Annotated in this window: 45 protein-coding genes, 2 tRNA genes and 2 CRISPR repeat arrays (2 of these 49 cut by a window edge); of the genes, 36 read left to right on the top strand and 11 right to left on the bottom strand. The window is 69.6% G+C overall.

What is annotated here, in order from left to right:
* Both JYK17_RS24370 and JYK17_RS24365 read right to left on the bottom strand, forming a co-directional pair.
* On the bottom strand, positions 1-213 hold the 5' end (the start) of the coding sequence (locus JYK17_RS24370; protein WP_108014688.1) for an ABC transporter substrate-binding protein. It extends 852 nt beyond the left edge of the window; 213 of the gene's 1,065 nt are visible here — the first part of the coding sequence; its start codon is at positions 211-213; its stop codon lies beyond the left edge, outside the window.
* A gap of 216 nt (positions 214-429) precedes the next feature.
* The gene (locus tag JYK17_RS24365) at positions 430-1,644 is read right to left on the bottom strand and encodes an ROK family transcriptional regulator (RefSeq protein ID WP_108014687.1); all 1,215 of its coding nucleotides are present in this window, start codon (positions 1,642-1,644) and stop codon (positions 430-432) included.
* A gap of 460 nt (positions 1,645-2,104) precedes the next feature.
* Here JYK17_RS24365 and JYK17_RS24360 point away from each other — a divergent pair, with 460 nt between their 5' ends.
* Positions 2,105-2,683 (top strand): biotin transporter BioY, encoded by a 579-nt coding sequence (locus JYK17_RS24360; protein WP_108014686.1) that lies wholly within the window; start codon positions 2,105-2,107, stop codon positions 2,681-2,683.
* Between the two features lie 159 nt (positions 2,684-2,842).
* Here the strand turns inward: JYK17_RS24360 and JYK17_RS24355 are convergent, their stop codons facing one another.
* Positions 2,843-3,574: an LPXTG cell wall anchor domain-containing protein gene (locus JYK17_RS24355; RefSeq protein ID WP_108014685.1), complete on the bottom strand. Its 732-nt coding sequence runs from the start codon at positions 3,572-3,574 to the stop codon at positions 2,843-2,845.
* A gap of 187 nt (positions 3,575-3,761) precedes the next feature.
* Between JYK17_RS24355 and JYK17_RS24350 the strand changes: the two genes are divergently transcribed.
* The gene (locus tag JYK17_RS24350; protein ID WP_372465265.1) at positions 3,762-5,711 is read left to right on the top strand and encodes a serine/threonine-protein kinase; all 1,950 of its coding nucleotides are present in this window, start codon (positions 3,762-3,764) and stop codon (positions 5,709-5,711) included.
* Between the two features lie 59 nt (positions 5,712-5,770).
* On the opposite strand, the gene JYK17_RS24345 is transcribed toward JYK17_RS24350, so the two are convergent.
* Positions 5,771-7,213, bottom strand: a complete 1,443-nt coding sequence (locus tag JYK17_RS24345) for an amino acid permease (RefSeq protein ID WP_222811173.1) — start codon at positions 7,211-7,213, stop codon at positions 5,771-5,773.
* A 205-nt stretch (positions 7,214-7,418) separates the two neighbouring features.
* On the opposite strand from JYK17_RS24345, the gene JYK17_RS24340 reads away from it, so the two are divergent.
* Both JYK17_RS24340 and JYK17_RS24335 read left to right on the top strand, forming a co-directional pair.
* The gene (locus tag JYK17_RS24340) at positions 7,419-7,907 is read left to right on the top strand and encodes a ribose-5-phosphate isomerase (RefSeq protein ID WP_128802918.1); all 489 of its coding nucleotides are present in this window, start codon (positions 7,419-7,421) and stop codon (positions 7,905-7,907) included.
* Positions 7,908-7,945: 38 nt separating this feature from the next.
* Complete coding sequence (locus JYK17_RS24335; RefSeq protein ID WP_108014682.1) at positions 7,946-8,755, top strand: Fpg/Nei family DNA glycosylase; 810 nt, start codon at positions 7,946-7,948, stop codon at positions 8,753-8,755.
* A 16-nt stretch (positions 8,756-8,771) separates the two neighbouring features.
* On the opposite strand, the gene JYK17_RS24330 is transcribed toward JYK17_RS24335, so the two are convergent.
* Positions 8,772-10,001 carry a GNAT family N-acetyltransferase gene (locus JYK17_RS24330; protein WP_128802919.1) on the bottom strand — a complete coding sequence of 410 codons (1,230 nt, stop codon included), beginning with the start codon at positions 9,999-10,001 and terminating at the stop codon, positions 8,772-8,774.
* A 162-nt stretch (positions 10,002-10,163) separates the two neighbouring features.
* On the opposite strand from JYK17_RS24330, the gene JYK17_RS24325 reads away from it, so the two are divergent.
* The 4 genes from JYK17_RS24325 (at position 10,164) to JYK17_RS24310 (ending at position 15,141) form a co-directional block, all read left to right on the top strand.
* Positions 10,164-11,354 (top strand): PP2C family protein-serine/threonine phosphatase, encoded by a 1,191-nt coding sequence (locus tag JYK17_RS24325; RefSeq protein ID WP_108014680.1) that lies wholly within the window; start codon positions 10,164-10,166, stop codon positions 11,352-11,354.
* Positions 11,355-11,474: 120 nt separating this feature from the next.
* Positions 11,475-12,233 carry an ABC transporter ATP-binding protein gene (locus JYK17_RS24320; protein WP_108014679.1) on the top strand — a complete coding sequence of 253 codons (759 nt, stop codon included), beginning with the start codon at positions 11,475-11,477 and terminating at the stop codon, positions 12,231-12,233.
* On the top strand, positions 12,233-14,677 hold the full coding sequence (locus JYK17_RS24315; RefSeq protein ID WP_222811172.1) for an FtsX-like permease family protein: 2,445 nt from the start codon (positions 12,233-12,235) through the stop codon (positions 14,675-14,677). Before JYK17_RS24320 ends, JYK17_RS24315 begins: the two co-directional genes overlap by 1 nt.
* Positions 14,674-15,141 (top strand): HD domain-containing protein, encoded by a 468-nt coding sequence (locus JYK17_RS24310; RefSeq protein ID WP_108014677.1) that lies wholly within the window; start codon positions 14,674-14,676, stop codon positions 15,139-15,141. Before JYK17_RS24315 ends, JYK17_RS24310 begins: the two co-directional genes overlap by 4 nt.
* A gap of 30 nt (positions 15,142-15,171) precedes the next feature.
* On the opposite strand, the gene JYK17_RS24305 is transcribed toward JYK17_RS24310, so the two are convergent.
* Positions 15,172-16,293, bottom strand: a complete 1,122-nt coding sequence (locus JYK17_RS24305; RefSeq protein WP_108014676.1) for an acyltransferase family protein — start codon at positions 16,291-16,293, stop codon at positions 15,172-15,174.
* 570 nt (positions 16,294-16,863) lie between these two features.
* On the opposite strand from JYK17_RS24305, the gene JYK17_RS24300 reads away from it, so the two are divergent.
* Entirely contained in the window at positions 16,864-17,058 is a 195-nt protein-coding gene (locus tag JYK17_RS24300; RefSeq protein ID WP_108014675.1) for a hypothetical protein, read from the top strand.
* Positions 17,059-17,249: 191 nt separating this feature from the next.
* Here JYK17_RS24300 and JYK17_RS24295 read toward each other — a convergent pair whose 3' ends face one another.
* Both JYK17_RS24295 and JYK17_RS24290 read right to left on the bottom strand, forming a co-directional pair.
* Positions 17,250-17,462 carry a ribbon-helix-helix domain-containing protein gene (locus JYK17_RS24295; RefSeq protein WP_108014674.1) on the bottom strand — a complete coding sequence of 71 codons (213 nt, stop codon included), beginning with the start codon at positions 17,460-17,462 and terminating at the stop codon, positions 17,250-17,252.
* Positions 17,463-17,659: 197 nt separating this feature from the next.
* Positions 17,660-17,733, bottom strand: a tRNA-Gly gene (locus JYK17_RS24290).
* A gap of 165 nt (positions 17,734-17,898) precedes the next feature.
* On the opposite strand from JYK17_RS24290, the gene JYK17_RS24285 reads away from it, so the two are divergent.
* The 5 genes from JYK17_RS24285 to clpX all read left to right on the top strand — a co-directional run bounded on the left by JYK17_RS24285 (position 17,899) and on the right by clpX (position 22,785).
* Positions 17,899-17,975 (top strand) — tRNA-Pro (locus tag JYK17_RS24285).
* Positions 17,976-18,188: 213 nt separating this feature from the next.
* Positions 18,189-19,577 carry a trigger factor gene (tig, locus tag JYK17_RS24280; RefSeq protein WP_108014673.1) on the top strand — a complete coding sequence of 463 codons (1,389 nt, stop codon included), beginning with the start codon at positions 18,189-18,191 and terminating at the stop codon, positions 19,575-19,577.
* A 361-nt stretch (positions 19,578-19,938) separates the two neighbouring features.
* Positions 19,939-20,544 carry an ATP-dependent Clp protease proteolytic subunit gene (locus tag JYK17_RS24275; protein ID WP_108014786.1) on the top strand — a complete coding sequence of 202 codons (606 nt, stop codon included), beginning with the start codon at positions 19,939-19,941 and terminating at the stop codon, positions 20,542-20,544.
* A 50-nt stretch (positions 20,545-20,594) separates the two neighbouring features.
* Entirely contained in the window at positions 20,595-21,305 is a 711-nt protein-coding gene (locus JYK17_RS24270; protein WP_108014672.1) for an ATP-dependent Clp protease proteolytic subunit, read from the top strand.
* A 190-nt stretch (positions 21,306-21,495) separates the two neighbouring features.
* Positions 21,496-22,785, top strand: a complete 1,290-nt coding sequence (gene clpX / locus JYK17_RS24265; protein WP_108014671.1) for an ATP-dependent Clp protease ATP-binding subunit ClpX — start codon at positions 21,496-21,498, stop codon at positions 22,783-22,785.
* Positions 22,786-22,851: 66 nt separating this feature from the next.
* Here clpX and JYK17_RS24260 read toward each other — a convergent pair whose 3' ends face one another.
* On the bottom strand, positions 22,852-23,811 hold the full coding sequence (locus JYK17_RS24260; RefSeq protein ID WP_108014670.1) for a hypothetical protein: 960 nt from the start codon (positions 23,809-23,811) through the stop codon (positions 22,852-22,854).
* A gap of 137 nt (positions 23,812-23,948) precedes the next feature.
* Here JYK17_RS24260 and JYK17_RS24255 point away from each other — a divergent pair, with 137 nt between their 5' ends.
* The 20 genes from JYK17_RS24255 (at position 23,949) to JYK17_RS24160 (ending at position 53,950) form a co-directional block, all read left to right on the top strand.
* Positions 23,949-26,579 carry a valine--tRNA ligase gene (locus tag JYK17_RS24255; protein ID WP_108014669.1) on the top strand — a complete coding sequence of 877 codons (2,631 nt, stop codon included), beginning with the start codon at positions 23,949-23,951 and terminating at the stop codon, positions 26,577-26,579.
* 137 nt (positions 26,580-26,716) lie between these two features.
* Positions 26,717-28,201 (top strand): bifunctional tetrahydrofolate synthase/dihydrofolate synthase, encoded by a 1,485-nt coding sequence (gene folC / locus JYK17_RS24250; RefSeq protein ID WP_108014668.1) that lies wholly within the window; start codon positions 26,717-26,719, stop codon positions 28,199-28,201.
* Between the two features lie 7 nt (positions 28,202-28,208).
* Positions 28,209-28,565 carry a DUF4233 domain-containing protein gene (locus JYK17_RS24245; protein ID WP_108014667.1) on the top strand — a complete coding sequence of 119 codons (357 nt, stop codon included), beginning with the start codon at positions 28,209-28,211 and terminating at the stop codon, positions 28,563-28,565.
* A gap of 113 nt (positions 28,566-28,678) precedes the next feature.
* Positions 28,679-29,092: a nucleoside-diphosphate kinase gene (gene ndk / locus JYK17_RS24240; RefSeq protein WP_108014666.1), complete on the top strand. Its 414-nt coding sequence runs from the start codon at positions 28,679-28,681 to the stop codon at positions 29,090-29,092.
* Between the two features lie 266 nt (positions 29,093-29,358).
* The gene (locus tag JYK17_RS24235) at positions 29,359-30,378 is read left to right on the top strand and encodes a rod shape-determining protein (RefSeq protein WP_108014665.1); all 1,020 of its coding nucleotides are present in this window, start codon (positions 29,359-29,361) and stop codon (positions 30,376-30,378) included.
* A gap of 146 nt (positions 30,379-30,524) precedes the next feature.
* Entirely contained in the window at positions 30,525-31,466 is a 942-nt protein-coding gene (mreC, locus tag JYK17_RS24230; RefSeq protein ID WP_128802924.1) for a rod shape-determining protein MreC, read from the top strand.
* A gap of 13 nt (positions 31,467-31,479) precedes the next feature.
* Complete coding sequence (gene mreD / locus JYK17_RS24225) at positions 31,480-32,157, top strand: rod shape-determining protein MreD (RefSeq protein WP_108014663.1); 678 nt, start codon at positions 31,480-31,482, stop codon at positions 32,155-32,157.
* An 80-nt stretch (positions 32,158-32,237) separates the two neighbouring features.
* The gene (mrdA, locus tag JYK17_RS24220) at positions 32,238-34,490 is read left to right on the top strand and encodes a penicillin-binding protein 2 (RefSeq protein WP_108014662.1); all 2,253 of its coding nucleotides are present in this window, start codon (positions 32,238-32,240) and stop codon (positions 34,488-34,490) included.
* Positions 34,487-35,686: a rod shape-determining protein RodA gene (rodA, locus tag JYK17_RS24215; RefSeq protein WP_108014661.1), complete on the top strand. Its 1,200-nt coding sequence runs from the start codon at positions 34,487-34,489 to the stop codon at positions 35,684-35,686. Before mrdA ends, rodA begins: the two co-directional genes overlap by 4 nt.
* A gap of 106 nt (positions 35,687-35,792) precedes the next feature.
* A complete protein-coding gene (locus JYK17_RS24210; protein ID WP_128802925.1) occupies positions 35,793-37,301 on the top strand; it encodes a CYTH and CHAD domain-containing protein in 1,509 nt (502 codons plus the stop codon).
* 83 nt (positions 37,302-37,384) lie between these two features.
* On the top strand, positions 37,385-39,355 hold the full coding sequence (locus tag JYK17_RS24205) for a TIGR03960 family B12-binding radical SAM protein (RefSeq protein WP_222811171.1): 1,971 nt from the start codon (positions 37,385-37,387) through the stop codon (positions 39,353-39,355).
* Positions 39,356-39,596: 241 nt separating this feature from the next.
* Positions 39,597-41,274: direct repeats of the CRISPR family, unit length 29 nt; unit sequence GGGACCATCCCCGCGGGTGCGGGGAGCAG.
* Positions 41,275-41,505: 231 nt separating this feature from the next.
* On the top strand, positions 41,506-44,433 hold the full coding sequence (gene cas3, locus JYK17_RS24200) for a CRISPR-associated helicase Cas3' (RefSeq protein ID WP_222811170.1): 2,928 nt from the start codon (positions 41,506-41,508) through the stop codon (positions 44,431-44,433).
* Entirely contained in the window at positions 44,426-46,120 is a 1,695-nt protein-coding gene (gene casA / locus JYK17_RS24195) for a type I-E CRISPR-associated protein Cse1/CasA (RefSeq protein ID WP_222811169.1), read from the top strand. The genes cas3 and casA overlap by 8 nt, the downstream gene beginning before the upstream one ends.
* The gene (casB, locus tag JYK17_RS24190) at positions 46,117-46,803 is read left to right on the top strand and encodes a type I-E CRISPR-associated protein Cse2/CasB (protein ID WP_222811168.1); all 687 of its coding nucleotides are present in this window, start codon (positions 46,117-46,119) and stop codon (positions 46,801-46,803) included. Before casA ends, casB begins: the two co-directional genes overlap by 4 nt.
* On the top strand, positions 46,800-47,993 hold the full coding sequence (gene cas7e / locus JYK17_RS24185; RefSeq protein ID WP_222811167.1) for a type I-E CRISPR-associated protein Cas7/Cse4/CasC: 1,194 nt from the start codon (positions 46,800-46,802) through the stop codon (positions 47,991-47,993). Before casB ends, cas7e begins: the two co-directional genes overlap by 4 nt.
* On the top strand, positions 47,990-48,712 hold the full coding sequence (cas5e, locus tag JYK17_RS24180) for a type I-E CRISPR-associated protein Cas5/CasD (RefSeq protein ID WP_222811166.1): 723 nt from the start codon (positions 47,990-47,992) through the stop codon (positions 48,710-48,712). The genes cas7e and cas5e overlap by 4 nt, the downstream gene beginning before the upstream one ends.
* Positions 48,712-49,494, top strand: coding sequence for a type I-E CRISPR-associated protein Cas6/Cse3/CasE (gene cas6e, locus JYK17_RS24175; protein WP_222811165.1), 783 nt, complete (start codon positions 48,712-48,714; stop codon positions 49,492-49,494). Before cas5e ends, cas6e begins: the two co-directional genes overlap by 1 nt.
* A gap of 4 nt (positions 49,495-49,498) precedes the next feature.
* A complete protein-coding gene (gene cas1e / locus JYK17_RS24170) occupies positions 49,499-50,485 on the top strand; it encodes a type I-E CRISPR-associated endonuclease Cas1e (RefSeq protein ID WP_222811164.1) in 987 nt (328 codons plus the stop codon).
* Entirely contained in the window at positions 50,482-50,835 is a 354-nt protein-coding gene (gene cas2e / locus JYK17_RS24165) for a type I-E CRISPR-associated endoribonuclease Cas2e (protein ID WP_222811163.1), read from the top strand. Before cas1e ends, cas2e begins: the two co-directional genes overlap by 4 nt.
* Before the next feature lie 92 nt (positions 50,836-50,927).
* Positions 50,928-52,726: direct repeats of the CRISPR family, unit length 29 nt; unit sequence GTGCTCCCCGCGCCTGCGGGGATGGTCCC.
* Between the two features lie 309 nt (positions 52,727-53,035).
* Entirely contained in the window at positions 53,036-53,950 is a 915-nt protein-coding gene (locus JYK17_RS24160; protein WP_222811162.1) for a phosphotransferase enzyme family protein, read from the top strand.
* Positions 53,951-53,956: 6 nt separating this feature from the next.
* On the opposite strand, the gene JYK17_RS24155 is transcribed toward JYK17_RS24160, so the two are convergent.
* Complete coding sequence (locus tag JYK17_RS24155; RefSeq protein ID WP_222811161.1) at positions 53,957-55,333, bottom strand: NsdA family TPR-like regulatory protein; 1,377 nt, start codon at positions 55,331-55,333, stop codon at positions 53,957-53,959.
* A gap of 207 nt (positions 55,334-55,540) precedes the next feature.
* On the opposite strand from JYK17_RS24155, the gene JYK17_RS24150 reads away from it, so the two are divergent.
* Together JYK17_RS24150 and JYK17_RS24145 are read left to right on the top strand one after the other, a co-directional pair.
* Positions 55,541-56,098, top strand: a complete 558-nt coding sequence (locus JYK17_RS24150) for an ATP-binding protein (protein ID WP_222811160.1) — start codon at positions 55,541-55,543, stop codon at positions 56,096-56,098.
* Positions 56,099-56,422: 324 nt separating this feature from the next.
* Positions 56,423-56,719: a hypothetical protein gene (locus tag JYK17_RS24145; protein WP_222811159.1), complete on the top strand. Its 297-nt coding sequence runs from the start codon at positions 56,423-56,425 to the stop codon at positions 56,717-56,719.
* A 407-nt stretch (positions 56,720-57,126) separates the two neighbouring features.
* Here the strand turns inward: JYK17_RS24145 and JYK17_RS24140 are convergent, their stop codons facing one another.
* Positions 57,127-57,671, bottom strand: partial view of a GntR family transcriptional regulator gene (locus JYK17_RS24140; RefSeq protein WP_222811158.1) — the 3' portion only. Its footprint extends 235 nt past the window's final position; the window shows 545 of its 780 coding nt (coding positions 236-780); its start codon lies beyond the right edge, outside the window; the stop codon is at positions 57,127-57,129.

Genomic DNA, 57,671 nt, shown 5'->3' with positions numbered 1-57,671 from the left:
GAACTGGACCTGCTGGACGTTCTGATACGAGGCGATCTTCAGGCTCGTACCCGCCGGGACTTTGCTCGCGAGCGGAGCGGTCGAGGCACCGCGCGTGTCGGCGGCGGCGCTGCCGTTCGCGCATCCGGCAAGGCCGGTGACGCCGGCCGCGGCACCGAGCAGAGAGGTGAGAAAAAGCCGTCGGTCGACACCCGGCAAGGGCGTTGAAGACATGGGAGAACTCCATGAGTCGGGAAGCGGGAAATCATGCGGAATTCCGGGCACAGAGAGGCCGGGAGGGAAAATTCACGCAGGTTTTACACAGGATGAAATGAGCGCTTCACACGCGGCGACGTGTCAGCAACAAAGGGTGCGACAGCTCACGAACAGGCTCATGAGCAGGATGTTCCCCGTCATCCGTGACCCCTGTCAATATTGTGCGTTTCTGAATTAAATACCGTGAGGTGAAGCGGCCAGCGGATCCCGGTAGAGCACGTCGAGCGCCACCGCGCCGCCGGCCACCGCGAGCACCGAATCCGGGAAACTCGTCGGCACGACGGACGCGGCACGCGCGTCGCCCACCCCTTCACGCAGCGCCCGCAGGCAGTCCTCCCGGTGGATGACCCCGATCTCCGTCACGACCACCGTCTCGGGATTGAGCACGTCGAGCAGCAGCCGCGCCGCCCGCCCGATCGCACGGGCCCGCTCCACCAGCAGCCGTACGGCTTGTCCGTCGCCCGCGGCAGCCGCCGCGACCACGTGCATGGGGTTCACCCCCTCGGCGACGCCCGCCTCCCGCGCCCGCCGGCACAGCGTCCGCTCGCTCAACTCGGCCTGCAGGCAGCCGACATGCCCGCACTCGCAGGGCTCCGTGCCGCCGGGCACCGGCAGATGGGCGATCGCGCCCGCCTGGGAGCGGGGGCCGTGGTGCACCTCGTCGCCCGTGGCGAACGCCGCGTCGACGACATTGCCGACGAAAAGATGCAGCACGCTCCGGCTCCGCCGTGCCGGGCCGAACAGCCGCTCGGCGTTGACCAACGCCCGGGCGTGACCGTCGACATGGACCGGCAGGCCTGTGCGCTCGGCGAAGGGCTCGCGCACCGCCACGTCCCGCCAGCCCAGCAGCGGGTGCTCCACGACGGTCCCGGACTCCCGGTCGACCCAGCCGCCGGCGGCCACGCCGACGCCGAGCGGACGGCAGCCGGGGGCGCCGGCCAGCAGCCCCGCCAGACCGTCCGCGGCCCGCGTCAGCACCCGGCCGGGATCGGTGCGCCCGTGCTTCAGCTCACGCCGGGCCACCACCCGTCCGCGCAGGTCGAGCAGGGCGACCGTGGTGTACGGCACGGCCACATGGACCCCGCCGACCACGAACCGCGAGGCGTCCAGGTCGACGGGGACGTGCGGGCGCCCCACGCCGTTCGACCGCCGGGGCGCGGACGCCTCGCGGATCAGGCCGAGTTCGGTGAAGCGGGCGCAGTAGTCGGTCACCGACGCCGGTGACAGGCCGGTCAGCCGGGCGATGGTGCTGCGCGCGACCGGGCCGTGGTCCAGCACGGACCGCAGGACGACGCTCGCGCTCGTCCGGCGCCGGGACGACGGCGAGACGGCGGAAGGGGTGGCGGAGAGAGTGGGGGAGAGGGCAGGGGGTGCCGCGGTACGGGGCATGGTGAACCGTCCTCGGGAACGGGGCCGACACGTCTCGGAGGTCGAGGCGCGCCTGGGCCCGCCTCACACCGGACGGCGACAGGTGGCCGTGCCCTGGCGTCGCAGGTCGACATAGCGACGCGACGTGAAGTTCCGGGCCTGGGCAACCATGGTTCGAAGGGTAGGTCAGGAAAGGTGAATCCGACCAGTCCACTAGGATTCGACGCCCGGACCGCTGCGCGGTTCCGTCGCCTGGTTCCGTTTGGTGGGACCCCACAGGCCGGTTCGTCCCCGCGAGGTGAGCGCGGCCTCCCCGCCTCAGTGACAGGCATCACGCCAAGTCGGGTGTAACCCGTGTCCTTTGTCCGGAGCCCACCAAGTCCGCGTTCCACCCTTTGTCGAGCGATGACGGTGATCGGCTCGAGTGCGCTGGGATAGCGTCACGGTGTCCCAGCATGTCCTCGTCACCCGCGGAGTCCCCATGAGCACCGCTGCCGCCACCGCCCGCCCCCGCGAGGTCCTCGCCGACCTCCTGCCCGCGTCCCGCCTGAAGGATGTGGCGCTCGTGCTCGGCGGTGCCGCGCTCACCGGCCTCGCGGCCCAGATCGCCGTCCCCGTCCCGGGCTCCCCGGTGCCGGTGACCGGCCAGACCTTCGCCGCGCTGCTGGTCGGCACGGCGCTCGGCGCGAGCCGCGGCCTGACCTCCCTCGTCCTGTACGCGCTGGCCGGGCTCGCCGGTGTGCCGTGGTTCGCCGGCGGCACGTCCGGTGCCTCCGTCTCCTTCGGCTACATCCTCGGCATGCTGCTCGCGTCCACCGTCGTGGGCGCCCTGGCCCGCCGCGGCGCCGACCGCTCCGTACCGCGCATGGCGGGCACGATGCTGCTGGGCGAGGCGATCATCTACGCCGTCGGCGTCCCGTATCTGGCGTACGCCGCCGACCTGTCCGCGTCCGCCGCGATCGCGGCCGGCCTCACGCCGTTCCTGATCGGCGACGCACTGAAGGCCGCCCTGGCGATGGGCGTCACGCCCACCGCGTGGAAGCTCATCGGCAAGCGCTGACACCGCAGTTGCCACAGTCGCCGCAGTTGCCACAGCTGTCACGACAGAGGCTCGCCGGTGACGGGTCGCACCGCGGCTCCTGACCGGCGAGCCTCTTTCGCGTTCCGGCCTCGAAAAACCCGCCCGGGGGGAAGCCCGTTGGCGGGCCCGCCGGGAGGGTCAGCCGCGAACCTGCCGGGCCGGACGCCGCGACGTCCACCACAGCCCCGCCGCACCGGCCGCGATCAGCGTCGCGCCCGCCGCCCCCAGAGGCAGTACGTCCTGTCCGACACCGGTCTTCGGCAGCTCCTTCTGGTCGCCGCCGGGCGCCACCGGCTGGTTGTCGGTGCCGAGCAGCAGCGGAGTGGCCGGGGCGTTCGGCGACGGGTTCGTCGTACCGAACGGAACCGGACCCTGCTGCCAGAACGTCTTCTTCCCGTCGCCGGACTCGACCGGCAGACAGATCTTTCCCGCCTTGTTCAGGTCGTACGTCGCATCGACGGCGTACGACTTCGACTTGCCGGCCGCGAGATTGTCGATCGGGCAGGAGAAAGCGCTGTTCGAGCCCTCCGGAAGATTGTTATCGGCAATCCGGGAGCAGCCTTGGACGTTCTTCACCGTGAGGCCGTCGAAACCGACGACCAAAAGCTGGATCTTTCCGCTGTCCTTGGGCCCCCCGTTCTTGACCGTGGCGGTGATGTCCGTGGTTTTGGAGCCGTTGTCGACCGAGATCTTCGACGGCAGGAGCGTGGTCAGCCTCACCCCTGCCGGCGCCTCGTCGACGGCCTTTCCCCCCTTGCTGCTGCCGGGTCCCTGGTCGTCCGCGCTGGCGGTGAAGGAAAGGATCAGCACCGTCGAAAAAGATGCTGCAACCAGCGATCCGGCGATGGTCTTCGTGCGACGAGAGCTCATGTTCACATCCCCCTTGGCTGCGCCCGAATTCGCAGTACTTGAAGAGCTACCACAAGATTTCTCCGCACTATGCTGGTGCCGCTCGAAGTGTGACCATTGTGGGACAGTCGGGGCGTTGCAGAGGTAATTGAGGGGGTGCAGCGGATTGCCGGGGAATACGAGGGGCGGCGGAGTTCCAGGGTTGCTGGTGACGGGGCGCTACCGATTGGCCGAGAGTATCGGCCAGGGAGGAATGGGGCGGGTGTGGCGAGCCGCCGACGAAATGCTCGACCGCCCGGTCGCCGTCAAGGAGATGCGGATCGACGGGCTGGACGCGGAGGACGCGCGTACCCGGCGTGAGCGCACGCTGCGGGAGGCCAGGGCCACCGCCCGGATCGACCATCCCAATGTCGTGCGGGTCTACGACGTCGTCGACGAGGGCGAACGCCTGTGGATCGTCATGGAGTTGGTCGCCGGCCGCTCCCTGGAGCGGATCATGGCGGAGGAGGGGCCGCTCGGGACGGGCCGTACGGCACGGATCGGGCTCGGTCTGGTGGCCGCGCTGCGCCAGGTGCACGACCGCGGGGTGCTGCACCGGGACATCAAGCCCGGGAACGTCCTGGTGGAGGAGGGCGCGGAGCGCATCGTGCTCACGGACTTCGGCATCGCCGCCATCCAGGACGCGAAGGCGCTCACCATGGTCGGCATGCTCGTCGGCTCCCCCGACTACATGGCGCCCGAGCGCATCTCGGGCCGTCCGCAGGGGCCGCCGTCCGACGTGTGGTCGCTGGGCGCGACGCTCTGCGCCGCCCTGGGCGGCCGTTCCCCCTTCTCCCGCGACACCACACTGGCCACGCTGCACGCGGTGCTGTACGAGGAGCCCCAGCTCCCGGCTGCCGCGGCGGGCCCGTTGCGGGACGTCCTGGCCGCGCTGCTGGAGAAGGAACCGTCGGTCCGCCCGGGGCTCGACGACCTCCAGGAGGCCCTGTTCCCGATCGCGTTCCCGCCGACGAAACCGACGCTTCCCGTGGGCGGGAAGGAGGACGGGAGGGAGGACGGGAAGGAGAGCGAGGTGGCGGGAGGCGCGGCCGAACAGGCCGAGCCCGTGGCGGAACCCGAGGCACCGACTCCCGCCTACCTGACGAACCGCCTCGTACGCGCCGCGCGCGAGCCGAAGCCCGAGCCGGAGCCGAAGCCTGAGCCCGATCGTGAGCCCGACCCCGACCCCGTCTCCATCCAGGACGCGATCCCGCAGGCCCTGCCGGAACCCGTCATCACGCCCCTGCCTCCCGCACCCGAAACCCCGCCCGCACCCGAGGCCCCTCCCGCCAACTCCGCGTCCCACGCGCTCACTTCGGCACCGTCCGCCCCACCCAAACCCGGTGTCTCGCTGATCCGCACGCCTACGCCCCCCGAGCAGCACCCGGCGCGTACGAACGGCACCAGCGCCGCGTCAGCGACGGGCCTGCCGGAGCTGAACACCCGCCCCGCCCTGGGCCCCCACCCACTGCGCACACCTCCGGGCGAACTCCCCGGACCCGCCGAACCGTCCGGCCCGCGCCACCACCGTCGCCGGGCCGGCATCGTGGCCGGGGTCGGCGTGGTCGCTGCGGGTGCCGTCGCCGCCGTACTGCTGACGAACTCCGGGTCTCCCGGCGACGACCGTGCCGGATCCTCCACGTCGTCGCCGGGGTCGGCCTCCGCGCCCACCGTGGAGGGGACGTCGAGGCCGCAGAGTCTGCCGCCGGGCGCGCACCGGGAGACCGGGTTCGCGTGGGCGACGCCCAAGGGCTGGCGGCGTGACGTGAAGACGGGCGCCGAGGTGCACTACACGTCACCCGACGGCACACAGGAACTCGTGGCCAAGTCGTCCATCGCCCGCGGCGACCTGATGGAGACCTGGAAGCAGTCCGAGCAGAACGCCCACCAGGGCGAGAACTACCGGAAGATCCGGCTGGAGCGGACGACGTTCCGCGGCAATCCGGCGGTGGTCTGGGAGTACACGTTCACGCTGAAGGGCGTCCCCTGGCACGCCCGCCTGCTGGGTTTCGACCAGAAGGGGCGGTCGTTCCAGATCAACACCTGGTACCGGCCGGAGGTGCGGACCCAGGCGCTGAAGACCTACGGCAAGGTCAGGGACAGCTTCACCGTGCTGTGACAGCAAGGGCGTTGCCCGCACGAGCGCACGAGGCCCTCGGTCGGACAACGCCCCCTGTGTCAGCCGGCCTTGACCTCGTCCAGCTCGCCCGCGGAGGACTCACCCGCGGAGGCTCCCGAGGACTCGCCCGCCACGGCCGTGCGGTCGCCGGTCACGCTCTCCTTGATGAAGGCGATGACGAGCACGATCGCCGCGACGAGCAGCGACCACAGGATGGTCTTGCGCCCGTCGTGCTCCGTGTCGGTGAGCATGTAGCCCAGCACGAACACGATCAGCGCGGCCGTCGCCCAGGTCAGATACGGGTACAGCCACATCTTCACGACGAGCTTCTCCGGCGCCTCGCGCTGGATGATCTTCCGCATGCGCAGCTGCGAGAAGCAGATGACCAGCCAGACGAACAGGGCCACCGCGCCACTGGAGTTGACCAGGAAGAGGAAGACCGAGTCCGGGAACTTGTAGTTGAAGAACACCGCGACGAAGCCGAAGATCACCGACGCGAGGATCGCGGCCCTCGGCACACCGCGGGAGGTGGTCTGCGCGAACATCTTCGGCGCGTCCCCGCGCTCGCCGAGCGAGAACGCCATCCGGGAGGCCGTGTACAGGCCGGAGTTGAGGCAGGACAGCACCGACGTCAGCACGATGACGTTCATGATCTGGCCGGCGTGCGCGATACCGAGGGAGTCCAGGGCGGCGACGTAGGAGCCCTTGGCCTTGATCGAGGGGTCGTTCCACGGAAGGAGCGAGACCACCACGAGGATCGAGCCCAGGTAGAAGACCGCGATACGCCAGATGATGCTGTTGGTGGACTTCGTCACCGCGCGCTGCGGGTTCTCCGACTCGCCGGCGGCCAGGGTGGCGATCTCGCTGCCCATGAAGGAGAAGACGACGAGCAGGACGCCGGTGAGGATGGCGCCGGGGCCGTGGGGCAGGAAGCCGCCGTGGTCGGTGAGGTTGCCGAGTCCGGCCTTGTCGCTGTGGGCGCCCGGCAGCACACCGAAGATCGCGAGCGCGCCGACGACGATGAACGCGCCGATCGCGACGACCTTGATACCGGCGAACCAGAACTCGAACTCGCCGTAGGAGCCGACGGAGACGAGGTTGGTGGCGGTCAGCACGAGCATCACGATCAGGGCCCATCCCCACTGCGGGACGGCCGGTATCCAGCCTTCGAGGATCGTGGCGCCGGCGGTGGCCTCCACCGCGAGCACGACGACCCAGAAGAACCAGTAGAGCCAGCCGATGGAGAACCCGGCCCAGCGGCCGAGGGCCCGGTCGGCGTGGGCCGAGAACGACCCGGAGGTGGGGTTGGCCGCGGACATCTCGCCGAGCATCCGCATCACCAGCACCACGAGCGTGCCGACGAGGGCGTACGAGAGAAGGATGCCGGGTCCTGCGGTGGCGATGCCGGAACTGGAGCCGACGAACAGTCCGGCTCCGATGACACCGCCGATGGCGATCATCGTCAGATGTCGGTTCTTCAGTCCGGCCTGGAGACCAGTCATTGGGGAAATTCCTTCGCGCCAGGTGTGCGGTCCCCGTACGAGCGGTGTACGGGCCGGACCAGTGAAACGGAGGCCAAGGATTTCGTGAACCTTTGAATCCAGATCGTTATTTGAGGTTTCCTTGAGGTTCGGTGGTGGAGGGCGCTTTTTCCCTGGGCTCCACCCGGGGCTGCCGCCCGCGGGCGCCCGTGTCACACTCGGAGCCATGCGCGTGTACCTCGGCTCCGACCATGCCGGCTTCGAACTCAAGAACCACCTCGTCGAATGGCTCAGGGCGGCAGGCCATGACCCCGTCGACTGCGGTCCGCACATCTACGACGCCCAGGACGACTACCCGCCGTTCTGCCTGCGTGCCGCCGAGCGGACGGCCGCGGACCCCGACTCCCTCGGCATCGTGATCGGCGGCTCCGGCAACGGCGAGCAGATCGCGGCGAACAAGGTGAAGGGGGTGCGCGCGGCGCTGGCCTGGAGCGAGGAGACCGCGTCGCTCGGCCGCCAGCACAACGACGCCAACGTCGTGGCGGTGGGCGCGCGGATGCACACGCAGGAGGAGGCGACGAAGTTCGTCGAGACCTTCCTCGGCACCCCGTTCTCCGGTGACGAGCGCCACATCCGCCGTATCGACATGCTCGCGGAGTACGAGACGACGGGCGAGCTGCCCCCGATCCCGGCGCACCACCCCCAGCAGGACTGAGCCGTACGCCCTCCGGGGGCCGGAAAGGACCACGCACCGTGCCAGAGGGGCACACGATTCACCGGCTGGCACTGGACTACGCCGACCGCTTCGCCGGTACGGCACCGCGGGTGACCAGCCCTCAGGGCAAGTTCTCGGACGCCGCCGAACTCCTCGGCGGCGCCGTGCTCACCGGCACCGAGGCGCACGGCAAGCACCTCTTCCTGGGCTTCCGCGACACCGACTGGGTCCACATCCATCTGGGTCTGTTCGGCAAGGTCGCCTTCGGTGACGCCCCGGCCCCGCCGCCCACCGACACGGTCCGCCTGCGCCTCGCGAACGACACGTCGTACGTCGATCTGCGCGGCCCCACGACCTGCGCGCTCATCACGGACACCGAGAAGGACGCGATACACGCCCGGCTCGGCCCCGACCCGCTGCGCGCGGACGCCGACCCGCAGGCGGCGTACCGGCGCATCTCCCGCAGCCGTACGACGATCGCCGCCCTTCTCATGGACCAGAAGGTGATCGCCGGCGTCGGCAACGTCTACCGCGCCGAGGTCCTCTTCCGGCACGGCATCGACCCCTACCGCGCGGGCAGGGACATCACCCCCGCCGAGTGGGACGCCATCTGGGCCGACCTGGTCGCCCTGATGCGCGAGGGCGTCCGCAACAACCGCATCGACACCGTCCGCCCCGAGCACACCCCGGAGGCGATGGGCCGCCCGCCGCGCGTGGACGACCACGGCGGCGAGGTGTACGTCTACCGGCGCGCCACCCAGCCCTGCCACATCTGCGCCACCGAGATCCGCACCGCCGACCTGGCCGCCCGCAACCTCTTCTGGTGCCCGACCTGCCAGCAGCCCTGACGCCCCTGACGCACCGCTAGAACCCGTGCGGCAGCCAAGGCGGCACCGTGCAGGCGAAGGCCACCGACGCCTCCGTGAGGGCGCCCTGCCTCAGTTCGCGTACGCGTCCGGCCGCGGCGAGGGAGTCCAGGGTTACTCCGCCGAGGTAGGCCGAGCCCAACTCCCGTACGGTCAGGGCGAGATCGGGCGCCTCCTCGGTGCGGGCGCAGGACGCGCCCTTCGGGTCGCCGGTCAGCCGCCAACGCCCGCTGTTCCAGGGGCAGAAGGCGTCCTCGACGTCCAACACCACGTCCACCGGCGCCTGGTACGACCGCGCCTGCAACGCGGCCCCCACGTCCACCAGCCGTATGTGCAGCGAGTCCCGGACGAGCAGCGAGCAGCGCCGGACGTCGGAGACCATGTGCTGCCACGCCTCGTCGACCGGCCGCGCGCGTGCGGTCACCTTCGACGTCAGGTCGATGTCGAACAGGAACCGCCACAGCGCCGCGTGCCCCGCCGGGTCCAGCGCGTACAGATCCCGCACGACCACCGTCCCCTTGGGCCCGGCCGCCTCCCAGCCCGCCTTGATCCGGAAGCGCGCGTACCCCACCACCTCACCACCGCGCTCCGCCAGCACGCACTGCAGCGGAGAGGCGCCCTCCCGCTCGCTCTGCGGGTCGAGCAGCCCCAGCCGCTCCCAGCCCGGAACGCGCGCCACCATGCCGGCACGGCCCGGCACCAGCCGTGCGTAGACCGCCTCACACGCGTCGAGCGCCTCGGCGGGCGCCACGTACCGCAGCCGTACGTCGTCGGTACCGGGCGGCACGGACAGCCGTACGCGGGTCGTGTCGATCTCGGCGTTGACGTGGAACGTACCGACGCCGTAACCGAACCGCCCGTAGATCTCGGGCTCGGAGGCGGTCAGCACCGCCAGCGGCTCACCCCAGGACCGCACGTCGTCCAACTGCCGCCGCATCATGGACCGCAGCACACCGCGCCGCCGGTGCGTGGCGGCCACGCTGACCATCGTCACGCCCGCCGCGGGCACCGCCGCCCCGCCGGGCACGGTCAGCCTGAAAGAGAATGCCCCGGCCGTCCCCACGCACGTATCGTCGTCCCAGGCACCCAGCGAGCGGTCTGTCTCCGTGAGCTCGCGCCACAGCGCGCGCTCCTCGGCGGACTCGGGGATTCCGCCGAAGGCGCGGATCAGGTTGTCGTACCACTCGTCCCAGTCGTCCTGCCGCAGCACGCGCAAGTCAGTCGTCATGAACCATGCCTACCAGGGCATTGCGGGACGAGCGAGGGAATTTCGCCTTGCCGTACCCGCAACGGCTTTCTGTGAAGTTCACTGTGAAGTTGAACCTCGGACGGGGGACAAGTGGGACCTCCCGTGCCAAGCAGCTGGTCCGATGGATAGGGTCCCGAACTGATGGCAGCAGGACGAGAGCGGCGCGCGGAAGCCGACACGTTCACGGCCCGGTTGAGGATGCAGTGGCACCGGGTCCGCACCGGCCTGCGCAGAAGCGCCGTCGACTACTTCCGCGGCGACGGTTCGGACTGGGTCGCGCTGGCCGGTCTGCTCATCACCGTCCCGGTGATCGCGGCCGTCACGCTCGCCAACTCCGTATGGTGCTCACCGGCCGTGCTGGTCCTGCCGATCGTGGCCGGCGGCCTGCTGCTGCGCCCGGCCAGCCTGCTCGGCCTGTACGCGGCCGCCGCCACGGCGCTGATCGTCGAGTCGGTCAAGCTCGGGCCCTACACGGAGGGCCCGTCCCGGGTCACCCCCGGCGTCGTGCTCGTGGTCGCTGCGTGCGGCTTCTTCGGGCTGCTCATCGCCCAGTTCCGCAGCCGCGTCGGCGTGCCCTGGCGACGCGGCGGCACCATGCTCTTCGACCTGCGCGAGCGGATCCGGGTGCAGAGCAAGCTGCCGACGCTGCCGATCGGCTGGCACCGCGAGATGGCGCTGCGCCCGGCGGGCGGCCAGTCCTTCTCCGGCGACTTCGTGGTCGCCGCCCGCACCAACGGCGGCCGCACCCTGGAGGCGGTCCTCACCGACGTCTCCGGCAAGGGCATGGACGCCGGCTCGCGCGCACTGCTGCTGTCGGGGGCGTTCGGCGGCCTGCTGGGCTCGCTGCCCCCGCACGCGTTCCTGCCCGCCGCCAACGGCTATCTGCTGCGCCAGGACTGGGACGAGGGCTTCGCCACCTCCATCCACCTCGTCCTGGACCTCGACTCCGGTGACTACGAGCTCTACTCCGCCGGACACCCCCCGGGCCTCCAGCTCAGCGCGGGCAGCGGCCGCTGGGAGGAGAAGGCCGCCGAGGGCCCCCTCCTCGGGGTCTACGACGGCGCCCAGTTCGACCCCGTCAAGGGCTCGCTGCGCCCCGGCGACGTGCTGATGCTCTTCACCGACGGCCTGGTGGAGACCTCCGACCGCGACATCGCCGAGGGCATCGACCGCCTCACCGGCGAGGCCGACCGCTACGTCGCGGGCGGCTTCCACGGCGCCGCCTGGCACCTCATCGAGGCCGTCGCGAAGGACGTCAACGACGACCGGGCGCTGCTGCTGATCTGCCGCGAGGGCCCGACCGTGACGGGCCGGCCGCCGACCCTGCGCTGAGCGCTCCGGAAGACGGCTGGTGGGGTTTACCCCCGCCCGCATTCGCCAGCCGCCCTCATCGCCCGCCCCGCCTCCGATCCGTAGCTTCGAATCACCACCCCGGATCGGAAGGAACCAGGCATGTCAGGCGACTGGGCCGTAGAACTGCACGGAGTCAGCAAGCGCTACGGCCGCGGCGGCGGCGCCGTGCACGCCCTGCGCGGCATCGACCTCACCCTGCCCCGCCGCAGCTTCACCGCCGTGATGGGCCCCTCCGGCTCCGGGAAGTCCACGTTCCTGCAGTGCGCGGCGGGCCTGGACCGCCCCACCGCCGGCACCGTCCGCCTCGGCGGCACGGAGATCACCGGCATGAAGGAGAACAAGCTCACCGAACTGCGCCGCACCCGGCTCGGCTTCGTCTTCCAGGCCTTCAACCTGCTGCCGTCCCTCACGGTCGAGCAGAACGTCGTCCTGCCGATGCGCCTCGCGGGCCGCCGACCCGACCGCCGCCGCGCCACCGAGGTCCTCGCCCAGGTCGGCCTGGCCGACAAGGCCAGGCGCCGCCCCGGCCAGCTCTCCGGCGGCCAGCAGCAGCGCGTCGCGATCGCCCGCGCCCTGGTCACCCACCCCGACGTCGTCTTCGCGGACGAGCCCACCGGCGCCCTGGACACCACGACGGCGGCCGAGATCCTCTCCCTGCTGCGCCAGGCCGTCGACGGCCAGGACGCCACGGTCGTGATGGTCACCCACGACCCGTCGGCCGCCGCCTGGGCCGACCGTGTCCTGTTCCTGGCCGACGGCGAGATCGTCGACCACCTGGAGCGCGCGCCCGCCGAGCAGATCGCCGCGCGCATGACGGCCCTGTCCGCCCGCCCGGCCTTCGAACAGGCGGCGGCGTGATGTTCGCGCCCAACGGGCTGGCCCGCGCGGCCCTCCGCTTCCGACCCTCGGCGTTCGTCGGCACCTTCATCGCGCTCGCGATGGCCGCCATGGTCGTATCGGCCTGCGGCATCCTCCTGGAGACCGGCGTCCGCGCCTCCGTCCCGCCCACACGCTACGCGCACGCCCCCGTCGTGGCCGCCGCCGACCAGCGCGCCCCCTACGGCCACGGCGACAACGCCGACAGCGAACCGGTCCCCGACCGCGCCCGCCTCGACAACTCCCTGGTGGCGAAGGCGGCCTCGGCCCCCGGCGCCCGCACGGCCGTCGCCGACGTCACCTTCCCCGGCAGCGGCCCCGGCGGCCCCCTCACCGCCCACAACTGGGCCTCCACCGCCTTCACCGGAGAGCAGCTCACCTCCGGCCGCCCGCCGCACACCGGCGAGGTCGTCCTCGCCAGGAGCAGGGCCGCCGTCGGCTCGCACGTCAGCCTCACCACCCCCGAGGGCACGCGCACCTACCGCGTCTCCGGCACCACGAAGTCCGCCACTTCGGGCACCGGCGCCATCGCCTGGTTCGCCGACGGAGAGGCTCTGCGGCTGTCCGGCCACCCCGGCCGTGTCGACGCCGTCGCGGTGTTCCCCGCGGACGGCGTCACCACCGCGAGCCTCAAGTCCCAGGTGGCGCACGCCCTCGGCAAGCACGCCAAGGTGTACACCGGCGAGGACCGCGGCACCGTCGAGGACCCCTCACTCGGCGAGGCCAAGGAGACGCTGATGGGCATCGGCGGCTCCTTCGGCGGAATCGCCACCGTGGTCGCCATGTTCACCGCGGCCGGTACCGTCGCTCTCGCCGTCGGCCAACGCGCCCGCGAGTTCGCCCTGTTGCGGGCCATCGGCACCACGCCCCGGCAGGTCCGCCGCTCCATCGCCACCGAGACCCTGCTGGTGGCCCCGCTGGCCGGAGCCCTCGGCTGCCTGCCCGGAATCGCCCTGGCCCGCTGGTGGTTCGGGCAACTGCAGCACAGGGGAGCCGTACCGCGGCCCGTCGACTTCTCCGTCTCCTGGATCCCCCTCGTCTCCGCGGGTGGCGCGGTCCTTCTCACCGCCCTGCTCTCCGGCTACGTCGCCGCACACCGCAGCTCGCGCATCAAGCCCGGGCAGGCGCTGAGCGAGGCGTCCGTGGAGCGGCTGCGCATCGGCTGGATCCGTACCCCCCTGGGCCTGGCCGCCGCGGCCGGCGGCTTCGTCTGCGCGGGCCTGTCCGCCTCCATGACCGGCGAGGACGCCGCGAACGCGGCCCTCGGCATCGTCGTCCTGTTCATGCTCGCCGTGGCGCTGCTCGGCCCGCTGGTCGCCCGTGGCTGCGCCGCCCTGTTCGGCCTGCCGCTGCGCGGCGCCGGCGCCCCCGCCGTGCTCGCCGCCGCCAACTCCCGCAGCAACGCCCGCCGTCTGGCGTCCGCGATCACCCCGATCGTGCTCGCCATGGCGTTCTCCTCGGTGCTGATCTTCATGCAGACCAGCACCGACCGCGTCACCGCCGAGCAGCAGCACGCCGGCATCCTCGCCGACCACATCGTCACCGCCGATCCGGGCCTGACCCAGGACGCCGTACGACGAGCCGGGCACAGCCCCGAAGTCACCGCGGCGGTCGGCCTGTTGCGGACCTCCGTGCTCGTCCCGGCCTCGGGCGGCCTGGAGTCGGCCTCCGCGCAGGGCGTCACGGGCTCCGCCCGCGCACTCGCCGCCGTCCAGGACCTGGACGTCGAGCACGGCCGGCTGTCCCTGAAGCGCGGTGAGATCGCCGTCGACGCCCAACTCGCGGGCAACGCCCACGTCGAGGTCGGCGACCGGCTGCACCTCCGGCTGCCCGACGGCACCCGGGCCGCCCCGCTCGTCGTGGCGACGTACGGCCGCGGCATGGGCCTGTCCCAGGTCACGATGGCCCGCGCCGACCTCGCCGCCCACGTCACCTCCGCCTACGACACCGAGCTGTGGACGAAGGGCGGAACTGCCGCCGGACTGGGGCCGTACGGCACCGTGCTGGACCGGGGCGACTACACCGCCGCCCAGTCGCTGGACCGCGAACTCAACGCCTGGGCCAACTCCGTGATGGCCGGTGTCCTCGGCGGCTTCGCGGCCGTGGCCGCCGTCAACACCCTGGTGATGACCGTCCTCGACCGCCGCCGCGAACTCAGCACGCTCCGCCTCATCGGCTCCACCCGCCGCCAGGTGATGCGCATGATCCGCTGGGAGGCCCTGCTCGTCGCCCTCACGGGCATCGCCCTAGGCACGGGCATCGCCCTGGCCACCCTGGTGCCGATGATGAAGGGCCTGACCGGGCAGGGACCGTACATTCCCCCCTTGGTCTACGGCTCCTTCGCCGCAGCGATCGTCGTCCTCGGCCTGACGGCCACAACCCTCCCGGCCCGCGCGGCACTGCGCAGCGAGACACTGGACGAGTGACCGGAATCTCCCCAACACCCCTGTCCCTGGCCGAAACAGAGGCCATCGCCCGCGCCGCCCACGAGGGCCAGGTCGACAAGGCGGGCCGACCCTACGCCGAGCATCTGCAGGCCGTCGCGGAGGGCGTGCGCGCCCGCGGCGGCGACGAGGAGCAGATCGCGGCGGCCTGGCTGCACGACTCCGTCGAGGACGGCGCCCTCTCCGAGCAGTGGCTGGACGAGGCCGCGCTGAGAGACCGTACGAAGGACGTCGTGCGCGCGCTCACCAAGCGGGCGGGGGAGAGTCAGCAGGAGTACGCCGGGCGGATTCTCGCCACGCCGGGCGCACTGCTGGTCAAGGAGGCGGACCTGGCGCACAACTCCGACCCGGCCCGCCTCGCGCGCCTGGACGACGAGGCGACCCGCAAACGACTGACCGAGAAGTACACGCGGATGCGCGCACTTCTCGGTCTGGGGCAGCGGTAGTTGCTTTTCAGGGCGCCTGCGGCGAGGCGTTCACGCGTTGGCCATCTCGCGCTGCTGCTGCTTCTCCCGTTCGCGGGCCAGCTCCGCGGCGTCCCGTTTGAACGCCCACTTCAGCTCGGGCTCCATCGCGAACCTGAACGTCCGCTGCACGGGCGGCGTGCACAGCAGGGTGACCACGGCGGCCGCGGCGAGCGTCAGGGCGATCTCGCCGAGCGGCTTGTGCATCCACTTGTGGTCGAACCAGCCGTAGAAGTCACCGGCCTTGATGACGAAGCCGTGCAGCAGATAGCCGTAGAGCGTGCCCGCGCCGAGCGCGGTGAACCACATCTTGCGGCGCGGCACCCAGGCGAAGAAGCACGCGGTCAGCAGCAGCGAGCAGCCGAACAGCGCGAGCGTCATGACCGGCCCGGTCCACCACGGCGCGGCCAGCTCCTGCGCGGCGTCACGGTGGTAGAACCACGCGGTGTTCATCCGCGGCACCGCCCACCAGCCGAAGACCAGCGCGGCCGCGAACACCGGCACCGCCACGATCCGCATCGTCCGCGTGCGCACCCGCTGGAAGTGCTCGGGCTTCATGCACAGACCCAGCACGAAGTACGGCAGGAACTGCAGAACGCGCTGCAGGTCCAGGTCGTCGCCGATGTCCGGCGACACCGTCCCGAACATGGCGATGCCGAGCGCGATCGGCAGCGGCCAGCGCAGGTTCTTCCACAGCGGAGTCGTCATGCGCCAGATGAACAGCGCGACCAGGAACCAGGTGAGGTACCAGGGGTCGAGCAGACTGACGTCCATACCGGGATCGTGGTCGCCGTACCGCTTGAAGAGCGAGTACGCCGTCTCGAAGATCACGTACGGCACCAGGACGCCGGTGACCAGCCGCCTGAGCCGGTCGGGGCGCATGTCGAAACTGCGCGAGAAATAGCCGGAGATGATGATGAAGGCCGGCATGTGGAAGGTGTACACGACCGTGTACACACCCTCCAGGATGCGGCTGTCACCCTTCAGCGGTTCCCAGGAGTGACCCATGGCCACCAGCACGATGGCCAGGTACTTCGCGTTGTCGAAGAACGCGTCGCGCTGTTTGCCGCGTTGGGGAGGGCTCGCCTGCTGTGAGGTTCTGTTGTGGCCGTGCGGTTGCAACGAGTTCGTCACAGACCCTCCCCCCAGAAACGGGGGGAGTGGATCCCGGACCTCGCTGCACTTGCGGGGGACGAGGCAGCGTGAAACATCTGAGGCACCCTAGCGTCGGCCGTGGGCTTTCGTAAAACTCCCCACGTCTTTCCTGCTTATTGGCTTCGGGTACCCATCATTAAGGGAAGTCGGCCTTCTTGTGGACGTGATGGTCAACACATCGGCTCCATGTCCTAGTTGTCACGACTCATCCCGACTAAAAGGGGCATATGAGTACCGCTGTTGACGGCCCCCGGGCACCCGTGACGGCAATTCGAATTGGCTGCGAACGCGTTGTGTGGACATTGAAACGATCCCGCCGAATTATGCGTGCGGGCGCATCCTCGAATTGCCGCGCGGGAGCGCGGCGTTGGGCGCTCCCGCGGGTCGCGTCGGCATGGTCCGGGCAAAGACCCGGCACAGGTGTGGCCGACGATGTCTCACCCGCCGCATACCCGGGGCCCGTTGGTGGCACGATGGTCCTGGCGGGGGTGCGCGCGGCCGGCACCCCCAGGCCGGGAGAGCGGACCGACCGAGGGTGTGTGATCAGTTGTGGCCATTTCACTGTCAGTGGTGCTGCTGTTGGCGATCATCCTGGTGGTGTTGATGAGGGGAGGGTCGATCAAAGCGGGCCCTGCCATCGTCGCCGTGCTCTTCGGCTTCTTCCTCGCCTCGACGGGCATGGCCCCGTCGATCAACCGCTTCCTGAACTCGATAGCCGAGACGATCAACTCGATCAGTTTCTGACCGGGCCCGACCCGGTCCGCTCGGCTCGCCCACCCCGCGGGCGCGGACGCCCACGCGCCACGCCCACGGCGGACCGCGCCCGGGGCGGGCGCTCGTCGACGCGGGGAGCTGCGTTGTGCATGCGGACGCGCGATGACCTGGCAGGACGCTGAGCTGCGCGTACCAGAACCGTTGCCGAGACTCGACGCAACCTACGCCCCCGGCCTCGTATCCGAAGATGGCGTCAACGGCGCCAGCGGACCCACCCTCCTGGCAAATCGAGGAACAGGCACGTCCGCGGTCGCACGTCGGAAGCCGAGAAACTGCTCGACGGCTTCGACGATCAGATCGGTCTCGGTCTTCCCGTCGGCGCGTGCGGCCTCGGCGAGCCGGGTCTCCAGCTCAGCCGGCAGATGAACCGTCATCGGAGGCACAACGCCATGCTCTGACCGCGCTACTACGGCGTCAATGGCCACGTCTGCTCGGCCTTGCCCGGGTCGACGGGAACCTGTGGCCAAGCGAGGCAGGCATCGACCACCTTGCCATCGGGCTGATCCGGCCCTCGAAAGGACTCAGGCCCAGGGAGCGGGTGAATACCCTCTCGCCTGGGCCCAAGCCTGTCTGGAGCGGGCGACGGGAATCGAACCCGCGTAGCCAGTTTGGAAGACTGGGGCTCTACCATTGAGCTACGCCCGCACAGCATGCGCCGCAGGTCAGGCGACCGCGGCACACGAGGCATCGTAGCGGGTCGGACGCGCTCGGCGCACACCCCTTCTCCCGCCCGCAGCGCCGTGCCGCCCCCGCCCCGGAAATGCGGCAGCCGCACTGCCTGCGGGCATGTACCCTACGTGTCGCACCTGACGGGGTGTGGCGCAGCTTGGTAGCGCGTCCGCTTTGGGAGCGGAAGGCCGTGGGTTCAAATCCCGCCACCCCGACCAGCACCGGTCGGCACCGGTCAACATCGACCGGAGCCCCGGTCACCTTGGGTGATCGTGTCTCGTGATCGCCTTTGGGGCGTGTCGCCGCTGCCGTTACTATGCAAGCTGCACGCCCGTGTGTCTCTCCTCTATGAAGTCCTCCCGGGCGGCGAATTTGCCGGACCAGTCTGGCTCCGGCAGAAACCAAGAAGTCAGCCACAAGGAGACCGAACCGTGAAGAGCGCCGTGGAGACCCTGAACCCGACTCGGGTTCGGCTCACTGTCGAGGTGCCCTTCGAGGAGCTCAAGGACAGCCTCGACGCGGCGTACAAGAAGATCAACCAGCAGGTCACGGTGAAGGGCTTCCGGAAGGGCAAGATCCCGGCGCGCGTCATCGACCAGCGGTTCGGCCGCGGTGCGGTCCTGGAGGAGGCGGTCAACGACGCGCTCCCGAAGTTCTACACGGACGCGGTCAACGAGGCCGAGATCGACGTCCTGGGCCAGCCCGAGGTGGACATCACGGAGCTGAAGGACGGCGAGACGCTGAACTTCACCGCCGAGGTCGACATCCGTCCCGCCCTGGAGATCCCGGACTACTCCGGCATCGAGGTAGAGGTCGACCCCGTCGAGGTCACCGACGAGGACATCGAGAAGTCGGTCGAGCAGCTCCGCGAGCGCTTCGCCTCCACCTCCCCGGTCGAGCGCGCCGCCGAGGAGGGCGACGTCGTCACGATCGACCTGGAGGCCAAGGTCGAGGGCGAGATCCTCGAGGACGGCGTCGCGAGCGGCGTCTCCTACACCATCGGCTCGGGCGAGCTGCTCGACGGCATCGACGACGCCGTCAAGGGCCTCGAGGCGGGTGGCGAGGCCACCTTCACCTCCGAGCTCAAGGGCGGCTCCGCGGCGGGCAAGGAGGCCGAGGTCACCGTCAAGGTCAGCCAGGTCGCCGCGCGCGAACTGCCCGAGCTGGACGACGACTTCGCGCAGCTCGCGTCCGAGTTCGACACCCTCGAGGAGCTCCGCGCGGACAGCCGCAAGCGCCTGGAGAACATGAAGCAGTACGACCAGGCCACGCAGGCCCAGGAGCGCGTCCTGGAGAAGCTGCTGGAGATGGTCGAGGTCCCCGTCCCCGAGAAGCTGCTCGAGGACGAGATCAACACCCGTAAGCACAACCTCGAGCACCACCAGCTCGGCCAGATGGGCCTCGACCTCGAGAAGTACCTCGAGATCCAGGGCAAGACGGTCGAGGAGTTCGACGCCGAGACCAAGGAAGCCGCGGTCAAGGGCATCAAGACGCAGTTCGTCCTGGACGAGCTCGTCAAGCAGGAGAAGCTGAACGTCAACCAGGAGGAGCTCACCGAGCACCTCATGCGGCGTGCGGCCTCCTCCGGCATGTCCCCCGACCAGTTCGCCCAGGCCGTCGTCGAGGGCGGTCAGGTCCCGCTCCTGGTCGGCGAGGTCGCCCGCGGCAAGGCCCTCGCGGTCGTCGTCGAGGCCGCCACGGTCAAGGACACCAACGGCGAGATCATCGACCTGGACGACGAGGACGAGGACGAGACCACGGACACCGAGACCACGGAGGCCACCGAGGCCACCGAGGCCGAGGACAAGCCCGAGGACTGACGCCCAAGGCGCTGCAGAACGCCACAGAGGGGCCCCGGGGCACAAACCCCGGGGCCTCTCTGCATTGGGTCTGCATTGGGGGGCCGCGCAGCGCCCCCCCAGGGGCGCGGGGAACTGCGCGACCAACCACAACGCACCCGCACCCGCCCAAGCACACAAGCTCCCACCCCACTAGGCGCCGCTGCCCGGCTACGCCCCCGGCGAACACCCCCCACTCCGGGATTCCCCGAAGGGACCCGCGCGTTAGGGTCCATGAGTATGAGGGCAGGGGAGCACCCGAAACGGTCCCTGCCCAGCAGGGAACACGTGAAGACGGCCCGGCGCCGTCGTAAGACGAGCAGGTGGATACGTGACGAATCTGATGCCCTCCGCCGCCGGCGAGCCTTCCATCGGTGGTGGCCTCGGCGACCAGGTCTACAACCGGCTGCTCAACGAGCGGATCATCTTCCTCGGCCAGCCGGTCGACGACGACATCGCGAACAAGATCACCGCACAGTTGCTGCTCCTTGCCGCTGACCCGGACAAGGACATCTACCTCTACATCAACAGCCCCGGCGGCTCGATCACGGCCGGCATGGCGATCTACGACACCATGCAGTTCATCAAGAACGACGTGGTGACCATCGCCATGGGCCTCGCCGCCTCGATGGGCCAGTTCCTGCTGAGCGCGGGCACCCCCGGCAAGCGCTTCGCGCTGCCGAACGCCGAGATCCTGATCCACCAGCCCTCCGCGGGCCTGGCGGGCTCGGCCTCCGACATCAAGATCCACGCCGAGCGGCTGCTGCACACCAAGAAGCGCATGGCCGAGCTCACGTCCCAGCACACCGGCCAGAGCATCGAGCAGATCACCCGTGACTCGGACCGCGACCGCTGGTTCGACGCCCTGGAGGCCAAGGAGTACGGCCTCATCGACGACGTGATCCCCACGGCCGCCGGCATGCCGGGCGGCGGCGGCACCGGGGCCTGACACCCCCGCAGCGCCCCCAGCCGACCGCCACAGCCCCTAGGAGACAGACAGTGAACGACTTCCCCGGCAGCAGCCTGTACGACCGCTCCCACGGCCCTGTGGGCGCGGCAGGTGCCGCCAGCGCCGAGTACACGGGCCCCGCCGCCGAGTCCCGTTACGTCATCCCGCGCTTCGTCGAGCGCACCTCGCAGGGCATCCGCGAGTACGACCCGTACGCGAAGCTCTTCGAGGAGCGGGTGATCTTCCTCGGCGTCCAGATCGACGACGCCTCCGCCAACGACGTCATGGCGCAGCTGCTGTGCCTGGAGTCGATGGACCCCGACCGGGACATCTCGGTCTACATCAACAGCCCGGGCGGCTCCTTCACCGCGCTCACGGCCATCTACGACACGATGCAGTTCGTGAAGCCCGACATCCAGACGGTCTGCATGGGCCAGGCGGCCTCCGCCGCCGCCGTCCTGCTGGCCGCCGGTACGCCGGGCAAGCGCATGGCGCTGCCCAACGCCCGCGTGCTGATCCACCAGCCCTACAGCGAGACGGGCCGCGGTCAGGTCTCCGACCTGGAGATCGCCGCCAACGAGATCCTCCGGATGCGTTCGCAGCTGGAGGAGATGCTGGCCAAGCACTCGACCACGCCGATCGAGAAGATCCGTGAGGACATCGAGCGCGACAAGATCCTCACGGCCGAGGACGCGCTGTCGTACGGCCTGATCGACCAGATCATCTCCACCCGGAAGTTGAACAACGACTCCGTCCGCTGACACACAGAGGGCACGGAGGCTGTATCGTCTGCCGCCCCTTGGCACGGTTGGTGTGCTTTGACACGCTGCACGTCAAAGTGAACCGCGCCAAGGGGGGCCCGAACGGGGGGCCCGGCAAGGTACCGTCGGACTAAGGCAGCACCAGGAGCCGCTGGACCTAGGCGTCTCCCAGGCGAAGGGGAAGCACACCGTGGCACGCATCGGTGACGGCGGCGATCTGCTCAAGTGCTCGTTCTGCGGCAAGAGCCAGAAGCAGGTCAAGAAGCTCATCGCAGGGCCTGGTGTGTACATCTGCGACGAGTGCATCGATCTCTGCAACGAGATCATCGAGGAAGAACTCGCCGAGACCAGCGAGGTGCGCTGGGAGGAACTGCCCAAGCCCCGCGAGATCTTCGAGTTCCTCGAGGGCTACGTGGTGGGCCAGGACGCTGCCAAGAAGGCCCTCTCCGTAGCGGTGTACAACCACTACAAGCGCGTCCAGGCCGGGGAGAACGGCGGGGGCAGCGGCCGTGACGACGCGATCGAGTTGGCGAAGTCCAACATCCTGCTGCTCGGCCCCACGGGCTCGGGCAAGACCCTCCTGGCCCAGACCCTGGCCCGGATGCTGAACGTCCCGTTCGCGATCGCGGACGCGACGGCGCTGACCGAGGCGGGCTATGTCGGCGAGGACGTCGAGAACATCCTGCTCAAGCTGATCCAGGCGGCCGACTACGACGTCAAGAAGGCCGAGACCGGGATCATCTACATCGACGAGATCGACAAGGTCGCGCGCAAGAGTGAAAACCCCTCCATCACCCGCGACGTGTCGGGCGAGGGCGTCCAGCAGGCCCTGCTGAAGATCCTGGAGGGCACCACGGCCTCGGTGCCGCCGCAGGGCGGCCGCAAGCACCCGCACCAGGAGTTCATCCAGATCGACACGACGAACGTCCTGTTCATCGTGGGCGGTGCCTTCGCGGGCCTGGAGAAGATCATCGAGGGCCGGGCGGGCGCCAAGGGCATCGGCTTCGGCGCCACCATCCGCTCCAAGCGGGAGCTGGAGGAGAAGGACCAGTTCGAGGACGTCATGCCCGAGGACCTGGTCAAGTTCGGCATGATCCCCGAGTTCATCGGCCGCCTCCCCGTCATCACCTCGGTCCACAACCTCGACCGCGAGGCCCTGCTGCAGATCCTGGTCGAGCCGCGCAACGCCCTGGTGAAGCAGTACCAACGCCTCTTCGAACTCGACGGTGTGGAGCTGGACTTCGAGCGCGAGGCCCTGGAGGCCATCGCCGACCAGGCCATCCTGCGCCAGACCGGCGCGCGCGGCCTGCGCGCCATCATGGAAGAGGTCCTGATGTCGGTCATGTACGAGGTCCCGTCCCGCAAGGACGTCGCCCGCGTGGTCGTCACCGCCGAGGTCGTCCACTCGAACGTGAACCCGACCCTGATCCCGCGCGACGCCCGCAACGGGCGGGGGCCGGGGGAGCAGAAGACCGCGTAACCCCGCACAAGCTCATGAAGAAGGGCCCGGCGCCACTGGCGCCGGGCCCTTCTCGCGTCGTAGCGGTTAGCTTTTCTTGACGCGGACGTCCTTGCGGAACTTCGCGGTCAGGTCGGCCGCGCCCGCGAGGTCGGCGCTCTTGCCGGCCATCGCGTCGGCCATGTCGATGTGGATGATGACGCCCAGCGTGCTGTGGTCGCCCCAGATGCATACCGGCATGTGGATCTCGCTGGGGCCTGTCGAGGTGCTGGAGGAGCCGCCCTTGACCTTGGTCTCCTGGCATTTGAGCACCGCACCGTCGAGACCGCTGGGCTTGTAGGCCTTGGGACTACCGACGACCTCACCGTCGTCGTCCTTGCCGGCGCTCTTCTTCATCTCGGTGAACATCCCGTCGACAGCCGCCTCCGGGTTGTCGATGTCGCCGTACACACCCATGAAGTTGATCATCTTCAGGGCCAGTGGGTTGGTCTCGTCCCCGGCCTGGTAACCGGCGTGCACGTCCTGGGCGTTCTTCACGCCGTGCTTCTCGGCGTCCTTGACGTCGTTCTCGTCGAAGCCGCCACTGTCGTTCTTGCTGGACTTCTTGTACTCGCCACTGAGCACGCTCGCCGGGGTTGTCAATTTGTGCGGGCCGTCGTCGGCGACACTGCTACCGCTGCCGCCTCCCCCGCCGATCACGAAATAGGCACCTACAGCTATCGCTGCCACGACCGCCACGGCACCGATGATGAGGCCCGTCTTCTTCTTGCCACCTCCCGGCGCGGGCGGCTGCGGAGCGCCGTACGGCTGCTGGCCGTAGGGAGCCTGGCCGTATGGCGGCGGCTGCTGACCGTAGGGCTGCTGCGGCGGCACGCCCTGCGGCGGCTGCTGCGGGTAACCGTAGCCGGGCTGGGCCGGCGGCTGCTGGGGGTAGCCGTAGCCGGGCTGGGGCGCCTGCGGCGGCTGCTGGCCGTAGGGTCCCGGCTGGCCGTACGGTCCGGGCTGCTGGGGCTGCCCGCCGTACGGGCCCGGCTGGTTGTGACTCATTTCTGGGTTCCCCTCCAGATGCCTTGTGTGTCCCCGACATCCTGGCGCAGTGGGGGAGCGCGCGTTCCGTCGGGGCCCCCACCGTTACAGAACAAACGCGTTTCGGGACTGCCCCGTGACACCCCTAAACTGACCCCGTGACCGAGAACGCTCAGCAGCAGCCACCAGCGCCCAGCACCGAACTGCCGACCCAGTACGCGCCGGCCGACGTAGAGGGGCCGCTGTACGAGCGCTGGGTGGAGCGGGGTTACTTCGAGGCGGACGCGAAGAGCGAGAAGCCGCCGTACACCATCGTCATCCCGCCGCCGAACGTCACGGGCTCGCTGCACCTGGGGCACGCCTTCGAGCACACCCTCATCGACGCCCTGACGCGCCGTAAGCGCATGCAGGGCTTCGAGACGCTCTGGCAGCCCGGCATGGACCACGCCGGCATCGCCACGCAGAACGTCGTCGAGCGCGAGCTCGGCAAGGAGGGCAAGTCCCGCCACGACCTCGGCCGCGAGGCCTTCGTCGAGCGGGTCTGGCAGTGGAAGGGCGAGTCCGGCGGGCAGATCTCCGGCCAGATGCGCCGCCTCGGCGACGGCGTCGCCTGGACGCGCGAGCGCTTCACCATGGACGAGGGCCTCTCGCAGGCCGTCCAGACCATCTTCAAGCGGCTCTACGACGACGAGCTGATCTACCGCGCCGAGCGCATCATCAACTGGTGCCCGCGCTGTCTGACGGCCATCTCCGACATCGAGGTCGAGTACCAGGACGACGACGGCGAGCTCGTCTCCATCCGGTACGGCGAGGGCGACGAGACGGTCGTCGTCGCCACCACGCGCGCGGAGACCATGCTCGGCGACACCGCCGTCGCCGTCCACCCCGACGACGAGCGCTACCAGCACCTCGTCGGCAAGCAGATCAAGCTGCCGCTGACCGACCGCTCCATCCCCGTCGTCGCCGACGAGCACGTCGACCCGGAGTTCGGCACGGGCGCCGTCAAGGTCACCCCGGCCCACGACCCGAACGACTTCGAGATCGGCCGCCGCCACGACCTCCCGGCGATCGCCGTGATGGACGAGCACGCCGTCATCACCGTCCACGGCCCCTTCCAGGGCCAGGACCGCTTCGAGGCCCGCTCGGCGATCGTCGCCGCGCTGCGCGCCGAGGGCCGGATCGTCGCCGAGAAGCGGCCCTACGTCCACTCCGTCGGCCACTGCTCGCGCTGCAAGACCACCATCGAGCCGCGCCTGTCCATGCAGTGGTGGGTCAAGGTCGGCCCGCTCGCGAAGGCCGCCGGTGACGCGGTCCGCGAGGGCAAGGTCACGATCCACCCGCAGGAGATGGAGAAGCGGTACTTCGACTGGGTCGACAACCTCCACGACTGGTGCATCTCACGGCAGTTGTGGTGGGGCCACCGCATCCCGGTCTTCTACGGCCCGAACGGCGAGGTCGTCTGCGTCGGCCCCGACGAGCAGCCGCCCGGCACCGAGGCGGAGGGCTGGAAGCAGGACACGGACGTCCTGGACACCTGGTTCTCCTCCGGCCTGTGGCCCTTCTCCACGCTCGGCTGGCCCGAACAGACCGAGTCGCTCGCGAAGTTCTACCCGAACTCCGTCCTGGTCACCGGCTACGACATCCTCTTCTTCTGGGTCGCCCGGATGATGATGTTCGGCCTGTACGCGATGGACGGCACCCCGCCGTTCCACACCATCGCCCTGCACGGCATGGTCCGCGACCAGTTCGGCAAGAAGATGTCGAAGTCCTTCGGCAACGCGGTCAACCCGCTGGACTGGATGGACAAGTACGGCTCCGACGCGCTCCGCTTCACCCTCGCGCGCGGCGCCAACCCCGGCGTCGACGTCCCGATCGGCGAGGACTGGGTCCAGGGCTCGCGCAACTTCGCCAACAAGATCTGGAACGCCACGCGCTTCGCGCTGATGAACGGCGCCACGGTCGAGGGCCCGTTGCCGGACGCCGCCGAGATGTCCTCCACGGACCGCTGGATCCTGTCCCGGCTCAACTCGGTCGTGGCCGAGGTCGACGCGCTCTACGAGGACTACCAGTTCGCGAAGTTGTCGGACGCGCTCTTCCACTTCGCCTGGGACGAGGTCTTCGACTGGTACGTCGAGCTGTCCAAGACGACGTTCCAGGCGGGCGGGGCGCCCGCGAAGGTCTCCCAGCGGGTCCTCGGCGAGGTCCTCGACGTCACCCTCAAGCTGCTGCACCCGATCGTCCCCTTCGTCACCGAGACGCTGTGGACGACGCTCACCGGCGGCGAGTCGGTCGTCATCGCCGAGTGGCCGCACGACAGCGGCTTCCGCGACACGGCGGCCGAGCGCGAGATCGAGTCCCTGCAGTCCGTCATCACCGAGGTCCGCCGCTTCCGCGCCGACCAGGGCCTCCAGCCGGGCCAGCGCGTCCCGGCCCGGCTGACCCTGGACGGCACGGCACTGGCACCGCACGAGGCCGCCATCCGCCAGCTGTTGCGCCTGCAGCCGGAGGGCGAGTCCTTCACGGCCACGGCGACCCTGCCGGTGGCCGGTGCGGAGGTCGCCCTCGACCTCTCCGGCACGATCGACGTCGCGGCGGAGCGCAAGCGCCTCGCCAAGGACCTCGCGGCCGCCGAGAAGGAGAAGGCCCAGGCCACGGCCAAACTCGGCAACGAAGCCTTCCTGGCCAAGGCCCCGGACCACGTCGTGGACAAGATCCGAGGCCGCCTCGCGAAGGCGGACGAGGACATCACCAGGATCAAGGCCCAGCTGGACCGCTTGCCCGAGCAGTAGAGGCTTTTGCCTTTAGGGGCGCGGGGCCGCATCGATTTGCGGCTCCGCCGCGTGGGCGCGACAAGCCACAACGCTCCCCGCGCCCGCACAACAAGGCCAGCCACCCCTCCGCCCGGGCGCACCCCTAAACTGACCGTGTGAGTGAAAGCGACCCCTTCGACGAGATCATCGCCGCCGAACAAGACCGCGACCCCGATCTCGCCGTCATCGAGGCAGGCAGCCGCACCCTGCGCACCCAGGGCGGCCCGCCGGAGGCGGACGTCCCGGCCCGTCCCGAGGACCCCGAGGTCGACCGGGCCCTGCGCGAGGTCGAGGCGGAGCTGGCCACCCGCTGGGGCGAGACCAAGCTGGAGCCGTCGGTCGCGCGCATCTCCGCGCTGATGGACGTGCTGGGCGACCCGCAGCGCTCGTACCCCTCGATCCACATCACGGGCACCAACGGCAAGACCTCCACGGCCCGCATGATCGAGGCCCTCCTCGGCGCCTTCGACCTGCGCACCGGTCGCTACACCTCGCCCCACGTCCAGTCGATCACCGAGCGCATCAGCCTCGACGGTGCCCCCATCACCGCCGAGCGCTTCATCGAGACGTACGCGGACATCAAGCCGTACATCGAGATGGTCGACTCCCAGCAGGAGTACCGGCTGTCCTTCTTCGAGGTGCTGACCGGCATGGCGTACGCCGCCTTCGCCGATGCGCCCGTGGACGTCGCGGTCGTCGAGGTCGGCATGGGCGGCTCCTGGGACGCCACCAACGTCATCGACGGGGACGTCGCCGTCGTCACCCCCATCGACCTCGACCACACCGACCGGCTCGGCGAGACGCCCGGCGCGATCGCCTCGGAGAAGGCCGGGATCATCAAGCAGGACGCGACGGTCATCATGGCCCAGCAGCCGGTCGACGCGGCCCAGGTGCTGCTGAAGAAGGCCGTCGAGGTGGACGCCACGGTGGCCAGGGAGGGGCTCGAGTACGGGGTCGTCGCCCGCCAGGTCGCCGTCGGCGGACAGCTGCTGACCCTGCGCGGCCTCGGCGGTGAGTACGACGAGGTGTACCTCCCGCTGCACGGCCCCTACCAGGCGCACAACGCCGTCGTGGCGCTCGCCGCGGTGGAGGCGTTCTTCGGGGTCGGCTCGCAGCGGCCCGATCCGCTCGACATCGACACCGTCCGCAAGGCCTTCGCGGCGGTCTCCTCGCCGGGCCGGCTCGAGGTCGTACGGCGCTCCCCGACCGTCGTGCTCGACGCCGCCCACAACCCGGCGGGCGCCCGCGCCACCGCCGAGGCGATCGGCGAGGCATTCGACTTCAGCCGGCTGATCGGCGTGGTGGGCGCGAGCGGTGACAAGAACGTACGCGGTCTGCTCGAGGCCTTCGAGCCGATCTTCGCCGAGGTCGTCGTCACGCAGAACTCCAGCCATCGCGCGATGGACGCCGACGAACTCGCGGCGATCGCCGTGGAGGTGTTCGGCGACGAGCGCGTCCAGGTCGAACCGCGGCTGCCGGACGCCCTGGAGGCCGCGATCACGCTGGCCGAGGAGGACGGCGAGTTCGCGGGCGGCGGTGTGCTCGTCACCGGCTCCGTCATCACGGTCGGCGAGGCCCGGCTGCTCCTGGGAAAGGGCTGAGAAGTCCGTGCGTACGCTCTGTGCTTCGACTCTGATCGGCGAGTTCTTCGTGATCGGCTTCGCCGGTCTGGTCGCCATGAAGGACCCCGACCTGACCGCGTCCACGGTGTGGACGGTCAGCGGCATCGCGATGTTCCTGTGCGTGGCGCTGTGCGGTGTCGTGACGCGTCCGGGCGGGGTCGTCCTCGGCTGGATCCTGCAGGTAGCGCTGATCGCGTCCGGTTTCGCGGTGCCCACGATGTTCTTCCTGGGCGCGGTCTTCGCGGCCCTGTGGTGGGCCTCGGTGCACTACGGCAGAAAGATCGACGAGGCGAAGGCGCGCTTCGCCGCCCAGGCGGACTCCTCCACCCCTGACGCTGTGTGACACGGCCCGCGACACGCCCTGTAATCTTCGAACACCTGCGACAGCCATCCGCTGCGACAGGCATCTTCTGCAACAGCCCTCACCTGCAACAGCCTTGATTTCTAGGAGCCGCCGTGACTCAGCGCACCCTCGTCCTGCTCAAGCCCGACGCCGTCCGCCGTGGCCTGACCGGCGAGATCATCGGCCGTATCGAGCGCAAGTCGGGCTGGCGGATCACGGCGCTCGAGCTGCGCACCCTGGACAAGGAGACGCTGGAGCAGCACTACGGCGAGCACAAGGGCAAGCCCTTCTACGAGCCGCTGGTGGAGTTCATGGCGGCCGGCCCGTCGGTCGCGATGATCGTCGAGGGTGAGCGGGTCATCGAGGGGCTGCGCGCCCTGGCCGGCCCGACCGACCCGATCGCCGCCGCCCCCGGCACGATCCGCGGCGATTTCGGCGTCATCGTCCGCGAGAACCTCATCCACGCCTCCGACTCCGAGGAGTCCGCCGAGCGCGAGGTGAAGATCTTCTTCCCCGGCCACGCGTAGTGCCTGCGGCGGCGGAAGTTGGGGTCTGGGGCGATGGCCCCGGACTTTTTGGCATATGCGTGGCGATCGAGGGAACGAGAGCCCCCGAACGCCCCTCTCACCAAGCGAACGCACCCAGCATCTGCTGACAATGGCGGAGACCCTCACGCAGTGTTTGTGCAGGCACCATTACGATGGAAGCCTTCACGTCACAGCACCCACTTCGCCGACCTGAAAAGCCCTCAAAAGCTCCCAGGAAGGCCAGACGAATCCTGATGGGGAACTCAATGTCGTTCATCGGCCGTGACATGGCTGTCGACCTCGGGACCGCCAACACGCTGGTGTACGTCAGGGGTCGCGGGATCGTTCTCAACGAGCCGTCGGTCGTCGCGATCAACACCAACACCGGTGGCATCCTCGCGGTCGGCGCCGAGGCGAAGAAGATGATCGGCCGGACTCCTGGCAACATCGTTGCCGTACGACCGCTGAAGGACGGCGTCATCGCCGACTTCGAGATCACCGAGCGGATGCTCCGCTACTTCATCCTCAAGATCCACAAGCGCCGGTATCTGGCCCGCCCGCGCGTTGTCGTCTGCGTGCCCTCGGGCATCACCGGCGTCGAGCGCCGTGCCGTGATCGAGGCGTCCTCACAGGCGGGCGCCCGCCAGGTGCACATCATCGAGGAGCCCATGGCGGCCGCCATCGGCTCCGGCCTCCCGGTCCACGAGGCCACGGGCAACATGGTGGTGGACATCGGCGGCGGCACCACCGAGGTCGCGGTCATCTCGCTCGGCGGCATCGTCACCGCCCAGTCCATCCGCGTCGCGGGCGACGAACTGGACAACGCGATCATCCAGCACATCAAGAAGGAGTACAGCCTCCTCCTCGGTGAGCGGACCGCCGAACAGATCAAGATCACCATCGGTTCGGCGTACGAACTCGAATCCGACGAACACACCGAGATCCGCGGCCGGGACCTCGTCTCCGGACTGCCCAAGACCGTCGTCGTCTCCGCCGGCGAGGTCCGCAAGGCGATGGAGGAGCCGGTCAACGCCATTGTCGACGCCGTCAAGACGACCCTGGACAAGTGCCCGCCGGAGCTGTCCGGCGACATCATGGACCGGGGCATCGTGCTGACGGGCGGCGGGGCGCTGCTGCGCGGACTCGACGAGCGGCTGCGCCGGGAGACCGGCATGCCCATCCATATCGCCGACGACCCGCTGGACAGCGTGGCGCTCGGATCCGGCAAGTGCGTCGAGGAGTTCGAGGCGCTCCAGCAGGTGCTGGACGCCCAGCCGCGCAGATGACGTAACTCTTCGATTCCGCCGTACGAGATGATCTCCTCTCGTGCGGCGGCTCGTTGATATAGAGGCATAAGCTCACCCATAAACCTCTGCACACCTGAACATCAAAACCTCTGCACATTCCTATGAGGAAGGCACGGCCGCCGCACGTGAGGGACACACGAGAGAGCCGGCTGCTCCTGGTGCTGCTGATCGCCATCGCGTTCGCCTTGATCACGGTGGACATCCGCGGTGGGGAGGACTCACCGGTCGACGGTGCCCGCCAGCTGGCGGCCACGGTGTTCGGGCCGGTGGAGGACGGTGTGTCGACGGCGGTCAACCCCGTCGGCGACGCCGTCTCCGCGGTCCGTGACTCGGGCACCCGGCACGACCGCCTCGCCCGCCTGGAGAAGGAGAACGCGGCCCTCAAGGCGAAGCTGGGCAGCGACGACCGCAACTCCAGCCGCCTCAAGCAGCTCGACAAGATGCTGAAGGTCGCCGCGGAGGGGCAGTACGGCATCAAGGGCGCCCAGGTCATCGCCATAGGAGCGGCCCAGGGCTTCTCCTGGACGGTCACCATCGACATCGGCGCCAACGACGGCATCAAGCGCGACATGACGGTGCTCAACGGCGACGGCCTGGTCGGCCGGGTCACCAACGTCGGCCCCGACGTCTCCACCGTGCTCCTCGCCAACGACCCGGACTTCTCCGTCGGCACCCGCATGGAGAACAGCGACGAACTCGGCTTCGCCTCCGGACAGGGCGACCGCCCGCTGCGCGTCGAACTCCTCAACAGCAAGGCGGACGTGAAGAAGGGCGACCGCCTGGTCACCTTCGGCTCCGAGGCCGACAAGCCCTTCGTGCCGGGCGTCCCGGTCGGCGTGGTCTCCCGCGTCGACCCCTCCGGCGGGGCCCTCACCCGCACCCTCTACATCACGCCCTACGTCAGCTTCACCAAGCTCGACATCGTCGGCGTGGTCGTCCAGGCCCCGAAGAAGGATCCGCGCGACACGGTGCTGCCGAAGAAGCCCAAGCCGACCCCCACCCCGACGGTCACGGTCACCGTCACCCCGTCGGCGACCGCGCCGATCGACGGCCAGACCCAGCAGTAGGAGCTGAATCCCCATGCGCGTCAACCGGATCCTGCTCTCCACGGCCCTCGTCGTCGTAGCCATGGTGCTCCAGGTCAGCGTCCTGGCCCGGCTCCATCTGCCGGGCGCCGTCCCCGACTTGCTGCTGCTGACGGTCCTCGGCCTGGCCCTGGTCTACGGCCATGTCGGCGGCGCCCTCGTCGGCTTCGGCGCCGGCCTGCTCGCCGACCTCGCGCCGCCCGCCGACCACGCCGCCGGGCGCTACGCCCTGGTGCTGTGCGTCATCGGCTATCTCGCCGGCCTCGCCAAACCGGACAACGGACGGCTGAAGTCGGCCACCGGCCCCATGGTCGTCGTGGTCGCCGCCGCCGTCGGCACGACCCTGCTCTACGCCGGCGTGGGCGCCCTAGTCGGCGACACCGCCGCCCGCCATGTCGGCCTCGCGAGCCTGCTGTTCACGGCCGCGCTCTACGACCTGCTGCTGGCCCCCTTCGTGGTCCCCGGGATCATGTTCCTGGCCCGGCGCGCGGACAACGACCCGCTCGCCGAGACCAGCTCCTCCTCGAAGAAGGCGGCCGACATCTCCTCCGGCTGGATCTCCAACGGAACCGGCCTCAAGCTCGGCAGCCAGCGCGGCCTGGGCGGCCTGAAGACCAGGGCCCGCACCCGCACCACACGCGTGGGACGCATCAAGGGGGTCAAGAGGCTGTGAGGGCGCGTGAGTCGGCGGCCGCCGTTCACAGGTCCGTCGGATATGACACACACACGCACTGAGAGGGGGAGGCAACCGCAGTGACCAATATCCCCGAGACCGGACGGACCCCACGGGTACAGATCCGGCTCGTCGTCATCCAGATCCTCGTCCTCTCCCTGCTCGGCACCCTGGGCGGCCGCCTGTGGTACCTGCAGATCCGTGAGGGCGCCCAGTACCAGAAGGAGGCGTCCGGCAACCACGTCCAGCAGGTCGTCCAACCCGCCGTGCGCGGCTCGATCCTGGACGCGCGCGGCGTGCCGATCGCCGACAACGAGACCCGGCTCGTGGTCTCCGCCTCCCGCACCGACCTGCTGAAGATGAAGGACGACGGCAAGGCCGTCCTCACCAAGCTCGCCGGCATCCTGGGCATGTCGCCCAAGGACGTCATGCAGCGGGTCAGGCTGTGCGACGCCAAGACGCCGCAGCCGTGCTGGAACGGCTCGCCCTACCAGCCGATCCCCATCACCGACGAGGCCACGCCCCGCCAGGCCATGCAGATCCGCGAGCGCGCCGAGGACTTCCCCGGCATCACCGCCGAACCCGAGGCGCTGCGCCGCTACCCGGCCCCCGGCAAGGCCAACACCTCCCAGGTCCTCGGCTACCTCTCGCCGGTCACCGACGAGGAGATCACCAAGGCGCAGCACACCGACTCGCCGTATCTGCGCTCCGACCAGGTCGGCCGCAGCGGCCTGGAGCGCCAGTACGACAAGGAGCTGCGCGGCAAGGCCGGCGTCACCCGCTACGAGGTGGACAACCTCGGGCGCGTCATCGGCAAGGCCAAGTCCGATCCCGCGCAGGCCGGTTCCAACCTCGTCACCAGCATCGACTCCCGCGTCCAGCGCGTCGCCGAGTACGAGCTGGACACCGCGATGAAGGCTGCCCGCAAGCAGTACGACTCGATCACGAATGAGAACTACAAGGCCGACTCCGGCGCCGTCGTCGTGATGGAGGCCAAGACCGGCCGCATCGTCGCCATGGCGTCCGCGCCGACGTACGACCCGAACGTCTGGGTCGGCGGCATCTCCGCCAAGGACTACAAGAAGCTCACCGGCAAGGGTTCCGACTACCCGCTGCTCAACAGGGCCATACAGGGTCAGTCCGCGCCCGGTTCGACCTTCAAGGTGGTCTCCACGGCCGCCGCGGTCCAGGCCGGCTACGCCTGGGACGGCGGCTACCCCTGCACCAGCTCGTACTCGGTCGGCGGCCAGGTCTTCAAGAACTTCGAGGGCGAGAGCTTCGGCCCCATCTCGCTGGGCCGGGCGCTCGAGGTCTCCTGCGACACCGTCTTCTACGGCCTCGCCGACCGCGAGTGGAAGAAGGACGGCGGCATCAACCCCAAGAAGGGCCAGCCGAAGGACTACTTCTACAAGACGGCCCACCAGTTCGGCCTCGGCAAGCAGACCGGCATCGACCTGCCGAACGAGGTCACCGGCCGCGTCCCGGACCGCCAGTGGAAAGAGGACTACTGGAAGGCCAACAAGGACGCCTGGTGCAAGTCCGGCAAGAAGAACGGCAGTTACGTCGAGAAGATCGCCTACGAGAACTGCCTCGAAGGCAACAAGATGCGTGAGGGCGACTCGATCAACTACTCCATCGGCCAGGGCGACACCCTGCTCACGCCGATCCAGGAGGCCATGATCTACGGGGCGCTCGCCAACGGCGGCACCGAGTACGTCCCCACCATCGGCAAGGCGGTCGTCAGCGCCGACGGCAAGACGGTCAAGGAGATCAAGCCGAAGGTCAAGGCGAAGCTCCCGATCAGCAAGGCCACGCACAAGGGCATCGACAAGGCCCTCGCCGGCGTCGTCACCAGCGGTACCGCCGCCTGGAAGTTCCAGGGCTGGCCGCAGGACAAGATCACCCTGCACGCCAAGACCGGTACCGCCGAGGTCTACGGCAAGCAGACCACCTCCTGGCTCGCCACGTACTCCAAGGACTACACGGTCGTCATGACGATCGCCCAGGCCGGTACGGGTTCGGGCGCCTCCGGTGAGGCCGTCCGTAACATCTACAGCGCCCTCTACGGCGTCCAGGCCGACGGCTCCATCGACAAGAAGAAGGCGCTGCTGCCCACCCCGCAGAAGGGCCTGCCCAAGGTCAGGACGGACGGCACGATCGACTCCCCGAAGGTCGCCAAGGACCCCGTCAAGGACCTGAAGAAGGCCCAGAAGCAGGGCGAGACCCCGCCGGACGAGAACCAGCCGGGCGCCACCACGGCCACCCCCACCTCGACCAACCGGAACACCCGCAGGCGGCCGCGCAGGCGAGGCAGCCGGAGGATGCTCACATGACCGGTGCCAACAGCTTCTCCGTCTCCGGGTACGGACCGCAGCGCGGGGGCTGGACGCGGGTGTTCGCCCGCGACTCGCTCGCCCGCAGGCTGGACTGGCCGATACTGCTCGCCGCGATCGCGCTGTCGCTGATCGGCACCGTCCTCGTCTACTCGGCCACCCGCAACCGCACCGAGATCAACCAGGGCGACCCGTACTACTTCCTCATCCGGCACCTGATGAACACCGGCATCGGCCTGGCCCTGATGGTCGCCACGGTCTGGATCGGCCACCGCGCCCTGCGCACCGTCATCCCGATCCTGTACGGCCTCTCGGTCCTGCTGATCCTGCTGGTGCTCACCCCGCTCGGCTCCACGGTCAACGGCGCGCACTCCTGGATCGTGCTCGGCGGCGGCTTCTCCCTGCAGCCCTCGGAGTTCGTGAAGATCACGATCATCCTGGGCATGGCGATGCTGCTGGCCGCGCGCGTCGACGCGGGCGACAAGACCTACCCCGACCACCGCACCGTGCTGCAGGCCCTGGGCCTGGCCGCCGTACCGATACTGATCGTCCTGCTGATGCCGGACCTCGGCTCGGTGATGGTCATGGTCATCATCATCCTCGGGGTGCTGCTCGCCTCCGGCGCCTCCAACCGGTGGGTGTTCGGTCTCATCGCGGCCGGCGCCGTCGGCGCCATCGCCGTATGGCAGCTGCACATCCTGGACGACTACCAGATCAACCGCTTCGCCGCCTTCGCCAACCCCGCGCTCGACCCGGCGGGCGTCGGCTACAACACCAACCAGGCCCGCATCGCGATCGGTTCGGGCGGCCTGACCGGCGCGGGCCTCTTCCACGGCTCGCAGACCACCGGCCAGTTCGTGCCCGAGCAGCAGACCGACTTCGTCTTCACCGTCGCGGGGGAGGAGCTCGGCTTCGTCGGCGCGGGGCTGATCATCGTCCTGCTCGGCGTGATCCTGTGGCGGGCCTGCCGCATCGCCCGTGACTCGACCGAGCTCTACGGCACGATCGTCGCCGCCGGGATCGTCGCCTGGTTCGCCTTCCAGGTCTTCGAGAACGTCGGCATGACCCTCGGCATCATGCCGGTCACGGGTCTGCCGCTGCCGTTCGTCTCCTACGGCGGCTCGTCGATGTTCGCCGTCTGGATAGCGGTGGGGCTGCTGCAGTCCATCACCGCACAGCGGCCCATGTCGGCGTAGACAGTCCCATGTCGGCCTGACGTATCGCCAGTTGTATCCGTGTTTCCCCGGGATTCATCCGGGAGCAGCTCTGCCCCTCCCGGATGAATCCCACTAGATTCGGTTCATGGCGGACACAAAGCGCGAGATCGAGCGGAAATACGAATCCGACGACAGCGGCCTGCCCGACCTGACCGGTGTCGCCGGCGTCGACGCCGTGGTCGACAAGGGCGTAGCGCATCTGGACGCCACCTACTACGACACCGCCGACGAACGCCTCGCCGCCGCCGCGATCACGCTGCGCCGCCGCACCGGCGGCTCCGACGCCGGCTGGCACCTGAAGTTCCCCGTCGCCCCCGGCGTCCGCGACGAGATCCACGCCCCGCTCTCCGACACCCTCCCGGCCGACCTCACCGCCCTGCTCCGCTCCCGGGTCCGCGAGGCCGAACTGCGGCCCGTCGTCCGGCTGCGCTCCGACCGCGACCTCCGCGACCTCGTGGACGCCGGCGGGCGCCTGCTCGCCGAGATCAGCGTGGACGCCGTACACGCGGAGCGGCTCACCGGCGACGGCGGAGCCGCCCAGTGGACCGAGCTGGAGGTGGAGCTCGCCGACGGCGGCGACCCGGCCTTCCTCGACAAGGTCGACAAACGGCTGCGCAAGGCGGGCGTACGGCCCTCCACGTCGTCGTCGAAACTGGCGCGGGCGCTGGCCGAGACGGCGCCGCCGACGAAGGGCGGCAAGAGGAAGCGGAAGCCGCGGGCGCCGAAGACCGCCGGCGATCATGTCCTCGCCTACGTCCGTGAGCAGCGCGACGCCCTCGTCGCACTCGACCCGGCCGTACGGCAGGACGTGCACGACTCCGTGCACCGCATGCGCGTCGCCACCCGCCGCATGCGCAGCGCCTTCCGCTCGTACGGCAAGGTGCTCGACCGGACGGTCACCGACCCCGTCGGCGAGGAACTGAAGTGGCTGGCCGGTGAACTCGGGGTGGACCGGGACGCGGAGGTCCTGACCGAGCGCCTCAAGGCCCGTCTCGACGAACTGCCGGGGATCTTGCTCTCCGGCCCGGTCCGCACCCGCCTGGACACCTGGACGAACGCCCGGCGCAGCGGCTCGCGCCGACGCCTGACCGGCGTCCTGGACTCCCGGCGCTACCTCACGCTGCTCGACACCCTCGACGCGCTGCTCGACGAGCCGCCGCTGCTCCGGGGCGCCGCGGGCAGCCCGGACAAGGTGATCGCCAAGGCCGTACGCAAGGACTTCGGGAAGCTGTCCGACCGGGTGGAGAAGGCGCTCGCCACGGAAGCCGGCCGCGACCGCGACCTCGCCCTGCACGAGGCACGCAAGAAGGCCAAGCGGACGCGCTACTCGGCGGAGGCGGCCGTACCCGCCCTCGGCGACCCGGCGACCGCGCTGACCAGGTCGATGAAGACCCTGCAGAACCTGCTCGGCGACCACCAGGACAGCGTCATGACCCGCCTGACCCTGCGCGAACTGTCCGCCGTGGCGCACGCGGCGGGGGAGAGCACGTTCACCTACGGAGTGCTCTACGGCCGCGAGGAGGCACGCGCGACGGCGGACGAGGTGGCGCTGCCGGGTGCGTGGCGGGAGGTCACGGAGGCGATGGGGGTCTGAGGGCGGTTCGGGGGGTCGTTCGATCGCGTTAGGCTAGATGGTCACCCCTGTCCGTTCAGTCCCGTCCTACGAAGGTTCGCGAGATGCCTGCCGAAGTCACTGCGGCCGCCGAGTCTGTCTTCCCGCAGCTCGAAGCTCTGCTCCCGCACGTGCAGAAGCCGATCCAGTACGTCGGTGGAGAGCTCAACTCCACGGTCAAGCCGTGGGAGTCCTGCGACGTCCGCTGGGCGCTGATGTACCCGGACGCCTACGAGGTCGGTCTGCCGAACCAGGGCGTCATGATCCTCTACGAGGTCCTGAACGAGCAGAAGGGCGTCCTCGCCGAGCGCACGTACAGCGTGTGGCCGGACCTGGAGGCCCTGATGCGGGAGCACGCCGTCCCGCAGTTCACGGTGGACAGCCACCGCCCGGTGAAGGCCTTCGACGTGTTCGGCCTGTCCTTCTCCACGGAGCTGGGCTACACGAACATGCTGACCGCCCTCGACCTGGCCGGCATCCCGCTGGAGTCCAAGGACCGCGGGCTCGACGACCCGATCGTGCTGGCGGGCGGCCACGCCGCCTTCAACCCCGAGCCGATCGCGGACTTCATCGACGCGGCGATCATCGGCGACGGCGAGCAGGCCGTGCTGGACATGACGAAGATCATCCGCGACTGGAAGGCGGAGGGCCGCCCGGGCGGCCGCGAGGAGGTCCTGTTCCGGCTGGCGCGGACCGGCGGGGTGTACGTCCCGGCGTTCTACGACGTCGAGTACCTGCCTGACGGCCGTATCGCCCGGGTCGTGCCGAACAAGAGCGGCGTGCCCTGGCGCGTGTCGAAGCACACGGTCATGGACCTCGACGAGTGGCCCTACCCCAAGCAGCCCCTGGTCCCGCTCGCCGAGACGGTCCACGAGCGCATGTCGGTGGAGATCTTCCGCGGCTGCACCCGCGGCTGCCGCTTCTGCCAGGCGGGCATGATCACCCGCCCGGTCCGCGAGCGCTCCATCACCGGTATCGGCGACATGGTGGAAAAGGGCCTGAAGGCGACGGGCTTCGAGGAGGTGGGCCTCCTGTCCCTGTCCTCCGCGGACCACTCGGAGATCGGCGACATCGCCAAGGGCCTGGCGGACCGGTACGAGGAGGACAAGATCGGCCTGTCCCTGCCCTCCACCCGGGTCGACGCCTTCAACGTGGACCTGGCCAACGAACTGACGCGCAACGGCCGCCGTTCGGGCCTGACCTTCGCACCCGAGGGCGGCTCCGAGCGCATGCGCAAGGTCATCAACAAGATGGTCTCGGAGGACGATCTCATCCGCACGGTCTCCACGGCGTACGGCAACGGCTGGCGCCAGGTGAAGCTGTACTTCATGTGCGGGCTGCCGACGGAGACGGACGAGGACGTCCTGCAGATCGCCGACATGGCGATGAACGTGATCGCCGAGGGCCGCAAGGTCTCCGGCCAGAACGACATCCGCTGCACGGTCTCGATCGGCGGCTTCGTCCCCAAGCCCCACACGCCCTTCCAATGGGCACCGCAGCTGTCGGCGGAGGAGACGGACGCCCGCCTGGAGAAGCTCCGCGACAAGATCCGCGGCGACAAGAAGTACGGCCGCTCGATCGGCTTCCGCTACCACGACGGCAAGCCCGGCATCGTGGAGGGCCTGCTGTCGCGGGGCGACCGCCGCATCGGCGCGGTCATCCGCGCCGTCTACGAGGACGGCGGCCGCTTCGACGGCTGGCGCGAACACTTCTCCTACGACCGCTGGATGGCCTGCGCCGACAAGGCCCTGGCCCCCTACGGCGTGGACGTCGACTGGTACACCACCCGCGAACGCACCTACGAGGAAGTCCTCCCCTGGGACCACCTCGACTCCGGCCTCGACAAGGACTGGCTCTGGGAGGACTGGCAGGACGCCCTCGACGAAACAGAGGTCGAGGACTGCCGCTGGACGCCGTGTTTTGACTGCGGGGTGTGCCCGCAGATGGACACTTGGCCACAAGTAAGTAACAGCGGGAAGAAGTTGCTGCCGTTGACGGTCAAGAAGGACGCTCCGACCAGCGGTCACTCTCACTGACGTGAGCGAGGCGTTACGGCGCATCGTGGCGGCGCTAGAGGACGGTAGCGAGGGAGACGCCGCTGCCGTCCTGAGGGCGCTCAAGGCGCGGTCTGGACGGCAGGCACCCGCGGAGGAGACGCCGAGGACGCCTCTTCCGCCGCCTGGAGGCTCTTCGGCGATCCACTCGGAGGTGGAGTGGGTCTAGGGCCCCGCAGGTGCAGGGAGCAGCAGCCGGTCCTTGTCCGACGCCCCGCGCCGAGGGACCATCCCCGCGGGTGCGGGGAGCAGGCCAAGCCGCAGGACGACAGCAAGTAGCCGCAGGGACCATCCCCGCGGGTGCGGGGAGCAGCCGGACGAACCGGCGCCGTAGATGTACAGCTCGGGACCATTCCCGCGGGTGCGGGGAGCAGCGCACGGCGGCCGCCGTCGACGCCCCTGCCGTGGGACCATCCCCGCGGGTGCGGGGAGCAGTACGACTTGCGCCGGTCGTAGGGCACGTCGTTGGGACCATCCCCGCGGGTGCGGGGAGCAGCCGGCGTTCCTGAAGGCGTCAATGACAGGCCGGGGACCATCCCCGCGGGTGCGGGGAGCAGGACGGAGCACTGGATGTCGCCGGAGCCTTGGAGGGACCATCCCCGCGGGTGCGGGGAGCAGGCCTCGTGGACGGCGACTTTGTACTCGTTGTGGGGACCATCCCCGCGGGTGCGGGGAGCAGCTGATGGTCAACTCCCCCCACACCGTGCCAGAGGGACCATCCCCGCGGGTGCGGGGAGCAGGCCTCGTGGACGGCGACTTTGTACTCGTTGTGGGGACCATCCCCGCGGGTGCGGGGAGCAGCTGATGGTCAACTCCCCCCACACCGTGCCAGAGGGACCATCCCCGCGGGTGCGGGGAGCAGTACGTGCGCGCCGTCACCACCACGACCGGCGGGGGACCATCCCCGCGGGTGCGGGGAGCAGGCCGAATGCATGATCGTGATCTGTGCGTTCGTGGGACCATCCCCGCGGGTGCGGGGAGCAGCGTCGTCTGCAGGGGGGCGCAGCGCGACGGGGGGGGGACCATCCCCGCGGGTGCGGGGAGCAGACGAGCCTGGGCGTGAAGGCCTTCATCGGCTGGGGACCATCCCCGCGGGTGCGGGGAGCAGTGAACGTCGCGGTGACCGTTCCGGCCCTCATCGGGACCATCCCCGCGGGTGCGGGGAGCAGTGAACGTCGCGGTGACCGTTCCGGCCCTCATCGGGACCATCCCCGCGGGTGCGGGGAGCAGTCGTCTCCCAACGTGCATGATGTGACAACCGAGGGACCATCCCCGCGGGTGCGGGGAGCAGGGGTCCGTGTCGAGTGTGGCCATGTCGCGGGCGGGACCATCCCCGCGGGTGCGGGGAGCAGCAGCCGCACGACCGGCCCATGCCGATCCCCGTGGGACCATCCCCGCGGGTGCGGGGAGCAGCCAACCTCTGAGGGGCGCGCCGTGGCTATGCAGGGACCATCCCCGCGGGTGCGGGGAGCAGTTCAGATCCCACGCGGTGTACGCGGTCTGCCAGGGACCATCCCCGCGGGTGCGGGGAGCAGTTCGGCCGGACCGCCGGCTACAAGCGGACCCCGGGACCATCCCCGCGGGTGCGGGCAGCAGGATGGGCAAGTCCGGCACCCTGCTGCTGAGCAGGGACCATCCCCGCGGGTGCGGGGAGCAGTCCGAGGACAACGTCACCACCAACCCACGCATGGGACCATCCCCGCGGGTGCGGGGAGCAGTCGGTGCCCGGCTCGCTCGACTTCAGCCCGCAGGGACCATCCCCGCGGGTGCGGGGAGCAGAGCCCTGCCGGTGCGGCTGCGGGGTCCTGCGGCGGACTATCCCCGCGGGTGCGGGGAGCAGGACTACCGCCTCTTCCCCCGCTTCAGCGGCTCGGGACCATCCCCGCGGGTGCGGGGAGCAGGCTACGTGGTCTGCGGGTTTATAGCCCAGGTGCTGGGGCTTCCATGAGTTTCATAGAGTCCGGCGAAACGCCCTTATCGGTCTCTCGGGCTCCCGTCGCGGCGGACGATTGCGGATTCACGCGGGATCGTCCTCGTGCTGGCGTCTGTGCAGCGTTCTCTGCTGACGTTAGACCCTCTCCGTTTTCTCCATATCGGCTTCACGCATCATCTACATCCTGTATGTATCTGGCATGACAGGCGAAGGGGGCGCCCCGGTGGTTTTACGCGCCCGGCTGGGCAAACCGGCGTTGAGCGTATGGGCCAAGCACGAGCGGGATTCTGACAGGTGGCTGCCTTTGTGGCGCCACATGGAGGACAGCGCCGCCGTGGCCGGGCGGTTGTGGGACGAGTGGTTGCCGCTGTCCGTGCGGAGACTGATCGCCAGCGTGCTTCCTGGTGGGGAGGTGGATGCGCGCCGGCTGGTGGTGTGGCTGGCCGGTGTGCATGACATCGGGAAGGCGACGCCCGCGTTCGCCTGCCAGGTGGAGCAATTGGCGCAGGTCATGCGCGGCCACGGGCTGGATATGCGCTCGCGGGAGGCGATGGGTGCGGACCGGCGGTTCGCGCCGCACGGGCTGGCCGGGCAGGTGCTGTTGGGGGAGTGGCTGGAGGAGCGGCACGGCTGGACGGTCAAGCAGGCCGGGCAGTTCACGGTGGCGGTGGGTGGGCATCACGGGGTGCCGCCTGAGCACGGCCAGATCCAGGCGCTCGGCGGTCACCCACATCTGCTGCGTACGCACGGTTCGAGCCGGGCGCTGTGGAAGCGGGTGCAGGAGGAGTTGCTCGACGCGTGCGCGGACGAGTTCGGCGTACGGGAGTGTCTGGCGGCCTGGCAGGCGGTGAAACTGCCGCAACCAGTCCAGGTGCTGCTTTCTGCGCTGGTCATCGTCTCCGACTGGATAGCCAGCAATCCCGACCTCTTCCCCTACTTTCCCGAGGATGTACCCCGCACCGGCCCAGAGCGCATCGCTGCCGCCTGGCGTGGACTGGACCTGCCGGGTCCATGGCACGCAACGGAACTGGTCGGGGATGTGCAGGAGCTGTTCGCCTCCCGGTTCGACCTTCCGTCGGGGGCGAAGATCCGGCCGGTGCAGGAGGCGGCCGTGGAACTGGCCCGAGGCATGGACGAGCCGGGGCTGATGGTAATCGAGGCGCCGATGGGGGAGGGGAAGACGGAGGCCGCCCTCGCCGCTGTAGAGGTCCTTGCCTCGCGGTTCGGGGCAGGCGGTGTGTTCTTCGCGCTGCCGACCATGGCCACCGGCAACGCGATGTTCCCCCGACTGCTGGACTGGCTCGACCGTCTGCCGACTCCCGAGGGGACCCGCTACTCGGTGCAACTGGCCCACTCCAAGGCTGCCCTGAACGACGACTTCGCCGATCTGATGGGCAAGGGCCAGCGGATCGCAGCGGTCGACGTGGACGGGCCCCAGGAGCATGAGTCGCGGCCGACGAGCCGGAACCGTTTTGCTGCCGCCGAACTCGTCGCCCACGCCTGGCTGCGCGGGCGGAAGAAGGCCATGCTGTCGTCGTTCGTCGCGGGCACGGTCGATCAGCTGTTGTTCGCCGGGCTCAAGAGCAGGCACCTGGCGTTGCGTCACCTCGCGATCGCCGGGAAGGTCGTCGTCATCGACGAGGCGCACGCCTACGACACGTACATGAGCGTCTATCTCGACCGGGTGCTGTCGTGGCTGGGTGCTTACCGGGTGCCGGTGGTGGTGCTGTCCGCGACGCTGCCGGCCGGCCGGCGAAGGGAGTTGGCGGAGGCGTACGCGGGGAAGGCCACCGGTGAAGCCGCGGCCTCGTTCGACGCTGTCGCGCAGGCCGACGAGTATCCGCTCTTGACGGCGGTCACGCCCGGGGGCGAGCCGGTCATGCGGTGCCCTGAGGCCTCGGCCCGCGCCACGGACGTAGAACTGGAGCGGCTTGACGACGACTTGAATGTCCTAGCCGACCGGCTGGAGAAGGGACTCGCGGAAGGCGGCTGCGCCCTCGTCGTACGCAACACCGTGCGCCGTGTCCTGGAAGCAGCGGCTGCGCTGCGGGAGAGGTTCGGTGAGGCGAACGTCACCGTCGCCCACTCATGTTTCATCGACGTCGACCGTGCCGCCAAGGACGCAGGCCTCCTGAAAAGCTTCGGGCGACCGGGCAAGGCCGACCGGCCGCAGGCAGCGCACATTGTCGTCGCCAGCCAGGTCGCCGAGCAGTCCCTGGACGTCGACTTCGACCTGCTGGTCACCGACCTCGCCCCGGTTGACCTCATGCTGCAGCGCATGGGACGCCTGCACCGGCATCTGCGCGGCGGCGAGGAACAGACCGACCGGCCCAAGCGGCTGCGCCAGGCGCGCTGTTTGGTCACCGGCGTCGACTGGAGCGCCCCCGTACCCGCGCCGGTGCGCGGCTCGCTCGCCGTGTACGGGGCGTACGCGCTGCTGCGTTCCGCTGCCGTCCTGCTGCCGCACCTCGACGGCGGTCAGGAGCGCCCCGTAAGGCTGCCGGCGGATATCAGTCCACTGGTGCAGCGCGCTTACGCCGAAAAGCCCGACGGCCCGGCCGGTTGGGCGGAGGCGTTGGAAACCGCCCGCGCACACTTTGAGGCGCATCGCACGGACCAGGCCGAGCGGGCCGCGACGTTCCGGCTGGATGCCGCCGCCCGCCCGGGCCGGCCACTGTTCGGCTGGGTCGCAGCCGGGGTCGGCGACGCGGACGACACCCGCCAAGGACGGGCCCAAGTCCGCGACAGCCGCGAGAGCCTGGAGGTCGTGGTCGTACAGCGGCGCGCCGATGGCACTCTCGCCACGGTGCCGTGGCTCGCACCCGACCGCAAGGGCCGCTCCCGCGCCGGGTTGCCGCTGCCTACGGACCAGGTACCGACCGCTCTCGCGGCCCGTACCGCGGCGAGCTGCGGACTGCGGCTGCCGATTCAGTTCAGCTACGCCGACGTCATGGACCGGGCGATCGATGAACTTGAGGAGCTCTACATCCCCGCCTGGCAGGTGAAAGACAGTCACTGGCTCGCCGGCCAGCTGATCCTGCCGCTCGACGAGGATTGTCAGACCCACCTGGCAGGCTTCTGCCTCCGGTACAGCCCCAGTGACGGCCTTGAGGTGACCCGTGCCTGAAACCGACCAGAACAGCAGCGACGGTGTGCTGTCGTTCGACCTCACTGCCCGGACGTGGATCCCCGTGCTCAGAAGTGACGGCAGCCAGGACGAGCTGTCGCTGCGCCAGGTGTTCGAGCAGGCGCACTACCTGCGGCGCATCGTCGGTGACCTGCCCACCCAGGAGTTCGCCCTGGTCCGTCTGCTGCTCGCGGTCGCACATGACGCACTGCAGGGGCCGCAGGACACCGACGAGTGGGCAGAGTTGTGGGCGGACGAGACCTGCTTCGCGCCGGTCGGCGCGTACCTCGGAGCGCACCGAGGACGGTTCGACCTGCTGGATGCTGAGGCGCCGTTCTTCCAGACCGCAGGTTTACGCACGGCGAAGGACGAGGTGTTCTCCCTCAACCGGATCGTGGCTGACGTTCCTAACGGAGAACCGTTCTTCACTGCCCGTATGCCCACCGTCGAGCGGCTCACCTTCGCCGAGGCAGCCCGTTGGGTCGTGCACGCGCACGCCTACGACACCTCCGGCATCAAGACCGGCGTGGAGGGCGACAAGCGCGCCAAGGGAGGCAAGGTCTACCCGCTTGGCGTCGGTTGGGCCGGGAACCTCGGTGGTGTCTTGGTCGAGGGCCGCACCCTGCGGGAGACGCTGCTTTTGAATCTGGTGGCCGCAGACACCGCCAACCTGGAGATCGACGAAGCGGACGCACCGGCGTGGCGTAGAGAGCCGTGCGGCCCGGGGGGCGCCGAGCGCGCCCCGACCGGTGTACGCGACCTGTACACCTGGCAGACGCGGCGCCTGCGGCTCCACTTCGACGACACCGGTGTGCACGGCGTCGTCCTCGGTTACGGCGACCCGCTCACCGCCCGCGACCGTCAGCACCGAGAGCCGATGACCGCCTGGCGGCGAAGCAAGCCTCAGGAGGCAAAACTCCGCAAGAGTCCGGTCTATCTGCCTCGCGAGCACGCTCCTGAGCGTTCCGCATGGCGTGGGCTCGGCGCCCTGGTCGCCAACAAGGCCGTCACGGCTCAGGGACCGGAGCCTGCCGACCACCTGCGGCCGGGGATCTTGGAGTGGGTGGCCCGCCTGGTGACGGAGGGAGAACTGGAACGCGGCTTCCTCGTCCGGGCCCGGATCATCGGCGCACGCTACGGCACGCAGCAGTCGGTGATCGACGAGATCGTTGACGACCACGTGGCCATGGCCGTTGTCCTGCTTCATGAGCAGGACCGGCGCTATGCCGAGCAGGCCGTCGCGGCTGTCGGAGACGCCGACCTCGCGGTCAATGCGCTCGGTGACCTCGCCACCAACCTGGCCCGCGCGGCCGGTACCGAGACCGAAGGGCCGCGCTCGAACGCACGTGATCTCGCCTACGGTCTCCTAGAGGCCCCGTACCGCACCTGGCTCGCACACCTCGCTGACACAGACGACCCCTATGCGAAGCGCATTGACTGGCAGCAGCAGGTGTACGGGATCGTCAGCAAGCTCGGCGACCGACTGATGGCCGAGGCCGGGGACGCTGCCTGGCAGGGCCGAATCGTCCAGCTCAAGCACGGCACCGAGTGGCTCAACTCCGCGCTCGCCGGCAAGTGGTTCCGCGCCGCTCTGTACAAGGGCCTGGGGCTCGCTGATTCCCCCGACACGCCGCCGGACGTGGACGCAAGCCCGGCACCCGAAACCACCGTGAAGGCACCCGCATGACCACCGTCACCGCACCTGCCACGCCACGCGAACGCGTCGTCCGGCTTGCCGCCGGCCACATCACCGCCCTGCAACGGGGCTACCTTGATGACCAGCCTCATGCCGTCGGGGCCCTCGCCCGGCTCCGTCGCGGCGCCGGCCGGGAGGCAGGGCAGCTGCCCGATTTGTGGGCGCTGATCGACACCGGCCCCCTGCACGAAACGCCGGACGGTGCCCGGCCGTTGAGCGAGAGCGAACTGAACCGGGCCGAGGACGCCCTGCACGTCGCGCTCACCCTCTACGCGCTGCACCAGCAGTCCCGCCGCACTGGCATGTATCAGGCCGATCGGCCAGGCCGCCGCCGCGGCCTGGGAGCCGCGGTGCGCCGGATGATGAAGCCAGGCGAGATCGACGAACCCGTGCACAAGCGCCTGGTCCGGGCGGGCACCGCCCCCGACCTCGCCGTTCTTGCCCAGCGGCTGCGCGACATCGTCGTCCTGCTGCGCCGCGAGGACATCGAACTCGACCACGCCCAACTCGCCGGACAGCTCTATGTCTGGCAGTGGCCCGGCGGGGCGGACGCCGTTCGCAGGGAATGGGGCCGTTCGTTCCACTCCTGGCACGACAGGCCCATCGGCGGCACAACCCCCTCCGCCAGCTCCGACACGACCAGCGCTACGGACATCGACAAGGACGCCTCGTGAACCGCATCTTCCTCGACGTACACGCCCTGCAGACCGTCCCGCCCAGCAACCTCAACCGCGACGACACCGGCGCGCCGAAGACCGCGGTGTACGGGGGCGTGCCGCGCGCCCGCGTCTCCAGCCAGGCGTGGAAGCGAGCCACCCGTACGTACTTCAAGGACGAGCACCTGCTGGATGCGAGCGAGCTCGGCGTACGGACCAAGAAGATCGTGGAGGCGGTCGCCGAACGGATCACCGGCCTCGATCCCTCCCTCACCGGGGAGGCAGCACTGCGGATTGCGGACGAGACCGTGAAGGCCACGGGGCTGAAGACCGAGGTTCCCAAGCGCAAGGCGGCCGCGGCCAAGGACGGCGAGCCGGAACCAGCACCCCAGTCCAAATACCTGGTGTTTCTCAGCGCCCGCCAACTCGACGGGCTGGCCCGCCTCGCCGTCGAGGGCGCCGCCGACATCACGGCGTATCTGAAGGACAAGGAGAACAAGGGCCGGGCGAAGCAGATCGCGGACACCTTCCACTCTGTCGACATCGCCCTGTTCGGCCGCATGGTGGCCGACGACGCGGACATCAACGTCGACGCCGCTGTCCAGGTCGCTCACGCCATCAGCGTCCACCGTGTGGATAACGAGTCCGACTACTACACGGCCGTCGACGACGAGAACACCGACGCGGAGACCGGCGCCGGCATGATCGGCACCGTCGACTTCAACTCCGCCACCCTCTACCGCTATGCCGCCCTCGGTGTCCATCAACTCGCCGCCAACCTCGGACAGGGCCTGCGCGACGAGGAGCCGCGCACCGATCCGGTTCGCCGTGCCGTGGAGGCTTTCGTCCACGGCTTCGTCGCCTCCCTGCCCACCGGCAAGATCAACACCTTCGGGCACCACACACTGCCCGACGCCGTGATCGTCAAGCTGCGCACCACCCGGCCCGTCAGCTTCGTCGCCGCCTTCGAGGACCCGGTGCGCGGCGAGACGGGCGGCTATGTCCGTGAGGCCTCCGAGCGCCTGGCCGAGTACATCCCCGACATCGAGCGGGCCTACGGCGACGAAGACTCCACTCTCACCTGGGTCCTGCGCGTCGGCCCGAACACCCAGAAGCTCGCAGGGATTGGCACCGAGTCGCAGAACATCGGCGAACTCGTCGGCGCCGTCGGCCAGGCCGTCGCCGAGCGCCTGGAGAAGCCCGCATGAGCGTGCTGACCCTGAGGCTCGCGGGCCCCTTGCAGTCATGGGGGGCCTCGGCCCGCTTCGCGCGCCGTACTACCGAGTCCGCGCCCACCAAGAGCGGCGTCATCGGCATGCTCGCTGCCGCAGCCGGCATCGAACGCGGCGACGACGACAAGCTGAAACCGCTGGCCGCTTTGCGGTTCGGCGTCCGCATCGACCAGCCCGGCACCCGCGTACGGGACTTCCAGACGGCCCACCACGGCGTCACCGGCAAATCCATGCCGCTGTCCGAACGCTTCTACCTGGCCGACGCCGTGTTCGTCGCCGCTCTCGAAGGCGACCTCCGGGTACTCGCCGAACTGCACGCAGCGCTGCGCGCCCCGGTCTACGCACCGTTTCTCGGCCGCCGGTCCTGCCCGCCGTCCCTCCCCGTCGAGCTTGACCTCCACGAACACGCCTGTCTGCAGGACGCTCTGCGTGCGGAACCGTGGCAGGCCTCGCTCTGGTACCGCAGGCAGTGCCGCGGCCAGAACGATGTCGAACTGACTGTGCTGCGCGAGGCGGACGAGCACGAGCAGAACACGGCGGACACCCTGCGCGACCAGCCGCTCAGCTTCGCCGCCGAACAACGGCGACACGCCCTGCGCACCCAGGTCACCTACAGCGTGCGTATCCCCAACCCGTCCCCCCGGCACCTGCCCCGGCATGACCCGTTCGACGCCCTGGACGAAGAGAGCGCCTGATGTTCCTCACCCGCTTCCGCGTTAACGCCGCGCGGTCCGGTGCCCGCCGCCTGTTGTCCTCACCGCAGGCCATGCACGCGGCCGTCATGTCGTCCTTTCCGGCACTGCTGCCCACCGACACACCCCCCTCAGACGGCCCGCGGGTACTGTGGCGGCTGGACCACACCACCCGCGCCGAAGTCATGCTGTACATCGTCAGTCCCGACCGGCCCGACCTCACCCACCTCGTCGAACAAGCTGGCTGGCCCGCCGCAGCCGCCGCCGATCCGGTCGAGCCGGGCTGGCAGAGCCGCCCCTACGGCCCGCTCCTCGACCGGCTCGCCACCGGCGACCGGTGGGCGTTCCGCCTCACCGCCAACCCCGTCCACCACGTCCGCCGCAAGGACGACGAACCGACCAAGCGCACCGCACATCTCACCCCGGTGCACCAGATGGGCTGGCTCCTCAAGCGCCAGGAAAGCTGCGGCTTCCGCGTACTGGAAAAGGCGGACAACGCCCGGCTGCTTCCCAGCGGCACCACTCACGCCAAGGCGCCCCACCACGGTGACCGATACGAACTGACCGTCCGCGACAAACGCGCCCTCGCCTTCGACAAGTCGCGTGCCACTGGCCCCCATGGAGGTCGCCGGGCACCCGTAAGCCTGGTCACCGTTACCTTCGACGGCCGCCTTGAGGTCACCGAACCGCAGTTGCTGCGCCGCGCCCTGACCCATGGGATCGGGAAGGCCAAGGCCTACGGCTGCGGCCTGCTCACCCTGGCGCCACTCGGCACGACAAGGTGAGACGGTGACCACAGTCTCCCGGCGCGCCGCGCTCAGCCCACGCCAGCTCACCCGCACCGGCGAACGGCTGTCCTTTGTCTACCTCGAACGCTGCACCGTGCACCGGGACGCCAACGCCATCACCGCCGAGGACGCCGACGGCACCACCCACATTCCGTCGGCGACCATCGGAACCCTCCTCCTCGGGCCCGGCACCCGCATCACCCACCAGGCGATGAGCGTCCTGGGTGAAACCGGCGCCGCCGTCTGCTGGGTCGGAGAACAGGGCGTGCGCTACTACGCCGGCGGCCGCGCCCTGACCCGTTCCTCGGCCCTCGCCGAAGCACAAGCCGTGCAGTGGGCCAACACCCGCAGCCGGCTCGCCGTCGCCCGCGCCATGTACCGACTGCGCTTCCCCGACGAGGACCCCGCCGGCCTCACCCGCCAAGAACTCCTCGGCCGCGAAGGCAGCCGTGTCAAGGACTGCTACCGGGCCCAGTCCGCCCGCACCGGCGTCCCCTGGCGCGGCCGCCGCTACACCCCCGGTGACTTCACCAGCGGCGACCCGGTCAACCAGGCCGTCACCGCCGCCGCCCAGTGCATGTACGGCATCGCCCACGCAGTCATCGCCTCCCTCGGCTGCAGTCCCGCACTCGGTTTCGTCCACTCCGGCCACGAACTGTCCTTCGTCCTGGACATCGCAGACTTGTACAAGACGGAGATCGGCATCCCACTCGCCTTCGACATCGCCGCCGAGGACGAGGAAGACGTCGGCCCGCGCACCCGCCGTGCGCTGCGGGATCGCATCAACGAGAAATCCCTGCTCGACCGCTGCGTCAACGACATCAAGCGTCTCCTGTTACCGGAGACTGCTTCGGCCGGGGCGACGAACGACGACCTTGGCGTGGTCACCCTCCACACCGACGGCGGCCACACCGTCGCTGCGGGCCGCAATTACGGCGGCGGAGCCCATGATCATGACTCCTACGCCGACGCGGAGCTGTCCTGGTGACCGTCATCGTCCTCACCAACTGTCCGCCCGGCCTGAGAGGCTTCCTCACCCGCTGGCTCCTCGAGATCTCCGCAGGCGTCTTCATTGGCAATCCGTCCGCCCGAGTCCGCGACCTGCTCTGGGACGAGGTCCAGCAGTACGCCCACCAGGGCCGCGCCCTCCTTGCCCACACGACGAACAACGAACAGGGCTTCACCTTCCGCAGCCATGACCATGCCTGGCATCCGGTCGACCACGAAGGCCTGACCCTGATCCGCCGCCCGAACACTCAGAGCTCCTCAAACGGCCCGAGCGCGCCACGAAAAGGCTGGAGTAACGCATCCAAGCGACGGCGGTACGGCAAAGGCTGAGGTGCGCAATGACCCTTATTTCCTCTATGTCGGAGTCGGTGAAACTGCTTCAGAATGACCTGTCTCCGTGGCAAAGCAGCAGGTCATAAAGTGTGCTCCCCGCGCCTGCGGGGATGGTCCACACTCCCGGCGACGTGTAGTCGGTCGCGCTGGGGTGCTCCCCGCGCCTGCGGGGATGGTCCTCCGTTATTTCGTGGCCAACCTCGAACCGTTCCGTGCTCCCCGCGCCTGCGGGGATGGTCCCACCTCCCGCTGGTGCTCCATGGTGCGCGGGGTGTGCTCCCCGCGCCTGCGGGGATGGTCCCCGGTTCGGGACACTCACATCGGTGGCGACCAGGTGCTCCCCGCGCCTGCGGGGATGGTCCCTGGGTGACCTGCGAGCCGCTGCTCTTGCCGGTGTGCTCCCCGCGCCTGCGGGGATGGTCCCTGGGTGACCTGCGAGCCGCTGCTCTTGCCGGTGTGCTCCCCGCGCCTGCGGGGATGGTCCCTGGGTGACCTGCGAGCCGCTGCTCTTGCCGGTGTGCTCCCCGCGCCTGCGGGGATGGTCCCTGGGTGACCTGCGAGCCGCTGCTCTTGCCGGTGTGCTCCCCGCGCCTGCGGGGATGGTCCCTGGGTGACCTGCGAGCCGCTGCTCTTGCCGGTGTGCTCCCCGCGCCTGCGGGGATGGTCCCGTGCCGTAGTTGGCGCGGTAGAGCTTGCGGTTGTGCTCCCCGCGCCTGCGGGGATGGTCCCTGGCGGGGACGGGACGGCCGATCCCAGCCCGGGTGCTCCCCGCGCCTGCGGGGATGGTCCCGACCGGCAGCCGTCGAGGAGCAGTACCCCAACGTGCTCCCCGCGCCTGCGGGGATGGTCCCAACCGGCTCACCGACGCGCAATTGGACCAGCGGTGCTCCCCGCGCCTGCGGGGATGGTCCCCGCACCAAGAACAACACCCGCGAGTACCACATGTGCTCCCCGCGCCTGCGGGGATGGTCCCCGCGAACTCGTCCTCATCGCCCGCCAGATCCTGTGCTCCCCGCGCCTGCGGGGATGGTCCTCACGGCCCCGGCGCGTACGGCATCGTGGAGCCGTGCTCCCCGCGCCTGCGGGGATGGTCCTCGGGCTACGTCAACCGCCTCAACGCCGCCCTCGTGCTCCCCGCGCCTGCGGGGATGGTCCCGTGAGCCTTCAGCGGCTCGGTGTCGACGCTGAGTGCTCCCCGCGCCTGCGGGGATGGTCCCACGCCGCCGCCGTCGCCGAGCTCCGCCAGTTCGTGCTCCCCGCGCCTGCGGGGATGGTCCCCCCAACTGGGTGGAAGAACGGCGCGCCCCGATGTGCTCCCCGCGCCTGCGGGGATGGTCCCAGCGCCACGTCCGACGTCGCCGCGGTCAGACCGTGCTCCCCGCGCCTGCGGGGATGGTCCCCGGGCCGTCAGCCTCCCCAAGATGCGCGCCCGGTGCTCCCCGCGCCTGCGGGGATGGTCCCGGATCGCGGCGCGGGCGGCCTTGACGTTCTGCGCGCTCCCCGCGCCTGCGGGGATGGTCCCTGGGACAGGTCCCATCCGGTGCGGCGCGGGCTGTGCTCCCCGCGCCTGCGGGGATGGTCCCCCCGACAACAAGGGCAAGGACACCCCGATGACCTGCTCCCCGCGCCTCCGGGGATGGTCCCTCCAGCTCGTCAAGAAGGGAGTCCTTGGTCGGGTGCTCCCCGCGCCTGCGGGGATGGTCCCACGGTGGCGGCCACGAGGAGCGCGGCGGTGAAGTGCTCCCCGCGCCTGCGGGGGTGGTCCCTACTCGGCTCGCCTCTTCGAGGACTTCCCCGCGTGCTCCCCGCGCCTGCGGGGATGGTCCCGTCGGTCATGGTGTGGATCTGCCAGGCGGTGAGTGCTCCCCGCGCTTGCGCGGATGGTCAGGCAACCGGTAACTGACCGGCTTCAAAAATGTCGAGTGGAAGGCTACGGTTCACGCGCCTCGGGCCCTCAGGGAAGAAGTCAGCGAGCGTCGCAGGCCTACCGTACTGACAGCGTTGGCCGCCCGGCGACCCGCGAGGCCACTCGATGAACGCTATGCCTAAGCGGGCGTGTGCCGCGTACTCGAATGCCGCCACTCGCCTCGATCGGCCGCTGCTGGGTACGTTCATGGTCGTGTCTGGCGCACGCCGGGTTGGTCACCCGTAGGCGTGCTCCGGTTGATCGCGCGCGACTAGGGGAGCTGGTACGGGCATGGCGGTTGACGCTGCTCGATCGGAAGAGGGGTTCACGTCGGCGAGGGCTGCGCGGGTGATGGCTGCCGCGTGCCGGGCTGCTGGACTCGACGACAGAGGCGCGGAGTTGATCAGGCTCGGGGAGAACGCGCTGTTTCGGCTGGCCTCCGTGCCGGTAATCGTCCGTGTCACCCGTGGGGAAGAGTGGTTGCCCAGGGCCCGTACCGAAGTGGCCGTGTCGCGGTGGTTGGCGGGGGAAGGGTTCCCGGCCGCTCGGATCGTCGAGGATCTGGAGCAGCCTGTTGTGATCGACGGTCATCCGGTGACCTTCTGGCACCTGATCGTTGAGGGTGACCGTAAGGCCACCTACGGGGAGTTGGGCGGCATCCTGCGGGAGCTGCACTCGCTGACCCTGCCGGAAGGTTTGGTACTTCCGTCCTTTGAGCCCTTCGACAAGCAGGAGCTGCGGCTCGACCGGGCTGTGATCCCGGATGACGACAGGGCGTTCTTGCGGAAGCGGTGGCGGGAACTGCGGGACAAGTACGCGGAGTTGCGGTTCGAGACGCCGAAGGGGCCGGTGCACGGGGATGCCCATGTGCAGAACCTCATGGTGGACGAGCAGGGGCGCGTGCTCCTCATCGACTTCGAGGCGTTCTGTTACGACCACCCTGAGTGGGATCTCATGGTGACGGCGGTGGAGCATCACAGCCTTGGCTGGCAGACAGACGAGCAGTACGCCGACTTCGTGGCTGCGTATGGGCGCGACCTGTACGACTGGCCCGGTTACGAGACGCTTCGGGGCATCCAAGAGTTCGGCATGACGACCTGGCTCATGCAGAACATTCGGGAGGACGAGGAGACCGCGGCCGAGTACCGCCGGCGCATCGCAGGTTTGCGGAACGACGATGCGCCACGGGACTGGCGGCCCTGGTAGCTACTGCTACTCGTCGTCCTCGTCCAGGCGGCTGAGGGCGTCGCGCACCTTCTCGTTGAAGGCGGCCACGGCGGGGTTCGTGACGTGCACGCTGACCTCGTTCTGGAAGTCGGTCACGTAGCGCTGGAATCGGGTGGACTGGAGGGAATCGCCGCCGTCGACTGCGAGGCTCGCGGTGGTGACGGCGGCTTCCAACTCTCCGTTGAGTAGCTGGCTTTGGGCAAGCACCATGCGGCAAAAGCCCAGAGTGCGGGCGTATTTCGGGTCGGTGTTGTCCACGGCGCGCTGCGCCTGTTCGACGGCTTCCCTGCGCATCTTGAGGTCGCGGAAGCAGTGGCAGAGTTCGCCCATGAGTTCCGCTTCGTCGAAGTAGCCGAGCCAGGCCGGGTCTTCGGCAGCGTTGGCGCGCTCGAAGTGGCGTTCGGCCTCGTTCATCGCGCGGCCTGCCCCGGTGTGGTCGCCTGCGTTGGAGAGAGCGCGGGCTTCCATCGCCGAGTTCAAGGCCATGGCGCGTGGGGTGGCTCGTCCGTGGGCGCCCTCGACGGCGGCGCGGGCGAGTTGGATGGCCTGGGCGTGGTTGCCGAGGTAGTTCGCCTGGTGGCTGAGGTTGCCCAGGATGCGGGCGCCGAACATGCGGTCGTCGATGACCTGGGATAGGCGCAGTGTGGAGGTGAGATAGCGGTGGGCGAGTCGGTGATTACCGGCGTCGTAGGCGGTCCACGCGAGTAATTGGGAGACCTCGGCGGCGGCGCCGAACAGTGCCGTGCCTACCTTCTCGGTGTAGCTCGCGTTCAGGAGGGGCAGCACTTCGTGCCGGAAGTAGTGGCGTAGTGCTTTGTGGCCGTGGCCTCCGCCGTATTTGAAGTCCAGCGCCATGAACGTTCCGGCGGCGTCTCTGATCGCCCTGACGTCACGCATGCCCACTCGTTGGTGAGCGGGTCTGTCGGCCTGGATGCCGTCGGGGCGCGCGATGATCCATGACAGGACGGCTGAGCTGAGGTCGGCCTCCGCGATGATCAGTTGGTCCGAGACCGGGGCGTCGGCGCGTTCCTGGGCGAGTCCGTCAAGGGTGGACAGGACATCCGGCACTGTCCTGGGGTAGCCGATCGGCTCCGGCGTGGTCGCCTGTGTGTCGCCGAAGAAACCGAGATCGCCGGGTGTGATGCGGCGGCCGAGTTTGGCTGACAGGACATGCGCCATGATCGCCGCTGTCTGCGGCCGGATGCTCGAGCCGTCTCGCCATCGCTTGACTGAGACATGCGTTGTGCCCAGCTCGATGCCCCGACGGTCGGCCTCGTCGGTCATGCGTTTCGCAAGGCCCTTGTTCGAGATCTTCGCTTCGTCCATGACGGCGATTAAGTGCGCGTTTGGCTCTCGGCTCATGCTCCCCTGCCAACCCGAGAATGACGGCGAGTATTCATCGTGGCACAGCAGTATCGGTCCGGGGGGTTCATTCGCGAACCCCCTTTGCCTTTGCGCGTGTTCACGTGAACCCCCTGATGAACGCTCCCGCGTCAGCTGCCCGCGCCGTTCACTGGTCGGCACAGATCGGCGGGCGAGAGGGCCCGCCAGCACTCGGGAGGGAACGCGGTGGAAGTGCGGCAGAGCAAACACGCAGCGAACGCCTCGACGGCGGGCCCTCCGCGTCACTCGGTGCACGATGCGGCCAACGGCCATTTCCGGGCGATGACGCTTTATGCGGAGGACCCGGACTGCGTGAAGGCGGCGCGGGACATGGTCGGTTCCTACCTCCGAACCTGGGGCATCGCGTACGCGGTCGATGACGCGCAGCTCATCACGTCGGAGCTGGTCGGCAACGTCGTGCACCACGCCATTCCGGATGACTGCCTGGCGGCACCTGGAGCTGGGCGCCGTATCGACGTGTGGCTCATGAACTGGCCCGGTCTGCTGGCGATCGGCGTTTCGGATGAGGACTCGTCCCCGCCCGACCTTCCGGGTGGTGAGTTCATCTCGCCGGACCTGGCGGGGGATTTCGTCGAGGCGCTGTTGCCAGACCGGGGGCGCGGCCTGCTGATCATTCAGCGTTTGGCTGACGCGCTCTGGTGGTCGCCAGGACTCAACGGCGGCGGCAAGACGGTCTGGGCTCGCCTGGACCTTGACCGGCTCTGGGCCGAGAACTCGGCCTGACAGACGCCGGGTCGCCGCCCCGATCTGCTCCCCTCGCGATCGGGAGTGGGCGGCGATCCGGTCACTGGTCGGAGTCTGACCACTCCGGCCGAAGGGGCGCGGCCTCTCGGACGTCCGGGGGCTCCCCTCCCGCGTGAGGGGCCGCGCTTCACAACCCAATACCGAGACCGGGCCACCCCATCAGCCCTGGAAAGCGAAGGGTGGCCCGGCTGGGAACACGGCGGTTCCCGGTGCCTGATGGTACCGGGGCCGTCGTGCTGCATTTGTGCCCTGGGCCAAGGAAGTTGACGATCCGTTACGTAGATCAGGGCAGAGGTGGGCAAGGTGACTGGCTTCGGTGAGGACTGGCTGAACGACGGTCTCGACGTGCCGGGCGTGGACTCCGGTCTCTGGGTGTCCGGCGTCGACTACATCGCGGCGTGGCGTGAGGCGCACGAGGCCGCTGATCGGCTCAACCGGGCGCTCCTGGGTATGGGATTCGAGCTGTCCGCCGTGCGGGCCGTGGCATCGACGGATGAGGGCGGGCGCGGGGTCGTGCGGCTGGCGGGCTGGCCCGGTGCGGTGGAGCGGCTCGCTGGGTTGCTGGAGGCGCGCACGGGTGGCGACGGTGGTGCAGCATGAGGCGTCTTCTCGCTGGTGAGCGGTGCACGTGGGCACGTCGCCGGCCGGAGAGACTTTGGGCTGGAGCTGCCATGGGGCGAGTGAACAGGGGGCCTTACGCTCGCCAGCGGATCGGGCAGTCCTTGGACCTGCCCGCAATAGCCCGATCGGCCCCCTGTTCTTCGAGGCTCGCCCCATGGTGGCTGCCTAAAGTCTCGGAGGCCGTCGACCCCCAGCCCACCACGCCCCGGCCCGCGACGGCCGGTTGTCGCCTCGACTCCCTTGGCGTGCTGCGGGTGGGGGCGTCCGGCGACCGGACGGGACCGGCGGCCACGCCGCACGCCCGGCCGGGGCGGCCGGGCGGCCCGGCGCGCCGCAGGCGCGCCCTTGAGGAAGTGAAGGGTGTTTCGACCGATTCCGGTTGCCACTCAGGCGCGGGCGCGTCGCGCGGGCTGCTTGTCAGCGGTGATCCGGTACGAGACTTCAGCGCGGTCCGCACCGACGCGGAGTTCTTCGAGGATCAGGGGCCGGTTGTCGGTGTCGTGAGTGACCCGTGCGAGGTGCAGGATCGGGGTCGCGTCCGGGAGCTTCATCGTGGCCCGCTCGTCGGGCAGTGGCATCCGGGCGCGTACTGTCTCGGACCAGCTCAGCTTGTGGCCGTCCTCGGTGAGCAGACGGTAGAACGCCGCTGGGCGCTTGCACGGCTCCTCGGCAAGCAGCGGGACGATCTCGGCGACCTCAAACGGGATCAAGGTGCGGTGCATGGCTCGTGTCCCGGTGCTCGGATCGATGAGCAGACGGTCGCAGCCGAACAGGGCTTCATCCGTGTCGAGTTGGAGCAGGTGGCCTGTGTCCTTCGTGGTGCGGGCGCGGTACGCGGCCGGGGCCTCGGCCTCTTGCCAGATGTCGCCGTTGGGCATGACGAACTTGCCCTCGGTGGTACGGCTGATGCGTCGCTCAAGGGTGAGTACGG

The organism is Streptomyces plumbidurans (genome assembly GCF_019857225.1).
Taxonomy (GTDB): Bacteria; Actinomycetota; Actinomycetes; order Streptomycetales; family Streptomycetaceae; genus Streptomyces; species Streptomyces plumbidurans.
The sequence above is the reverse complement of the archived record's forward strand: the minus strand, read 5'-3'. Positions and strand labels throughout refer to the sequence as shown.

Bases quoted from the DNA above. Each gene is read 5' to 3' on its own strand.
- JYK17_RS24365 (WP_108014687.1), bottom strand. From the start codon at position 1,644: ATGCCCCGTACCGCGGCACCCCCTGCCCTCTCCCCCACTCTCTCCGCC.
- JYK17_RS24360 (WP_108014686.1), top strand. From the start codon at position 2,105: ATGAGCACCGCTGCCGCCACCGCCCGCCCCCGCGAGGTCCTCGCCGAC.
- JYK17_RS24355 (WP_108014685.1), bottom strand. From the start codon at position 3,574: ATGAGCTCTCGTCGCACGAAGACCATCGCCGGATCGCTGGTTGCAGCA.
- JYK17_RS24345 (WP_222811173.1), bottom strand. From the start codon at position 7,213: ATGACTGGTCTCCAGGCCGGACTGAAGAACCGACATCTGACGATGATC.
- JYK17_RS24340 (WP_128802918.1), top strand. From the start codon at position 7,419: ATGCGCGTGTACCTCGGCTCCGACCATGCCGGCTTCGAACTCAAGAAC.
- JYK17_RS24330 (WP_128802919.1), bottom strand. From the start codon at position 10,001: ATGACGACTGACTTGCGCGTGCTGCGGCAGGACGACTGGGACGAGTGG.
- JYK17_RS24325 (WP_108014680.1), top strand. From the start codon at position 10,164: ATGGCAGCAGGACGAGAGCGGCGCGCGGAAGCCGACACGTTCACGGCC.
- JYK17_RS24320 (WP_108014679.1), top strand. From the start codon at position 11,475: ATGTCAGGCGACTGGGCCGTAGAACTGCACGGAGTCAGCAAGCGCTAC.
- JYK17_RS24315 (WP_222811172.1), top strand. From the start codon at position 12,233: ATGTTCGCGCCCAACGGGCTGGCCCGCGCGGCCCTCCGCTTCCGACCC.
- JYK17_RS24295 (WP_108014674.1), bottom strand. From the start codon at position 17,462: ATGACGGTTCATCTGCCGGCTGAGCTGGAGACCCGGCTCGCCGAGGCC.
- JYK17_RS24275 (WP_108014786.1), top strand. From the start codon at position 19,939: ATGCCCTCCGCCGCCGGCGAGCCTTCCATCGGTGGTGGCCTCGGCGAC.
- JYK17_RS24260 (WP_108014670.1), bottom strand. From the start codon at position 23,811: ATGAGTCACAACCAGCCGGGCCCGTACGGCGGGCAGCCCCAGCAGCCC.
- JYK17_RS24235 (WP_108014665.1), top strand. From the start codon at position 29,359: ATGTCGTTCATCGGCCGTGACATGGCTGTCGACCTCGGGACCGCCAAC.
- mreD (WP_108014663.1), top strand. From the start codon at position 31,480: ATGCGCGTCAACCGGATCCTGCTCTCCACGGCCCTCGTCGTCGTAGCC.
- rodA (WP_108014661.1), top strand. From the start codon at position 34,487: ATGACCGGTGCCAACAGCTTCTCCGTCTCCGGGTACGGACCGCAGCGC.
- JYK17_RS24210 (WP_128802925.1), top strand. From the start codon at position 35,793: ATGGCGGACACAAAGCGCGAGATCGAGCGGAAATACGAATCCGACGAC.
- JYK17_RS24205 (WP_222811171.1), top strand. From the start codon at position 37,385: ATGCCTGCCGAAGTCACTGCGGCCGCCGAGTCTGTCTTCCCGCAGCTC.
- cas3 (WP_222811170.1), top strand. From the start codon at position 41,506: ATGACAGGCGAAGGGGGCGCCCCGGTGGTTTTACGCGCCCGGCTGGGC.
- casB (WP_222811168.1), top strand. From the start codon at position 46,117: ATGACCACCGTCACCGCACCTGCCACGCCACGCGAACGCGTCGTCCGG.
- cas5e (WP_222811166.1), top strand. From the start codon at position 47,990: ATGAGCGTGCTGACCCTGAGGCTCGCGGGCCCCTTGCAGTCATGGGGG.
- cas6e (WP_222811165.1), top strand. From the start codon at position 48,712: ATGTTCCTCACCCGCTTCCGCGTTAACGCCGCGCGGTCCGGTGCCCGC.
- JYK17_RS24160 (WP_222811162.1), top strand. From the start codon at position 53,036: ATGGCGGTTGACGCTGCTCGATCGGAAGAGGGGTTCACGTCGGCGAGG.
- JYK17_RS24155 (WP_222811161.1), bottom strand. From the start codon at position 55,333: ATGAGCCGAGAGCCAAACGCGCACTTAATCGCCGTCATGGACGAAGCG.